Consider the following 54206-nt stretch of genomic DNA (forward strand, 5'->3'; position numbering starts at 1 on the left):
GGCAAGGACGGCAAGGCCGCGGTCATGGAAAGCAGCGCCTATGCCGCGGCCAGGCCTGACGTCGCTCTCGCCACGCAGTCCGGCCCGATGCTCGTGATCCATGGCCAGATCCATCCGCGCTTCGAGGCGAATGGCACCTCGCGCTACGTCAGAAACGGCGTCGGCGTGCGCGACGAAAACACCGCGGTGCTGGCTATCTCGCGCTCGGAAGTGAGTCTCGGCAGCTTCGCGCGGCTGTTCCGCGACGCGCTTGGCTGCCGCAACGCGCTGTTTCTCGACGGCGCGGTCTCGGCGTTGTCGGATGGAAAGAGAATGATCGTCGGCGGTAAGTATCCGGCCGGGCCGATCATTGCCGTTTCGGCCAGGCAGCCGCTGACGCAGTAGGCGAGCCTGGCTTCAGTCCGGCACGCTGGTCTGTAGGGCCAGCGCGTGCAGCACGCCGCCCATTTTGCCCTTCAGCGCGTCATAGACCATCTGGTGCTGTTGGACGCGGCTCTTTCCCCGGAAGCTCTCGGCCACCACCTCGGCCGCATAGTGATCGCCGTCGCCGGCGAGGTCGCGGATCGTCACCTTGGCGTCCGGAATGCCGTCCTTGATCAGTTTTTCGATGTCGTGGGCATCCATTGCCATGGCAAAATCCTGTTCTGGGCGGCGGCTAGGCAGCTTGTACGATATGACTCGGGGGGTAAGCCTAAAGCCTTTCCGGCTCGGATTGAAGCGGTTCCGTCGGTGACGCAGTCTCTAAGGGCCATCCTGCCGCGGGTGGACCACACCATCCTCGGTGATGTCGTCGCGGGTTGAGAACCCCCGGCCAAGGCTGAAGGTCAGGACATAGAGCGGAATGTTGATCACCAGGCTGACGATGGGAAGATAGCTGGTCATCTGCCACAATGGCGAGAAGAATGGTTGGCCGTAGCCGTCGCAGGCCAGCGACGAGCCATATTCCCACAGCGCCCCTATGACCGCAGCAACACTAAAAAGCTTGATGCAGGTGACGACATGTCTTGCTCGCGCCGGCTCCGGCAAAAGCCGGATCCAAAGCACCAGGCAGATGATCGGAACCGCATAAAGGAGGTTCTGCAGGACCAGCATCGGAAGCGCGCCGTTGGCCGCCTCAAGGAACTGCTCGCGCCTTTCCAGCAGTGGACAGACCTCGCTTGAGGTCGTCGAGAGCAGGAAAAAGACGAACGGACCGAGGAACCAGAAGAAGAACAGCGACGGCCAGAAGACGACAGCGATCAGCGTCCGGGCAGCCAGTCTGCTCAACTGGCCTTGTCCATGAAGCGCGGGAACCAGCCTTCATGGGCGGCGGTCAATTCGCTGACCGGGATCGCCCTGGCATCGCCGAGTTTAAGCTCGCGCCCGCCGGTCGAGCCGATCCATGGCGCGAAGATGCCGAGCTTGCTCTGCTCCTCGCGGATGGCGTCCCATTCCTTGCTCTGCGGATCGAGCGACAGCGTCAGGAGATAGCGGCCCTGGTCTTCGCCGAACCAGACCGGGATCGGATTGGTGCCGGCAAGACCGGGGATGGTGGCGCCGATGCCGGATGCCATCGCCATTTCGGCCAGCGCCACGGCGAGGCCGCCATCCGAAAGGTCGTGCGCGGCAGTCACCACGCCCGACGCGATCAGCGCGCGCACATGGTCACCGACGCGCCTTTCATGCGCGAGGTCGACCGGCGGCGGCGGCCCGTCGGTGCGGCCATGAATGTCTCTGAGATAGGCGGATTGGCCGAGATGGCTGCCCCAGCTTGGCGGCGCGCCGACCAGCAGAATCATCTGGCCCTCGGCAGCGAAGCCGATGCGAGCCATCTTCGACCAGTCGGCAATCAGCCCGACGCCGCCTATGGTTGGCGTCGGCAGGATGCCTTGGCCGTTGGTTTCGTTGTAGAGCGAGACATTGCCCGACACGATCGGGAAGCCAAGCGCGCGGCAGGCATCGCCAATGCCTTTCACCGCGCCGACCAGCTGACCCATGATCTCGGGCCGCTCCGGATTGCCGAAATTGAGGTTGTCGGTCGCCGCCAAGGGCAGCGCGCCGGTGGCGGTCAGATTGCGCCAGCATTCGGCCACCGCCTGCTTGCCACCCTCATAGGGGTCGGCCTCGCAGTAGCGCGGCGTGACGTCGGAGGAGAAGGCGAGCGCCTTGGTCGCATGGCCCTCGACCCGCACCACGCCGGCGTCGCCGCCCGGCAGCTGCAGCGAATTGCCCTGGATCAGCGTGTCATACTGCTCCCACACCCAGCGGCGCGAGGACAGGTCCGGCCCCCCGAGCAGTTTCAACAGCGCGTCGGCAACATCGGCCTTCGGTGCGTCGCCGGCCGCCAATGCCACCGGCTTCTTCGGCTCTACCCACGGGCGGTCATATTCCGGCGCCTTGTCGCCAAGGTCCTTGATCGGCAGATTGGCGACCTCGTCGCCCTGATGGATGACGCGAAAACGCAGGTCGTCGGTGGTCTTGCCGACGATGGCGAAGTCGAGGCCCCATTTGTGGAAAATCGCTTCGGCTTCCTTTTCCTTCTCGGGGCGCAGCACCATCAGCATGCGCTCCTGGCTTTCCGAGAGCATCATCTCATAGGCGCTCATGCGCTCTTCGCGCACCGGCACCTGGTCGAGCTGAAGTTCGATGCCGAGGTCGCCCTTGGCGCCCATCTCGACCGCCGAGCAGGTGAGGCCGGCCGCGCCCATGTCCTGGATGGCGATGACCGCACCCGAGGCCATCAGCTCAAGGCAGGCTTCCAGCAGGCATTTTTCGGTGAAGGGATCGCCGACTTGCACGGTCGGCCGCTTCTCGTCGATCTTGTCGTCGAACTCGGCGGAAGCCATCGTGGCGCCGCCGACGCCGTCGCGGCCAGTCTTGGCGCCGAGATAGACCACCGGCAGGCCGACGCCCTTGGCCTCCGACAGGAAGATCGCATCGGTCTTGGCAAGACCTGCGGCAAAGGCGTTGACCAGGATGTTGCCGTTGTAGCGAGCATCGAAATTGACCTCGCCGCCGACCGTCGGGACGCCGAAGGCATTGCCGTAGCCGCCGACGCCGGAAACCACGCCGGAGACCAGATGTCGCGTCTTGGGATGGTCCGGCGCGCCGAAGCGCAGTGCGTTCATCGCCGCGATCGGCCGCGCGCCCATGGTGAAGACGTCGCGCAGAATGCCGCCGACGCCGGTCGCCGCACCCTGATAGGGCTCGATGTAGGAGGGGTGGTTGTGGCTCTCCATCTTGAAGACGACGCAGTCGCCGTCGCCGATATCGACGACGCCGGCATTCTCGCCCGGCCCTTGGATCACCTGCGGCCCGGTGGTGGGCAGCGTGCGCAGCCACTTCTTCGAGGATTTATAGGAGCAGTGCTCGTTCCACATCGCCGAGAAGATGCCGAGCTCGGTGAAGCTCGGCTCGCGCCCGACCAGATCGAGAATGCGCTGGTATTCGTCGGGCTTCAGCCCGTGCGCGGCAATGAGTTCCGGAGTGATCGGCACGGAATTGGAAATGGTCATGGGCAGCGATTGGTATCCACGGGAGAGGGGATTTCTGAGTCCCCTCTTATCGCAAGCTTTGGCGTGATACACCCCATCCGCTGACGAAAAACGCCGGAAAGCCACAAGGCGAGGGGGCATCGGCGGCCGTCGGGGAACGCTATGGCATTCCGGCCGTTAGATCTCCAATCAATCAGGAGATCTGGATATGGCCACTAAGCAAGGCAAGAAAGACAATCGCCTCTCGGACAAGGAAGCTATGCATCTTGCCGAGATCACCGACGTTTCGCCGCAACAAGCCAAGGACCTGGCCGAGAAACACGGCAAGGAAAAGGGCGCGAAGGAAGCCAAAAACTTCAAGGCAGAGGGCTGACCGAGGCCAAGGCCGCGAGCACCAATTAAGCCTCAACGGATCAGGAAGACCTGTCGTAGCCGGCGCGGCCTTCCTCCAGCAGCCGCCGGATCACCGCGATGCCGCCGGCAATGTCCTCGCGCCGCCTTGGCTGTGAGACGCCGAAACGAACACCGTGAAAAACCTGCTCGGAGCGTCCGGCCTTGAATTCGTCCTCGTCGTCGAGGAGCACGCCATTTTCGAGGCATGCATTACGGAAGGTGCCGGACAGCCAGGGATCGGGCAGGGTGAGCCAGACGAAGGGCACGCTGTCGTGTGACTTGAAGGCGAAGCCGGCCAAAGTCTCGCGCACGATGGCGATGCGGGCGGCGATTTCGGCGATGCTGCGCCGGCGGATATCGCCGGCCTGCCCGGACAGCACCAGCCGCGCATTCACCTCCGCCAGCAGGAACGGCATGCCGCCGGTCATCATCTTGTGGGCGACGCGGATGCGATGGCGATAGGCGGGCGGGCAGGAGAGCCAGCCGCCGCGGACGCCGGCGGCGACCGATTTCGACAGGCCGCCGGCAACGATGGTGCGCTCGGGCGCATATTCAGCGATGAGCGGCGTCGGGTCGTCTGTCAAGCCACCATAGAGATCGTCCTCGATAAGGATGACATTGTACTCGCGCGCGACGCGGGCGATCGCCTCGCGGCGCGAAACCGAAAGGATCGCCAGCGTCGGGTTCTGCACCGTCGGCATCAGGAAAATCATTTTCGGGTGCTTTTGCGCGCAGACGCGCTCAAAATCCTCGGGATCGAGACCTTCCTCGTCCGATGCCACCAGTGCAATGCGCCGCCCGATCAGCCCGGCGCTCCGCGCGATCTGCGAATAGGTGAGGTGCTCGAAGGCGACATAGTCGCCAGGCGTGGTCAGCGCCGCGATCGCCGCCATGACAGCGGCATGGGTGCCGAGCGTGGGAACGATGGTCTCGGCAGCCGGGCGGAACGAATTGCGCGATAGCCAGCGCGCGCCGGCCTCGAACCAGCGCTCCGGAAAATCCCTGGTGTAGCTTGAAATCTCATGCGGATGGTCCTGCACCGTGCGCAAAAGCATGTCGGCGACAATAGCGCCCTGGCCGATGTCGGGCGCGGCCGTGCTGTCGAAGCGCAGCTTGCCGGGCGGCGCATCGACATAGCGGGTGCCTTGCACCGCGGGCTCGGCGAATTCGGGGCTCGCCGCTTCCGATTGCTGGGCCAGCACATAGGTTCCGCGTCCGACCTCGCCGCTCACCAGCCCTCGTTCGCGCAGCAGCTGATAGGCCCGGCCGATCGTGCCGACGGTGGTGCCGATGTCATAGGCGAGATCGCGCTGCGGCGGCAATTTTGCCCCGGCATCGATGATGCCCTTGTCGATGTCGGCCTCAATCCTGTCGGCAAGGCGCTGATAGAGCGGGCCGGAACCGATGGTGAGATCAGGAAGCCAATTTGTCATGGTGACAATTTTGTATATTGCACCGAATTAGGAGTCAATACATATCAACGCCGTATCGAAACGGGTACAATTTGCAACCTTGGCAGAAAGACAATGGATACAACAGAGACAATCCGCTGTGCGGGCATTGAAATGGTCGGGCCGCGCCCATCGGGCCGGCGTGGCTTTGTCAGCCGCGTGGTCTATGTCGTCAGGTCGCTGGCGCGATGGATCGACGCGCTGGTCGAGCGCCGCCGCGGCCGGCTGGCCTTGCTGGAAATGACCGACGAGCAGCTTAGGGATATCGGTGTTTCGCGAGGCGACGCCCACCGCGAAGGGCTCCGGCCGTTCTGGGATTGAACCTTAGTTCGGTCAGCGGCGCGCGCCGGATGTTCTCATGCGTGAGACGCCCTTGTCGGCAAGCACGGCGAGGATGCACAGCACCAGAAAAACCCCGGTGACGGCCAGCGCCGCAAGCGCGACGCTGGTCACGCCATTCTTCGCGACGTCGAGGAATGGGTAGGGCACTTCGCCTGCGATCGGCGCCCGCGCCAGCGCATAGGCGAGATAGGCGATCGGATAGGCCATCCACCAGGAGATGTCGCTCCAGCGTGTCCTGCCGTCGGCGCCCGCCACCAGCCACCACAGCACGAACAGCACCGGCGTCACATAATGCAGCAGCACGTCGCAGAGCAGGAACAGGCCCTGCGGCTGCCAGAGCTGCGCCAGAACCGTCGCATAGACGATGAAGACCAGGGCGATGGAAACCGCGACGCCTGTGCGCATCCGCGGTCCGGCGAAGGCAGGCAGCCAGGCATAGCCCGAAGGCGATAGCAGCGAGGTGTGGACCAGCACCGCACCGATGTTGGTCAGGATGGTGAAGAAGCTGAACAGGAAGACGATGGAGCCGAGAAAGCTGCGGCCGGCTTCCATCGACGCCGGGATGGTGATGCAGGCTTGTAGGACAAGCCCGGCCAGACCAATGACCAATCCCGCAATCTGCAGGAAGCGGCCCATGGCGTCAGGCGGCCGCGTTACACGAGGGATTGCCTGTCTGCCAGCGCGCAATGTCGGAGCCGATGCGAGCGCCGAGCGGATCGTCCATCAGCGGACCGAACACGTCGATGCGGCTGGAATTGCCTTGTGCCTGCACGACCAGCAGCGGCTTGCCGCCATAGTGCTTGGCCGGCACCAGCAGGAAGCGCGGTGTGCCGCTGAACGAATTCAGCTCATTGGCCATCTGATACGACTTGAAGGCCGGATCCTTGCTGGCGATCCAGCATTTGTGCGCCGATATCGCCACCTGCTCCATGGCGAGCAGCGAAGCGCTCTTGCCCACCGGCGCCGGCGCGCTCTTCGGGCTGGACTGGCAGGACGCCAGCGCCAAGCCGGCGGCAGTCAGGAGAGCCATCCGGGCAATCGTCGGTCTCATGGTCAGCCGCCCCCGCGCTTTGAAAGGAGTTCGAAAAAGGATATCAGGCGGCGATGCCAAGCGCGCCTTCGAATAGCGCGCGGCCATCGCTTCCGCCATGCGCGGCCTCGATCAGGTTTTCCGGATGCGGCATCAGGCCGAGCACATTGCCTTTTTCGCTTATGATGCCGGCAATGTCATTGATCGAGCCATTGGGATTGGTGCCCTCGGCATAGCGAAACACCACCTGTCCTTCGCCTTCGAGGCGGGCAAGCGTGTCGGCATCGGCAAAATAATTGCCGTCATGATGCGCCACCGGGGTGCGGATGATCTGGCCCGGCTGGTAGCGGCGGGTGAACATGGTGTTGGCGTTGGCGATTTCGAGCTTCACCTGCCGGCAGACGAATTTCAGTGACGCATTGCGCATCAGCGCGCCGGGTAGCAAGCCGGCCTCGACCAGGATCTGGAACCCGTTGCACACACCAATGACCATGACGCCCTGGGCCGCCTTTTCGGCGACCGCCCGCATCACCGGCATGCGCGCGGCAATCGCGCCGCAGCGCAGATAGTCGCCGAAGGAGAAACCGCCGGGGATGGCGATCAGGTCGACATCGGGGATTTCGGTGTCGGTCTGCCAGACGGTCGCCGGCGCCTGTCCCGAAATCTTGGTCAATGCGGCGATCATGTCGCGGTCGCGATTGAGGCCGGGCAAGAGGACGACTGCGGATTTCATGGCAATTCCTGTTCGCTGATCTCAAGCAGATACCGGGGCGGAACGTGATTGGTCAACCAGACGCCGTTGTCGGAGAGAAAGAATATCTCGCCGTCCCCCGCCATGGCTGCCGAGTCGACCTGAAGGATAACATCTTTTCCCTTGCGCCGCCGCGCCACGATGCGGGCCGTTTCGACATCCTTCGACAGATGCACATGCCGGCGCGACTGGCTGGTCAGGCCCTCGCGCAGGATGGCAGGTAGGGACTCTTCCTTGGTGCCGTGATAGAGGATCGCCGGCGGGGCGATCGGCGCCAGCCCGAGATCGACATCGACGCTGTGGCCCTGCACGGCGCGGATGCGATTGCCGTCGATGGCAAAGCGCTTTTTCGGATTTTCCTCGACAATGCGCACAATCTCCGTCGCGGATGCGCCAAACTTCGATTGCAGCACAGAGCACAGCTTGTCGAAATCAGCCCAGCCGTTTTCATCGAGCGAGAGCCTGGCCTCTTCCGGCGCGTGCCGAAGGACAAGGCTCATAAATCTTGAGATCTGCGTATCGTTGGTCATCTCAATGCGGTCTTCGGATGTCGGCGGCTGCTGCGCAGGCACGTGTCTAACGAGGTCGCGGACGTCGGTCAAACAGGTCCTGGACCGACAAATTCAGCGCATCGGCGAACCAAATGCGCTCGTTTAGCAAATGGTTAGGTATACAGGTATCCTTGGCTTGTGCAGGGGGGCGGATATCTCAGTAGAATGCCACGTTGTTAACGACATTGCTGCATAAGCGAAAAAAACTGGCTGCAATTCGGGGCTCTCGTGGATTACGACAAGAATAGAGAACGCGAATACAAGCAGCGAATGATGTGGACGGCGACGACCATTGTGGCGGCGCTTGCCGCGTTCGCCGTCATGGTATTCTGGAATGCTTCCGCATCCATGCGATCTTCGTTTTCCGCTTGGCTTTCCCTTGACGTGGATTTGGCTGGTTGCGCCGTTTCTTTCGCACAGTTGCTGATGGCCGGAACGGCTCTTTCGATCGGCCTCGGTATCATTTCCGCAGGCTTGGTGGCGTCAAACGCCATGGATATCTTCAGCTACAAGAGAAATCTCAGGGTCTACCGAAAGCAGCTGTTCGTCGGGATATTTCTTGCCGTGCTTTTGTTGTTCCCGCTCATGGCGGGAGATGGGGTGTGGCACACCGGTGGGCGTCGCGGCATTTCGCGGGTGGATCTCGTCACCGCCTGCGCGGCGAGTTTTCATACGACCTTCTACCGATTGCACATGCACCTTCTGATCGCGCTGTTACTGGGTTGGGCAAACATCCTGGCAATGCTGAATTTGCGATGGATGATTGCCGAGAACCGCGATCCGAACCAGCTTTCTGATGACCCGCGGATCAGGGCCATTCAATTGGCCGCGATGCAGCGGACCAAAAGCGCCCGGGGATCCGCCCGTGTGGTCATGAAACTCGCTTTGACCGGGTTTGCGGCATTGTTCTTCGTTCTCGGCGCTTCGTCGATGCGCCCCGCAGTCGCCCGTTTCATCCATACGTTCACCTGGGAGCGCCAAACGGCAAATGTGGTCGAGACCGGCATGCAGTGCGCATTGGAGGTGAAAGTCAGGAGGCGCTGGGAGGAGCGGTCGCGTGTCGATTGCTCTTCCGATGCCGCCGCAATTCCTCCGACGCCGGCACCCGGCGCCGCATCCTTGCGCATCACAAAAATTCCGACAGCGAAGCTCACCTATCATCCCCCAAGCGGTGGCGAATACACGTTCGATGTGGCTGGAGACTTTTATGTGAAGATGCCGACATCGGTCGGCACGGAGATCGAAGTACTTCGAAATCCGAAGAGTCCCGGTTCGATCGACAAGATTTTCGACGGCGGTGATATCGAGCGAATGATCTACAAGCTGCTTGCAATCATAGCAGGCGCCGTCGCCATCTACTATTTATGGCTTCGCAAGCCGCAGAACCCGCGCCCGGTCTAATCAGGCGAGGGTTACGCTGTAATTCTCAATCACCGTGTTCGCCAGAAGCTTGTCGCACATGGCTTTCAGATCTGCCTCGGCCTTGGCCTTGTCGGTTTCCGAGAGCTCGAGGTCGAACACCTTGCCCTGTCGCACCTGGCCGACACCGCCGAAGCCCAGGCCCGACAGAGCGTGCTCTATGGCTTTGCCCTGGGGGTCGAGCACGCCGTTCTTGAGGGTGACGGTGATGCGGGCCTTGATCATGCTGGACAGGTTCCTGTTCGATTGTCGGTCTTAGTGCGGCTTGCCTTTGATGCCTTCGGTCGAAGCGACGAGCACCGGGCCGGTCGGGCGCGGCGGCTCGTTCTCGTTCATGATGCCGAGGCGGCGGGCAACTTCCTGATAGGCTTCGACGAGGCCGCCCATGTCGCGGCGGAAACGGTCCTTGTCGAGCTTGTCCTGCGTCGCCACGTCCCACAGCCGGCACGAATCCGGCGAGATCTCGTCGGCAACGACGATCCGCATCATGTCGCCCTCGAACAGGCGGCCGCATTCGATCTTGAAGTCGACGAGCTGGATGCCGACACCCATGAACAGGCCGGAGAGGAAGTCGTTGACGCGGATGGCGAGCGCCATGACGTCGTCGATTTCCTGCGGGCTTGCCCAGCCGAAAGCGGTAATATGCTCTTCCGACACCATCGGGTCGTCGAGCGCATCGGCCTTGTAGTAGAATTCGATGATCGAGCGCGGCAAAACGGTGCCTTCCTCGATGCCGAGGCGCTTCGACAGCGAGCCGGCGGCGACATTGCGCACCACCACTTCGAGCGGAATGATCTCGACTTCCTTGATCAACTGCTCGCGCATGTTGAGCCGGCGGATGAAGTGGGTCGGAATGCCCATGCGGTTCAGATGATTGAAGATGTACTCGGAAATGCGGTTGTTGAGCACACCCTTGCCGTCGATGACCTCGTGTTTCTTCTTGTTGAACGCGGTCGCATCATCCTTGAAGAACTGGATCAGCGTGCCCGGTTCTGGTCCCTCATAGAGGATCTTGGCCTTGCCTTCATAAATGCGGCGGCGATTTTTCATCTGATTTTTTCTCTGGATTTGCGGGCAGGCGGCAAGCGACCAGTTCCTGTCCGTCTGCCTAAATTAGCGCGGCGACGGGTGGGGTTCAATGCCGGGTCTATCCCAATCACAGCGTTTGCTCAATCGGCAAATCCTTTCGATCGACCGGTTTCAGGAATGAAATGCCGCAGCGCAGCAAATGATGTAGCATATTGACCGACCCGCGCCCTTTTGGTTTGTGCTGCGGCAACACACATATCCACCGCCAACGCGAATCGATTTCACCGGAGGGAAGCCATGAGCAGCATGAAAGACCGCGAAGAGGGTTTTGAGCGCAAATTCGCCTTCGACGAAGAACTTCGCTTCAAGGCAGCGGCGCGCCGCAACAAGGCGCTTGGCATGTGGGCCGCCGAAAAGCTGGGCAAGTCCGGCGCTGACGCCGACGCCTATGCCAAGGAAGTGGTTGTTTCCGACATCGAGGAAGCGGGCGATCACGACGTGTTCCGCAAGATCCGCAAGGATTTCGACGCCGCCGGGGTCGACCAGTCGGACCATCAGATCCGCCGCACCATGGACGAGCTGATGGCGCAGGCGATCGAGCTGATCAAGAACACCTAGAGCATGATCCCGAAAAGTGGCGGCCGGTTTTCGGAGAAGATCATGCTCCAAATCAGATAGAGCCACTTCTGGACCAATCGACCGCCCGGCCCGGCCGGGCGGTTTTTCTTTGCCTTTTCAGCCTTTTCCGGCTGAAACTGTGCGCAGGCCTGCTGAAGGGCCCGTGCCAACAAGGAAAAGCGCCGATGTCCCTGAAATCACGCCTGGCGGCGGATGAAACGCTGTTCACCGCCTGGTCCGGGGTTCCGGACGCTTTGACGGTGGAAATCATCGCCAAGCAGGGTTTTGACGCCGTCACGCTCGATATGCAGCATGGCGGGCACCATGAAGACTCGGTCTTGCGCGGTCTCGTGCCGGTGCTCGCCGCCAACAAGCCGGCGCTGGTGCGCATTCCGGTCGGGCGCTTCGACATGGCCAGCCGTGCGCTCGATTTCGGCGCCGAGGCGGTGATTGCGCCGATGGTGAACTCGGTGGCCGATGCAAAACTGTTCGCCGCCGCGATGAAGTACCCGCCGCTCGGCGAGCGCTCCTGGGGTCCGACCTATGCCTTTCCGCGCCACGGCAAGGGCGACCATGCCGAGTGGCTGCGCGACACCAATCAGCGCACAATGGCCTTTGCCATGGTCGAAACGCGCGCCGCGCTCGATGCGCTGGACGGCATTCTCGACACCCCCGGCATCGACGGCATCTTTCTCGGTCCGTCGGATTTCTCGATCGCCTGGTCGAACGGCGCCACCATCAATTCGACGCTGGAAAGCATGATGGAAACCGTCGCCTCCATCGCCGAGCGCACGCGCAAGGCCGGCAAGCATGCCGCGATCTATGTCATCGAGCCGGCGATTGCCGGTCGTGTGGTGGCAATGGGTTACCGGCTGCTGGCAATGGGTTCGGACCATGCGCTGATTTCGCTCGGCGCAAAGACCCTCATCAAGAGCATGAACGAGTCGATCAAGGGCTAAGGCTTAGTATCTTGCCCCTGAGCCGGTCAGGCCTTGAGGTCGGTCAAGAACTTGGCGAAGGTCATCGATCCCTCCGGCCAGGGGCCGAAGCCGGCATCCTCGTTGAGGTGACCGGTTTCGCCGGCGTCGATGAACAGCGAACCCCAGGCGCCTGCAATGTCCTCGGCAACCTCGAAGGCGCAGAACGGATCGTTGCGGCTGGCGATCACGATGGACGGGAAGGGCAGCGGCCCGCGCGAATAGGGGCCGAAGGTCATCAGGTGCCTCGGCCGTATCTCCGGATTGGCGACATCGGGTGGCGCGACAAAAAAGGCGCCGGCGACCGGCTTCCTGAATTGCGGAATGGCCTGCACCGCCGCCGCCACGCCCAGCGAATGGGCAACGATCACCACCGGCCGCTCCGCTTCGTTGACGGCGTTCGCCACGCTCGCCGTCCAGTCCTCGCGTACCGGCTTCGACCATTCTGCCTGCTCCACCCGGCGCGCCGTCGACAGTTTCGACTGCCAGCGTGTCTGCCAGTGTTCCGGGCCTGAATTGGTGTAGCCCGGCACGATCAAGATATCTGCGTCTTTGACTTTCATGCCGCTGAGATAGCGAGCAGCTCCGTCTCGTGCAACCATGCTGATGCACGCAATGCATCGCAATTGTGAACAACGTGTTCGATTCTTTCCGTCTTGTGTGAACGATCGGGATAGACGATCTGAGATGTCAGATTGGGACCATCGACAGAATTGCTGGGCGCCTCGGACAGTGCGCCGAATGGAGAGTTTTATGAGCGAACTGCCTTTTGCCGCGACTACCCCCGTCAGTGTGTCACGCGTTGGCCTGAAGGCGCGCGATGCCGAGAGCCTCGCGGCCTATTACCGTGCCGTTGTCGGCCTGCAGGAATTGAGCCGCTCCGACGGCGCGATCACGCTGGGCGCCGCAGAACGCCCGTTGCTGGTCATCGAGCCTGACGCGGCGGCCAAGCCGGACGATCCACGCAGCGCCGGCCTGTTCCACACCGCTTTCCTGCTGCCCAGCCGCGCCGATCTCGGCCGCTGGATCAACCATGCTGCCGCCAACAAGATTCGTATCGAGGGCGCCTCCGATCATCTGGTCAGCGAGGCGCTGTACCTGACTGACCCCGAAGGCAACGGCATTGAAATCTATAGAGACCGCCTGCCGGAGGAGTGGAAGTGGAACGGCGACAAGATCGCCATGGCGACCGAGCGGCTGAATCTGGCCGCCGTGGCTGCCGGCGTGCCAGCCGGAGACGCCGGCTGGCAGGGCGCGCCGCAAAACAGCATTGTCGGCCATGTCCATCTGCGCGTCGGCCGGCCTGAAGAGGCCGAAGCCTGGTGGCACCAGGAGTTCGGCTTCGACACCGTGGCGAAATATGGCGGCCAGGCGGTGTTCCTGTCGTCCGGCGGCTACCACCACCATATCGGTGGCAATTCGTGGCACAGCGCCGGCGCCGGCCGCCGCGATCCGTCGCGCTCGGGCCTGGCCTGGGTTGAGATGCGGTCGGATAAGGTGACCAAGGAAACGAGCCGTGAGGATCCATGGGGCACGGTCATCCGCACCGTGCCCGGAGTCGCCGGCTAATCGCTTCAGCTCTTATACGGAGTTGGCGGCATAACCGGTCAGCAGCCCATGAGCCCAGCTGTCGAAGCCGGTGTCTGCCGCGTGGCTGGACGCCTCGGTCCAGTCATAGCTGACCGTATGATGGCTGAACGACCATTGTCCGTTCCTGCGCGTGGCAATGGCGTAGCGGGCATGCGGGCTGCCGGTCACGGTGAGTCCGGGAAACGCCTGGACCCCGACGCTGCCGGGATTGAGGATCGCTTGCCGGTCGGAAAGCCGCACGACGCGCGGCGTATGGGTGTGACCGCACAAGGTGAGCCCGGCGTCGATGCCGCCGAGCTTGTGCCTGATCTGCTTTTCAATGGACGGGTAGAAGTGGTCGCCGCCGTCTTCCTCGAGCAGGAATACCTCGTCGTCGCTGGGGCTGCCGTGGCACAGCTGGATTTCCGGGGAGAGCGACAGGGTGACCGGCAAGCCGAGAGCCAGATCAGGGATGTCCGGGAGAGGCGCTGGTGGGCGAAAGCATCGACATCTTCCAACCCGGAAGCGGGGGGCTCGACCAGCACGCGGTCGTGATTGCCGCGCACGGTAGGCCAATTCTCTGCAATCAGATATTGCGCGGTTTCTTCAGGCCATAGCGGCCCGGACAGACAATCACCCAGATTGACGATAATATCGGGAGAACTGTCCTTGATGTCAGCATGAACCGCCTCAAGCGCGCGCAGATTGCCATGGATATCGGAAAGGACCGCCAGCCGCATGGAAACTCCTATCCAAAAACGCGCTTGAAAATCGTGTCGACATGCTTGGTGTGATAGCCAAGGTCGAACTTTTCGCGGATTTCAGCCTCGGGCAGGGCTGCGGTGACTTCCTTGTCGGCTAGCAATTCCTCAAGGAAATCAGCGCCTTGTTCCCACACCTTCATGGCGTTGCGCTGCACCAGGCGGTAGGCGTCTTCGCGGCTGACGCCGGCTTGTGTCAGCGCCAGAAGCACGCGCTGCGAATGCACGAGGCCGCGGAACTTGTTCATGTTCTTCAGCATGTTGTCGGGATAGACGAGCAATTTGTCGACGACGCCGGTGAGTCGCGACAGCGCGAAATCCAGCGTCACCGTGGCGTCCGGGCCGATCATGCGCTCGACCGACGAGTGCGAGATATCACGCTCGTGCCAGAGCGCCACATTCTCCATCGCCGGCAGCGCCATGGAGCGCACCATGCGGGCAAGCCCGGTGAGGTTTTCAGTCAGCACCGGATTGCGCTTGTGAGGCATCGCCGACGAGCCCTTTTGCCCCGGCGAAAAATACTCTTCTGCTTCCAGCACCTCGGTGCGCTGCAAATGGCGAATTTCGGTCGCCAGCCTCTCGACCGACGAGGCGATGACGCCGAGCGTGGCGAAGAACATGGCGTGGCGGTCGCGCGGGATGACCTGAGTCGACACCGGTTCCGGCTTCAGCCCGAGCTTTTTAGCCACATGCTCTTCGACATAGGGGTCGATGTTGGCGAAAGTGCCGATGGCGCCCGATATGGCGCAGGTCGCGATGTCCTCCCGCGCATGCACCAGCCGCTCCCGGCAGCGCGAGAACTCGGCATAGGCCTGCGCCAGCTTCACGCCGAACGTGGTCGGCTCGGCATGGATGCCGTGGCTGCGGCCGATGGTGACGGTGTCCTTGTGCTCGAAGGCGCGGCGCTTCAGCGCCGCCAGCAGGCCGTCAAGATCGGCGAGCAACAGATCGCTGGCGCGGCTGAGCTGCACCGCAAGGCAAGTGTCGAGCACATCCGACGAGGTCATGCCCTGGTGGATGAAACGCGCATCCGGCCCGACGAATTCGGCGAGATGGGTCAGGAAGGCAATGACGTCGTGCTTGGTGACGGCCTCGATCTCGTCGATCTTGCCGACGTCGAATTTGGCCGCGCCACCCTTTTCCCAGATGGTTTTCGCCGCTTCCTTGGGGATGACGCCCAATTCAGCCAGCGCATCGCAGGCATGGGCCTCGATTTCGAACCAGATGCGGAAGCGGGTTTCTGGCGACCAGATGGCGACCATTTCCGGCCGGGAATAGCGAGGGATCATCCGTCAGTCCTGATATGTCGGTGGTTAAGTCCGCCTCCTAACAGAGGCGGACCAAATGCTCAACGCTGCTGGCGCGCAAACCACACGCTGGCGACGGCAAGCGCGATGAATCCGAGTGGAAAATAGAGCCTGATACCCAGCACCACGAACTGGTAGAGCGCCGTCAGCGAGGTGAACACCAGTTCGAACGCCCAACGGACGGTGAAGGCCTCGGCATGCCATTCGGCATAGTAGGAGCGGTACTGCAGCGCAAACAGCCCGCCGGTGAAGGCAATCGTCGCGGCAAGCAGGCAGATGAAGGCGGCGGCGAAGGCCACTTCCGCCTGCCGGTCGAGCGAGATCAGCCGCGCAGCGAACAGGCCGATGGGGAAGGCGATTGCTGCGGCCATGGCATAGAGCAGGACGACGAAGCGGATTTTTTCCGGCGTTTCCCAATTGTCGAGCCAAAGCCCGGTCAGCGCGCTGGCGCCCATCGCCACGGCCCACAGCAAGGCGCCGAGAAGCGCCGCGACCGTCGACGGCACCGCGCGGCGGAGGCGATTGCCAGCGCGCTTGCGCCAGCTGGATTGATCGAGCGATGTCACAGGCGGCCGGTCACGGCGATCCAGCGAAAATCCGGCCCTTCGAAGCCGTATTGGCGCACCGCGATCAGCACCGCATAGGCGCTGATACTGTCCATCGAAAAGGTCTGCACCGCGCCGATCCGGTAGCCGTTCGGGCAGCCGCGGCTTTTCGGGATCGATTTGTCCTCATGCAGAAGATGCGTCTGGCCGCCATCCCGGGCTTCGATGCGCAGCAACCGAAAACCATTGATCTCGCCCTGGCTCTCACAGCCCGCCGTATTGTTCATGCCGTCGAGCCGGAATTCCAGCGGCGGGTCGACCGGCGAAAAGATCGGCCGCGGGTTGACCACCATGCGGAACGGGTCGGCCGACAATTCGGTCACCGGGTTGAAGCCGGCGGTGATGCCGCGGTTCGCGGCAAGTTCTGCCTGGGCAATGATCGCTTCGCCCTTCTGCCTGGCCTGGAGACGGGCCGTGTCGAGCGAGGCGGTCTCGTCCTCCAGCCGGACACGGATCGGCGTGCCCTTCAGGAACGTGTCGTCGGCAGTGTCGATGTAATAGCGGTTGGCATAGGGAAAGCCCGATCCGTCCGCGACGCCGTATTCCTCGAAGGCGAAGACGCCGCCGTCTCCGGTGAAACCTAGAATTTCGAGTTCGGCGACATCGCCCGCCCGGGCGGCCATGCCAGATGCCAGCTGCACCAGCAGGCAAACGCCAATCAGGACAAGATTTCGCATCGGGGTTCCGCTCCGGCCGCCATGGTTCGATCGTTCCCTATCATGAGACAGTCAAAACATCGTGCTATGCAAAAGGCGATGCATCCAATTGCGCCTCTGTTTGTTATCGTCGATCGCTTTCAAAAGGAGAACTCCCCATGACCGAGGTCAGCAAGATTCGCGAACATATGGAAGTGGTCGGCGCAGACGGCGTTCATCTCGGCACCGTCGACAAGGTCGAGGGCGACCGGATCAAGCTGACCAAGGCCGACAGCGGCATGGGTGGGCACAGAGGCCATCACCACTACATTCCCCTGGGCCTGCTGGCTGAGGTCGATGGCAAAAAAGTCTGGCTGTCGGCGAATTCGGACGTCGCGGTCAGGTTCGAGGAAGAAAAGTCCGACCCGACCTGATCGGATTACGCGCCTAGCGCGACGACCACACCGGAAACAGATCGCCATCGGCCGGCGTCGCGGCATGGATGCCGCGGCTGATGGCGCGCGCCATGGTGGCGCCGGCCGCGGCAAAGAAATCGACCGCGTCGTCGGCGTTAAGCTCGATACCGCTCTTGCCGGTCGCCAGCGCAAACACCAGATCGCCGTCGGCCGGCGTGTGCACCGGCCAGATGGCACGCACGAAGCCATCATGCGCCGATATGGCCAGTCGCTTGGCCGCCGCCTTGGTCAGCACGGCGTCGGTGGCAATGACGGCGATGGTGGTGTTGCCGCCGGCCTCGCCCGTCCCACCCACACGCTTGTCGCGGTATTTCAAAAGGATCCGCCTGGCGTCGTCCGGCATCGGCGAGGGATAGCCGAGGCCGCCAAACTCATCGCCGATCTCGAAAGGTGCAGCCCAGAAATACCGCGTCCACGCGATCGTCACCGAACCAGTCGGATTGGCGGCGGCGAGCGCGCCGATGGTGATGCCGCTGTCGAGCACGGTCGAGGCCGAGCCGAGGCCGCCCTTCAGCCCGGAACTCAGCGCCCCGGTGCCGGCGCCGACGGTGCCGAGCGGAAAGTCGGTGACAGCATTTTGCGCCGCCTCATAGCCGAGGTCGCGGTAGGGCGGATAACGGCCCCAATCCTTGTCGCCGCCATTGCGCAGGTCGAACAGGATCGCTGTCGGCACGATCGGCACGCGGAAGCCGCCGACATCGACGCCGATGCCTTTTTCACGCAACGCCGCCTGCACGCCCGAGGCGGCGTCGAGTCCGAAGGCCGAGCCGCCCGAGAGCACCACGGCGTGCACTGCTTCGATGGAATTGTGCGGTTCCAGCAGGTCGGTTTCACGCGTGCCTGGCGCGCCGCCCAGGATCTGCACGCCACCGACCGCCGGTTCGTCGCACAGCACCGCCGTCACCCCGGATTTCAGCCTGGCATCGCTGGCGTTGCCGACCCGCAGGCCGGCGACATCGGTGATCAAATTGCGCGGCCCGGTGCGAAACATCAATTCGTCTCCGCCGGCACGAAACGTGTCCCGTCGAAGCGGAAGGCGCGATAGAGGTTTCGGGTCAGATCGCCTTTGTCGTCGAAGCGCAGCGGGCCGATCGCGGTGGTGAAATCATGCCCGGTGAGCATATCGGTCAATCCCTTGCCGGAACTCCCCGACTCAGCGGTGGCTGCTTTGGCGATCTCCACCGCAGCGTAGGCTGGTAGCGTATAGCCGTCCGGCGCAAGGTTTTTTGCTGCAAAGGCGGCCAACACCTTGGGGTCGGCAACATCGGCCCATTCCGGCGGCGCGATCATAAGTGTGCCGACGGCGTAAGGCACGTCACCGGGTGGCGTGCGCAAGTTCTCGCCGCCGGCAAAGGTGATGCCGGCCTCGAGCTGGCCGGCGTCGCGACCCATGATGGCGATGTCGTCGCCGTCGCCGCCGGCAAAGACATGGGTCGCGCCGGCCTTCTTCAACCGGCCGATCAGCCCGATCTGGTTGTCGAGTTGCGGCCGGAACGTGTCGGTGAAGACCGGCTTCAGCGCCGCCTGTTCGGCCGCCGCCCGCAACGTCTCGGCGATTTCGCGGCCATAGATGGTGCCGTCATCGACAATGGCGAACAGTTCACTCTGCCACAGCCGGGTGAGGATGGCGGCCACCGCATTGCGTTCGTCGTCGCCCCGCGGCCCCAGCCGATAGACCGGCCAGCCGGTCTTGGCGCGGCGATCGGTCAGGCTTTCAGTGCGCACGCCGACAGTGATCACCGGTATGTTGGCGTCCTTCAGGATCGGCAGCGCCGCCTGGATCGCCTCGGTGCAGAGGAAGCCGACGACGATGTTGACCTTCGCAGCGGCAAATTCCCTGGCGGCGGCAGCCCCGCCATCGGCGGTGCAGGCATCGTCGACCGTCCTGATTTCCAAGCTGTTGGCTTCCGCTGCCAGGGCAGCGCCGGCCTCGATCTGCTTGCCGAGGATCGCCGACGGACCGGACAGGGGCGCAGCAACGCCGACAAGCGGCGTCTGCGCGCCGGCGCTTGCCGGCAACAGCCAGAGAAGTGCCGCTATTACCGCTGTTAGGGGTCGCATTCTGACGAAGAATTCCTCCGTGCCGGTCGCATGCTTCCAGCGTCTCTTGCGCCAAGACCTAAAGGCTGCCCGCCCTAGGCGCAACACGCGAATTTGCGGATTGGCGTCAAGCACTTCGCTTGTGGCCTATTGTGTGCCGCCATATATAACGCTTGGATTCCCGCTTATGGAAAATCATCGGTGCTGAAGTTGAACGACATAGGGCCGCAGGCCTATCGCGACGCGATGGCGCATTTTGCCGGCCACGTCCATGTGGTGACCACCGACGGTCCCGCCGGCAAGCGCGGCACGACGGTGATCGCCGCCTGTTCGGTGTCGGACACGCCGCCGACAGTTCTCGTCTGCCTCAACCGCGAGAATGCCAAGAACGAGCTGTTCGTGCAAAACGGCCGGTTTGCGCTGAACACATTGGCTTCGCACCAGCAGCCGCTATCGGTGGCGTTCTCAGGCCTGACCGGCCTGTCGTCCGGTGCGCGTTTCGCGCTCGGCGAGTGGGATGTCATATCGACCGGCGCCCCGACGCTTAAAGGCGCTCTCGCCGTTTTCGACTGCGAATTGATCGACACCAAGGATCTCGCCACCCATCGTGTGCTTTTTGGCAAGGTGACAGGTCTGCGCATGGGCGATAATTTGCGGCCGCTGATCTACCACGCCCGCGACTACCACGTGCTGGAAAGCGGAGCAGAGGCGTCGACGGAGAAAGAATGACCGAGCTGAAACCGCGCCCCGCGCCGCGGACGATCGACGAAACGCTCGATCTCCTGACCGGCGCGGACTATGTCGCGGACCGCTCGCTGGCAACCGTGCTGTTCCTGTCGCTGCGCATGCAGCGGCCGCTGTTCCTCGAAGGCGAGGCCGGCGTCGGCAAGACCGAGATCGCCAAGGTGTTAGCGCAGGCGCTCGGCCGCCGGCTGATCCGCCTGCAATGCTATGAAGGCCTCGACGTCTCCTCCGCCGTCTATGAGTGGAACTATGCCGCGCAGATGATCGAGATCCGCATGGAGGAGGCGGCAGGCTCGGTTGACCGCTCCGACATGGAGCGCAACGTCTTCTCCGAAAAGTACCTGATCCGCCGCCCGGTGCTCGATGCACTGACCGGCAAGGTGGGTGCCGCCCCGGTGTTCCTGATCGACGAGCTCGACCGCACCGACGAGGCCTTCGAGGCGTTCCTGCTCGAGATCCTGTCCGACTTCCAGGTAACGGTGCCCGAACTTGGCACCATCAAGGCGGAGGAGCCGCCGATCGTCATCATCACCACCAACCGCACCCGCGAAATCCATGACGCGCTGAAGCGGCGCTGCCTCTATCATTGGGTCGACTATCCCAACGCCGAGCGCGAGCTGGAGATCGTGCGCCGCAAGGTGCCGCAAGCCAACAGCCGGCTTTCAGCCGAAGTGGTGTCGTTCATCCAGAAATTGCGCCAGGTCGAATTGTTCAAGGCGCCGGGCGTTGCCGAAACCATCGACTGGGCCGGCGCGCTGACCGAACTCGACAAGGTGGCGCTTGATCCGGAGACCGTATCCGACACAATCGGTGTGCTGCTGAAATATCAGGACGACATTGCCCGCATCGGCGCGGGCGAGGGCCGGCGCATCCTCGACGAGGTCAAGGCCGAGCTTGCGGCGGCGGAGTAGGGCCAGTGCTGCGTCCAGACCCCAAAGAGGCGACGGAAGACGGGCGCATAGCCGACAACATCGTCTATTTCGCCCGCACCTTGCGCAAATCAGGCATGCGCGTCGGGCCGGCCTCGGTCAAGGATGCGATCGAGGCGGTGCTCGCCGCCGGCATCGGCTCGCGCGACGATTTCTACTGGACGCTGCATGCCGTGCTGGTGTCCAGGCACGAGGATCATCCTGTCTTCGACGAAGCCTTCCGGCTGTTCTGGAAATCGCGCGAACTGATCGAAAAGCTGCTGGCGATGTTTTCGCCGGTGGCGCCCGACACCAGGGAGAAGCAAAAACCCCGCGCGGCGGAGAATCGCGTCAGCCAGGCGATGTTCGAAGGCCACCAGAAGAACCAGCCGGTCAAGGAAATCCCCGAGTTCGAGGTCGACGCTCGCTTCACCTTCTCGGGTAACGAGGTGCTGCGAGCTAAGGACTTTGCCCAGATGAACGCCGCCGAGATGGCGGACGCCAAGAAGGCCATCGCCCAGCTTCGGCTGCCCTTCGACATGGTACGGACGCGGCGGTTCAAAACCGACCCGCATGGCCGCCGCATCGATCCGCGCGCCATGATGCGGTCGGCCGCGCGCACCGGTGGCGACCTGATCCTGCCGAAATTCCGCTCAGCCCGTGAGGTGCACCCGCCGCTGGTCGTGCTCGCCGATATTTCCGGGTCGATGAGCCAGTACACGCGCATCTTCCTGCATTTCCTGCATGCGCTGACCGAAAAACGCCGGCGCGTGCACACCTTCGTCTTCGGCACGCGGCTTACCAATCTGACCCGGCAGATGCGCCATCGCGACCCCGATGCCGCCCTTGCCGACTGCTCGGCGGCGGTCAAGGACTGGTCCGGCGGCACCCGCATCGGCGACACGCTGGCCGAGTTCAACCTGACATGGTCGCGCCGCGTGCTCGGGCAAGGCGCAGTGGTGCTTTTGATCACCGACGGGCTGGAGCGCGACGATGTCACCGGCCTGTCGGAAGAGATGGAGCGCCTGCACAAATCCTGCCGGCGGCTGATCTGGCTGAACCCTTTGCTGCGCTTCGACGGCTTCGAGGCCCGTGCCCGCGGCGTCAAGGCGATGCTGCCGCATGTCGATGAGTTCCGCTCGGTGCACAATCTCGATGCGCTGGCCGACCTCTGCGCCTCGCTGGACAAGAAATCGGCTGCTTCGGTCGATCCGCGCCGCTGGCTGGACGCTGGTGTCAGGCGCGCAGCATAGCCATATGTTTACTTCTGCAAAAACAGACTCTGAGAGAAGCGATCATGGACAACAGCATCTATCTCGATGAGGCCCGCGACCCGCTGATCATCGCGGAGGGCTGGATGAAGGATGGCAAGGATGTCGCCATTGCCACCGTGGTCGAGACCTGGGGTTCGGCGCCGAGGCCTGTCGGCAGCCATCTGGTCATCGATGCCGAAGGCAATTTCCACGGCTCGGTCTCCGGCGGCTGCGTCGAGGGTGCGGTGGTGAGCGAGGCGATTGACGTCATCGACTCAGGCAAAGCCAGGATGCTGGAATTCGGCGTTGCCGACGAAACCGCCTGGCAGGTCGGCTTGTCCTGCGGCGGCTGCATCAAGGTCTATGTGGAGCGGCTCGGTTAGTATGGACCCGCACGCCCTCAAAACCCTGAATGCCGAACGCCGCGCCCGCCGCGCGGCGATCCTGGTCACCGATCTCGGTGACGGCCGCGACCGCATCGTGCGCGAGGGCGATCAAGTCGCCGGCGAACTCGGGCAAGCAGTCGCCAAGGCGTTTCGCTCAGGCAGTTCCGGTTCAGTCGAGGCGGAAGGGCGCACCTTCTTTCTCAACGCGCATCTGCCGCAGCCGCGCCTGGTGGTGATAGGCGCCGTCCATATCAGCCAGGCGCTGGCGCCGATGGCGAAGATCGCCGGCTATCCCTTGGAAATCGTCGATCCGCGCACCGCCTTCGCCACGCCCGACCGCTTTCCCGATGTGGAGCTGCATGCCGAATGGCCTGAGGATGTGCTGAAGCGCCAGCCGCTCGACAGCTACACGGCGCTCGCAGCCGTCACCCATGATCCCAAGATCGACGATTTTGCGTTGAAGGCGGCGCTCGACGCCAATTGCTTCTATGTCGGCGCGCTTGGCAGCCGCAAAACCCACGCCAAGCGCGTCGAGCGCCTGCTGGCGCTGGGCGCCAGTGCCGATCAGATCGCCCGCATCCATGCGCCGATCGGCCTCGACATCGGAGCGGCAAGCCCGGCCGAGATCGCCGTCGCCGTTCTGGCGCAGACGATCCACGCCTTTCGCTCGCGCGGCCTTGAAGCCAAAGGCGCTGCGGCGTGAAATTCGGTCTGGTCCCGATCGATCAGGCCGAAGGCGCGGTGCTCGCCCATGCCACTACGGCCGGCGAGCGGCGTTTTCGCAAGGCGCACAGGCTGAATGCCCAAGATGTGGCGGTGCTGAAGGCGGCTGGCATTGCCGAAATTGTTGTCGCGGTGCTTGCCGCCGACGATCTCAGCGAGGATGCGGCGGCTGAAAAGATTGCTGCCAGCATGGCCTACCGCAACATCGAGGCGAAACCGGCCGCAACTGGCCGGGTCAACCTCCATGCCAAGGCCGCCGGTGTCTTCACCGTCGATGCCACGATGATTGACGCCATCAATACCGTCGATCCGACCATCACCATCGCTACGTTGGCGCAGCACGCGCCGGTCGAGCAGGGCCAGATGGTGGCGACGGTCAAGATCATCCCGTTCGCCGTTGCCTCGGCCCTGGTCGATGCCGTGACGAAAATCTGCTTCGGCGGCGAGATCTTCGCCGTCAACGCCTACCAGCCGGTGCGCATCGGCGTCATCCAGACGGTGTTGCCGGGCATCAAGGCCAGCGTGCTCGACAAGACGCTGCGCGTCACCGAGGCGCGGCTGGCGCGCTCCGGTGCCCGGCTGACCGCCGAGCGCCGCACGCCGCATGAAATTGCGCCCGTCGCTGAGGCAGCGGCCGCGCTGGCGCATGACAACGACATGGTGGTGATCTTCGGCGCCTCGGCGATGAGCGATTTCGCCGATGTCGTCCCGGCGGCGATCGAGCGCGCAGGCGGGACCGTCATCCGCGCGGGCATGCCGGTCGATCCCGGCAATCTGCTGGTGCTCGGCACGCTCGACGGCAAGCGCGTCATCGGCGCGCCCGGTTGCGCGCGCAGCCCCAAGGAGAACGGTTTTGACTGGGTGCTCGACCGGTTGATCGCCGGCCTCGATGTCACGGCTGGGGATATTGCCGGCATGGGCGTCGGCGGGCTGTTGATGGAAATCCCGACCCGGCCGCAGCCGCGCGAGCCGCTGCCGACGAGAGGCGGGTTGAAGGTCGAGATCGTGCTGCTCGCCGCCGGCCGCTCCAGCCGTATGGGCGGCCCGAACAAGTTGTTGGCCCTGTTCGACGGCAAGCCGCTGGTGCGCCGTACCGCTGAACGGGCGCTGGGTTCGAAGGCCTCGGCCACCGTTGTCGTCACCGGCCATCAGCGCGAGCGGGTGCGGCAGGCGCTGGCGGGCCTCGATGTGACCTTTGCCGACAATCCCGATTTCGCCGAAGGCCTGTCCTCATCGCTCAAAGCCGGTATCGCCAAGGTCCGAGCCGACGCCGTCGGCGCCATGATCGTTCTCGGCGACATGCCGGGTATTTCCTCGGCCGACCTCGACAGGTTGATCGACGCCTTCCGCAGGGACGGCGGCCATTCGGTGGTGCGCGCCGCACATGACGGCCGCCGCGGCAATCCGGTGCTGTTGCCGCGCGCGCTGTTTCCAGCCATCGCCCATCTCGAAGGCGACACCGGCGCCCGCCATCTGGTCGAGGCCGAAGGGCTCGACGTTATCGATGTCGAGGTCGGCGACGGCGCATCGATCGATGTCGACACACGCGAGGCAATGGAAGACGCCGGCGGCGTGCTGCAGGATTGACAAACCGAAGCCGAAAAACGCATGGCTGAAGGATGGCTATCCGTCTGCAGTTTCTAGGTCTCTCCCTCGCCGCAATGGCTTTTGCCGCGTCAGCTACCCAAGCCAGCGCGCTCGAGCTGAAACCCTACAAGGACGATCTCTTCGCCTATCCGGCGACGCTATCGTCCACGGACAAGGGCGCCTATACCGTCATCGACTACCGTGAGATGCGCGACATCAATGCGCGGGACGAAGTGCCGGAAAAGCGCGTGCATGCGCAGTATACCGACACCGGCGTGCGGAGGTTGCAGCAGGACTTGATGCTGAAAACCGATGCCGGCGATGTCCGGCATGTCGCTGTGGGCAAGACCGAGGGCGCCGGCATCATCGTGCTCTACCTGCACGGGCAGGGCGGCAGCCGCAAGCAGGGTGTCGACGACTTCACCTTCGGTGGCAATTTCAACCGCATCAAGAACCTGATGGCCGGCAATGGCGGCCTCTATCTGTCACCGGATTTCACCGATTTCGGCGACAAGGGCGCGGCCCAGGTCGCCGCACTGATCGGCCACTATGCCGAGGCCTCGCCGGAGGCGAAAATCTTCGTCGCCTGCGGCTCGATGGGCGGCGCGCTGTGCTGGAAGCTGGCCGGCCGCAACGATACGGGACGGCGCATAAGCGGGCTGCTGCTGCTCGGCTCGCTATGGGATGACAGTTTCCTGTCGAGCCCGGCCTACAGGCGCCATGTGCCGGTGTTCTTCGGCCAGGGCAGCAAGGACCCCGTCTTTCCCGTGGAGAAGCAGGAAGCCTTCTTCCGCTCCATCATTGCGAACTCGAAAGCCTATCCCTATCCGACCCACTTCGTCCGTTTTGAAACGGGCACCCACGGCACGCCGATCCGCATGGTCGACTGGCGCCAGACGCTGAACTGGATGCTGTCGAAAGCGCCCTGAGCCGACGGCACCCGATCAAGGCGCGGTGTTGTAGTCGACCACCGTCTGCGGGTTTTCCTCGCCGTCATAAGAGGCGTCCACGTCATACTGGACCAGCGAAAAATCACCGTTGCGGAACAGATAGGTGCCGCTGTCGGAGGCATCGCCGACACCACGCCATTTGTTGAACGTGCGGATCGTCCTGGTTTCTTCGTCATATTCGGGATTGGTCGCCCAGCCGGTCGTGTGGAAGCCGGTGACGGTCACACCGAGTAGTTTGCCGTCGCTGTCGTTGTTCTCGTAGCGTATGTCCAGTTCCGGCTCGGCGAACTGCAGCTGCAGCACGCCGCCCAGCTCGTCGGTCATGTAATAGATCGATGCGGTATTGTAGGCTGCGGCAGTACAGTAGAATTCGAAAAGCCGTGTCTCCTTGTCGGGATCGCCTTCAGCCGCATCCTTGTCCTTGTATTTGATCGAAAAAGCATTCGGCTCCTCGCCGAGGAATTGCTTGTCGCACTGGTCGCCAAAAGTCGCCAGGAAGGCTTTCTTGGCCTGCTCGAGCGCGGTGTCCTTTTTCGGCGGCGGCGGTCCGTCGCCGCAGCTTGGCGGCAGCGCCTCCTCGAAATCGGCCTTGGACGGCTTCAGGGCGCCCTTGTCGATGAAGATCGGCTGGAACGGCGGAGCCTGGACCTCAGCGTTAACCTGGCGCAGCGTGTAGCAGCCGGCGAACACCGCCTCCTTGCCGTCCTTGCCGGTGGCGCGGATGGCGACGGGGACGCTGTAATAGATGCTGCCGGCCGCACCTTCGTCGGAAATCGCGCCGGTTTCGACGTCGACCTTGTCGGTGCCGTCATAGCCCTTGACGAAAGTGTCAAAATCCTTTGCCGGCTTTGTATCGCCATAATAACCCCAGGCGCGCGCGAATTCGTGCCGGTTGATGGCGCTGTAGAGCGAGCGGATCACGGCCTCGGCGCTCGATCGGTCATCGACGTAAGGTGCTTCGGGGTCATCGGCCAGCGCCGCATGGGCCATGCCGACAAGGGAAAGAATGGCAGTCGCTGCGAGAAGGATGCATCTCATAGGGAATCTCCGCTCGATAACGAAGATTCTACCACGGCGATTGCGGCGACGCAGTGACGCCCTTCACCAGCAGCCTTGAAGAATCGTGCGCCGAAGCGCTACGTCCAGCTATCGGCGCTTGGCCGCAAGGAGATTACAGACGTGACAATATCGATGTACGAAGCCTCGGTGCCGGTGTTTTCGGCCAGGCTGAAGGCGCTGTCCGCCGTGCTGTCGGCAGCCGAACAGAATGCCGCCGACCGCAAGATCGATCCGCAGGTGTTTTTGACGGCGCGGCTGGCGCCGGACATGTTTGCGCTGGTCAGGCAGGTCCAGATCGCCACCGACCACGCCAAGGGCGCGCCGTCGCGGCTGGCCGGCCGCGAAGTGCCGAAATACGAGGACAATGAGGTGAGCTTCGCCGACGTCCAGGCGCGGATCGCCAAGACCATCGACCATCTCGCGACTTTCTCGGCAGCCGATCTCGACGGCTCGGATGAGCGGATGATCGAATTGAAGCTGGGTGGGAAGGACGTTTCGCTGACGGGCCTGCAGTACCTGCTGCACGGCGCCATGCCCAATTTCTATTTCCATGTGACGACGGCGTACGACATCCTGCGCCACAACGGCGTGCCGCTGGGCAAGGCGACTTTCCTAGGACGTTGAAGGCGTTAGGTTTCCCGGCCGCTGCCGGGAAACCTCGTCTTGCGCCGGTTCAGCGGACGGACATTTCGCGGGCGATGCGCGGGAAATCGGCCGGCTTGATGCCGATGTCCGCGCGGTCGGCATTACTCATCGAATGCAACAGCGCCAACGCGGAACGGTAACGCTGATGCTCCTGCGGACGCGGACGGGCAAACATTTCAGTGAAGAACCCCATGATTCGGCCCCTAGTTGTTCCTCCACGTCAACGAATATAGGAAAAATGTGAAGATTGTGCAGTGCAGCATTTGCATGGCAGCCATGCCATGCAAATTTTTTTCGGCACGATTGGCCCATTTGCTGAAACTCTTGGCACGCCCCGACCGTACGCATAGACGCTGGCACATGGCCGGCTTTTCCTCGCCACTCCTGGCGAATTTTCCGGACTGCATGAAAATGCAGTCCGGCTTTTTGTTGGGCTTCCCTCACATCAACCGATCCGCGCAAGCCCGGCGAACGCCTAAACTGGTTAAGATCAGTGGCATTCATTTTTAACGAGCCGGTTCTACGGTGCGACCGGCTCTATTCGCATGCGCAAAACGAGAGGGAGGCTGACATCGGCGCCAAGCGGGATTTCGCTTCCTTGCTCGACGATCTGTTCGTCGCCTCCGACAACGACGAGGCCGGTGAGGAGACAGGCGCGCGGCCGTCGATCCCGTTCGACTATTTGTCCGTGGCCGACGAGCTTCATTCCGGCCGCATCAAGGTCTCCGGCGAAACCTTCACCGCCGAATATCGCGAGTCTGGGTCCGATCTTGCCGCCGAATTCGCCGCACTTCTCGACCAGGCCAAGCTGGCACTGGCCGGCGAGGAAGCAAAGCCCGAGGAAAGACTGCCGCCGATCGATCCCGAGGCGATCGCCGTCGAGCTCGGTCTAGATCATCCCATCAAGAACGCCGATCTCGGCCGCATGCGCCGCAGCTTTGCCTTCGCCAACCATCCCGATCGTGTCGCGCCCCATCTGCGCCAGCGCGCCATGATCCGCATGCAGGTGGCCAACATGCTGATCGACGAAGCCAAGCGGCGCGCTGTCGCCGGCGCAAGGCGCTGATTTTTTCTCCTTCACGCGAAAGCCGGGTTCCCTGAGGCTTGGAGAGCGTCCCTGCTTTCCCTATAGATGCGGCTTCATTTTCCGCGCAGCCGCGCAAAAATTCCCGCCGGAGAAACTCCATGCACAAACGCCGTCTCGGTCGGACCGATCTTCTTGTTACCCAGATCTGCCTGGGGTCGATGACCTGGGGCCAGCAGAACACCGAGGCCGAAGGGCATGCGCAGATGGATCTGGCTTTTGAGCGCGGCGTGAATTTCATCGACACCGCCGAGCTCTACCCGATCCCGCCCAAAGAGGAGACGCAGGGGCGGACCGAGAAGTTCATCGGCAGCTGGATGAAGGCCAAGGGCAATCGCGACAAGGTCATCCTCGCCTCGAAAGTGGTCGGCCGCACCGCCAACCGCTGGTTTCGTGGCGACCGGCCGTCAAAACTGGTGCGCGCCGACATCTTTGACGCCATCGACAAATCGCTGGCCAAGCTCGGCACCGACTATCTCGATCTCTACCAGATCCACTGGCCGGAACGCGACATCCCCTGGGGCGCCAACCCGACCCGCGTCGGCGCCACGCCGCGCCGTGCCGACGCCGTTGGCGCGCCGGCCGGCGAGACGCCGATCGCCGAGACGCTCGCCGTCTTCGAGGAACTGGTGAAGGCCGGAAAGATCCGCCATCTCGGCCTTTCGAACGAAAGCTCCTGGGGCGTCATGCGCTTCATCGCCGAGGCCGACAAGGGCGTCGGTCCGCGCGTCGTCTCGCTGCAGAACGCCTACAATCTCGTCAACCGCACCTTTGAGGTGAACCTCGCCGAGGTCTGCGAACGTGAAGAGGTTGGCTTTCTCGCCTATTCGCCGCTGGCGCAAGGCTATCTCACCGGCAAATACGACCACGGCGCGCGCCCGCAAGGCTCGCGCTCGCAGCTCTTCAACCGCGGCCAGCGTTACGAGACGCCGAATGCCGCCGAGGCGCAGCTCGAATACAATGAGCTGGCGCGCTCCTTCGGCCTCGAACCGGCGCTGTTTGCCAATGCCTATGTCGCCAGCCGGCCATTTGTTACCTCCAGCATTATCGGCGCGACGACGATTGCGCAGCTTGAGATGGCGCTGTCTTCGGCGGACGTGACCTGGACCGACGAGATGCAGAAGGCCGTCGACGCGATCCACCAGCGCGTCGGCAATCCGTGTCCGTAGGCGAGTGCTCCGGACGGAATTGCCGGGCAAAGACAAGAGGAAGGGGACAGCAATGGATTTTCCGATCGGGACCGTCAGGGGGAAATTTCCGGCGCTGGACCTGACCGACAAGGGACGCCGGCGCATCTATCTCGACAATCCGGCCGGCACGCAGGTGCCGCAAGCGGTTGCCGATGCGGTGGCGCGCTGCCTCTTGACCACCAACGCCAATCTCGGCGGCTATTTCGAAACCACGCTTGCCGCGCAAAAAGTGGTCGACGACGCGCATGCGGCGATGGCCGATTTCCTGGGTGCGGCAAGCCCCGAGGAAATCATCATCGGCGCCAACATGACGACGCTGACCTATCACATGTCGCGCACCCTTGGCCGAGGTTTCAAGCCGGGCGATGAGATCATCGTCACCCGCATGGACCATGAGGGCAATGTCTCGCCATGGCTGCAGCTGGCCGAAGATCTTGGCCTCGTCCTGCGCTTCCTGCCTTTCGACGAGAATAGCTGGCAGGTCGAGGAGACGGCGCTCAGCGCGCTGCTCACCGATAAGACGCGGCTGGTGGCGCTGAACTATGCCTCGAACCTCACCGGCTCGATCAACCGGGTCAAGGCGCTGACGGCGATTGCCAAACAGGCCGGCGCGCTGGTCTATGTCGACGCCGTGCAGTTCGCGCCGCATGGCCTGATCGACGTGCAGGATCTCGGCTGCGATTTCCTGATCTGCTCTGCCTACAAATTCTTCGGCCCGCATATGGGCATATTGTGGGGACGTCGCGACGTCATCGACGCGCTGCAACCCTACAAATGCCGCTGCTCGTCCAACGGCCTGCCGGAGCGTTTCGAACTCGGCACGCCGCAGATCGAACTGATGGCCGGGCTGACCGCCGCGGTCGACTATTTCGCCGAGTTGGGCGCCGCAGCCGGCGAGGGCGGTTCGCGAAGGCGCAAGATCGCCGAGGCATTCGAAGTCTCGATCGCCCATGAAAACCCGCTGGCGCTGAGGCTGATCGAAGGCCTGTCCGATATCGAGGGCCTGACCGTTCGCGGCATCACCGATCCCAAGCGCGTCAGCGAGCGCGTGCCGACGGTGTCCTTCACCGTCGACGGCATCGTGCCGGAGACGATCGTGCGGCAGATGAATGCCGAAAACATTTTCCTGTGGTCCGGCCACAACTACGCCTGGGAGATCGTCCATCAGCTCGGCATTCCGGCCGAGCAAGGCGTCGTGCGCATCGGCATTGCGCATTACAACACGGCGGCCGAAATCGATGAGACGCTGGAGAGCGTGCATCGGGTCATCGCCATGTTGAGACAACAGCGCTAGTCAGCTAGCGCTGCTTGCCGCCGAAACCGGTGAGGAAGGCGGTGAGGTTGTCGCCGAGCGCGTCGCAGAGATAGCCGCCTTCCTGCACGATCACCGTCGGCAGGCCAAGCTTGGCAATCGCCTCGCCGATGCGCGCGAAGCCGGGCGTGGTCACCGAAAGCCCGCCGAACGGATCACCCTCGAACGCGTCGAGACCGAGCGCCACAACCAGAGCGTCCGGCGAAAAGGCGCGGATACGCTGGAACGCCACCTCGAGTGCTTCGAGAAACGCCGCATCGGCGGATTTGCGCGGCAGCGGCAGGTTGAAATTATAGCCGAGGCCCGGCCCTTCGCCGCGCTCGTCGGCATGGCCCCAGAAGAACGGATAGAAGCGTACCGGGTCGGCATGCAGCGAGACGGTGAGCACGTCGGATCGCTCGTAAAAGATGCCCTGCGTGCCGTTGCCGTGATGCAGGTCGACATCGAGGATCGCCACCCGAGCGGCCTGCTTGCGCAACATCTGGGCAGCGACCGCCGAATTGTTGATGAAACAGAAGCCGCCGGCGACATCGGCAAAGGCGTGGTGGCCCGGCGGCCGGCAAAGCGCATAGGCGGCAGGCACGCCAGCCATGACGGTTTCGGCTGCCTCGACCGCGCTCCAGGCGCTCCACAGCGCGCTCTGCCAGGTCTCGGCCGAAATCGGGCAGGCGGTGTCGGCCATGTGGTAGCCGGCCTGGCCGACCGCCGAGGCCGGATAGGCGCCATCTCGGGCGAGGGGATGGATGTTGGGGATGACTTCCGCCGAAGCGCCTTCAATGCGCTGCCAGCGCGCAAAAATGTGTTCGAGGAAGGCGAGATATTCGGGCGTGTGTACCGCCGCCACCGGGCCGAGGCCATGATCCCTAGGCCGTTCGACCGTCAATCCGGCAGATCTTGCGCCGGCTAACAATCTATCGGCGCGCGCCGGCTGTTCGGGATTGGGCTGAGGTGCACCGCTGGACAGAAAGGCTTTCGGGTCGTGGCGTTTCTGCTCCTCGGCAAAGAAGGCTTTCATTCCGTTTCCCCATCCTGCACTGCATCGGCAAAGGCAAAAAACGCCTCGCCGACGATCTTCTGCGTCTGCTCGTAATGCGCCCAGCCTATGCCCAGCCGCTCATAAAAGGCCTTGGCGCCCTCATTGTCGGTGTCGACCGACAGCCTGAGATAGACGCCGCCATCCCTGCGGCAGTCGCGCGCGACGCGGCGCAGCAGCTTTTCGCCGATCTTGCGGCCGCGAAACTGGTCCTCGACATAGAGGTCCTGGATATAGACGCCGGGGCGGCCCATCCAGGTCGAGAAGATCGGGAAATGCAGGCAGAGCCCCGCAAATTCGCCGCCGACTTCGGCGATCAGGGTGGAGAAGGCAGGCTTTTCGCCAAAACCGTAACGGCGGAGATCGTCGGCGGTGGAGGTGATTTGCTGATGCGCGCCGATATGGGTGCCAAGGCGCAGAAGCGCGGCGTAGATGGTGTCGACGTCGTTGATGGTGCCGGGGCGGATGACGATATCGCCGGCCATGCTGATCTTCTCTGCCATGGATCAGGCCACGGTTCCGGCTGAGCCGTTCAGCAGATCGTCAAGTTCGCCGATATCGTCTTCCGAAAAGACGCGAATGCCGTTGGCTTCCAGGAGCGCGGTGGTCGTGCCGCGGCCGGCCACGCGGCTACCCGAAAAACTGCCGTCATAGACGAAGCTTGAACCGCAGGACGGGCTGCCGTCAGTGAGAACGGCATAGCGGCATCCAGTTTCCCGGGCGAGTTCCAGCGTAATCTGACCGGCTTCGAGATAAAGTGCGGTCACATCGTTTCCTGTCTGCTCAACCACCTGGCCTTGGCCGTGCAGCACAGCGTCGCCTGCGCCGCGAATTTCTGCCGGAGGGCGCGGCGTGGAGAAGCCTGCCGCAACCTCGGGGCAGATTTGCACGACCCGCCCTTCCGCCTGCCACCGCGTCAATACGGGATGGTTGTCGAGCCGGTAGGAGCCGTTGTAGCGCACGTGGCTGCCAAGCAGGCAGGCTGAGACCAGAATCCGTTCCATGTCAGCCTCCTTTTACCACGCGATCCCGGGCGCCCCTAGAAGGCTACCCGGTCGCCACCCTTCAGCGCCAGCATGTCGCGCGCCTCCGCCGGTGTGGCGACCTCCAGCGACAGGCCGTCGAGGATAGCCCGGATGCGGCGCACCTGGTCGGCATTGGATTTCGCCAGTTGGCGGCCGTCGTAGAGACTGTCCTCGAGCCCAACGCGGACATTGCCGCCCATCGCCGCCGCAATCGAAATCAGCGGCATCTGGTTGCGGCCGGCGGCGAGCACCGAGAACTGGTAGCTGTCGCCGAACAATTTGTCGGCGATGCGCTTCATGTGGATGAGATTGTCGGGATCGGCGCCGATGCCGCCAAGGATGCCGAGCACGAACTGGATGAACAGCGGTCCCGACACCAGGCCGCGGTCGCGGAAATGCGCGAGCGAATAGAGATGGCCGACATCGTAGCATTCGAACTCGAAGCGCGTGCCGCAGCCCTTGCCGAGCTTTTCCAGCACGCCTTCCATGTCGGCGAACGTGTTCTTGAAGATCGTGTCGCGCGTGGCTTCGAGCAGCTTCGGTTCCCACTCGTGTTGCCATTCCCTCGGCTTGTCGAGCATCGGGAACAGCGCAAAATTCATCGACCCCATGTTGAGCGAGCACATTTCCGGCTGTGCCCGCAGCGGCGCGGCCAGCCGCTGGTCCAGCGTCATCAGTGACGAGCCGCCGGTGGTGATGTTGATCACCGCATCGGTCGCCTGCTTGATGCGCGGCAGGAACTGCATGAACACCTCGGGGTCGGCGGTTGGCCGGCCGTCCTTGGGGTCGCGGGCATGCAGATGCAGGATCGAGGCGCCGGCTTCGGCTGCAGCGATGGCATCGGTCGCGATCTGGTCCGGCGTCAGCGGCAGATAGGGTGACATGGACGGCGTGTGCACCGAGCCGGTGACCGCGCAGGTGATGATGACTTTTCTCGCCATTTTTCGCCCCTCAGCCTTCGACCGGAAGATCGAGTTCGACGGCCAGCACTTCGAGAGAGTCGCCGATAATGGAAATGATCTCACCGACCTGCTCAGCCGTGACGATCATCGGCGGGGCGACCATGAAATTGTCGCCGTCGACGCCGCCCTTGACCCTGCGGCCATAAATGATCAGCCCGCGTTCATAGGCGAGGTCGAGCAGCCGCTGGGTGGCTTTCTTGCCCTGATCGATCGGCCGCAGCGTCTCGGGGTCGGCGACCATTTCGGCGCCGGTGAGCAGGCCCTTGCCGCGCACATCGGCGATGAACGGAAAGCGCTTCGCCAGACCTTTGAGCCCGTCCATCAGCACGTCGCCCATGGCGGCAGCATTGGCGATGAGATCGAGCCGGTCCATTTCGCCGAGCACGGCAAGGCCGGCGGCGCAAGCGAGCGGATTGCCGGCATAGGTGTGACCATGCTGGAAACCGCCCGAGGTCAGCAGTGGCTCGACCAGCCGCATCGGGGCGGCAAGCGCGCCGAGCGGCGCATAGCCGGAGCCCAGCCCCTTCGACAGCGCGACGATATCGGGCTTGCAGTTCCAATGGTCGCCGCCGAGGAATTTTCCCGTGCGCCCGGCGCCGCTCATCACTTCGTCGTGGATGAGCAGAATGCCGTAGCGGTCGCAGATCTCGCGGATGCGCGGATAGTAGCTGTCCGGCGCCACCAGGGCGGAAGTTGCGGCACCGCCGATTGGCTCCACAATGAAGGCAAGCACGCTGTCCGGCCCCTCGGCCTGGATTTTCTCCTCCAGCATGTCGGCATAGCGGATGCCGCGCTGTTCCATCGACAGGTTGTCGCGGTCGCGCCAGGCTGTCGGCGCCGGCACGGTCGGCATCACCCGCATCATCGGCGTGAAGGTTTCGGCCAGTGCATCGTCGCCGGTGATCGACAACGAACCCAGCGTGCCGCCATGGTAGGAGGGAAAACGGGTGATCACCTTCCAGCGCTTGGGCTGGCCGGTCGCGACCGCCCATTGCCGCGCCAGCTTGATGCAGGATTCCGTCGCCTCCGAACCACCGGAGACGAAGAAAATGCGGTCCATGCCTGCGGGCAGTTTTCCGGCCAGCTCCCGCGCCAGCTCCTCGGCCGGTTCGTTCTCGAAATGCAGCCGGTAGGCAAAGGTGGCACGGTCCATCTGCCGCTTCATGGCGTCGAGCACATTGCGGTTGGAATGGCCGATATTGGCGACCATCGGCCCGCTCGAGCCGTCGATGAAACGGCGGCCGTCCTGCGTCCACATATAGATGCCTTCGGCGCGGTCGATCAGCGGCCGGCGCAGGTTGGACAGGTAGAACAGATGCGAAGGCGCGCGCGCTTCTGGACCGGCGGATGAGGGTTTCTGCATGTCAGGACTTTCCGAGATAGCGGTCGATTACATTCCTGGTCACGCGCTCGACCATCGGATCCTGCCTTAGCAGGCCGGCGACCCATTCGCAGCTTCCGGCGTGGAAAACTTGGCCCTTGCCGCGCGGGAAATTGACGATCATGCCGTTGCCGCGTTTGACTTTTTCGAGATTGGCATCCGTGGCTTCGCCGAACTGCGTCTCGGCAGTGAAGCGGCCGTCCTCGTCGGTCAGAAACTGGTCCTCGATCGGAATGTCGGCGCTTTCCTCCACCTGAGATGCCATGCCGACCGCCAGCACCTGCAGGCCGTCTGGCGCGCCGCTGTCCGGTGTCGGGTAGGGCAGGCCGCCGCGGATCTCGAAATCGAGCCCATCGACCTCGTAGCCATAGACATGGCTGTCGGCGCCGAGCAGGTCGCCATAGTAGATGCCGGTGCCGGCAAAGGCCCAGTGCTCGGGCCGGTAGACCGGAAAGCCGCGCACGCCGCGCGGCGCGCAGCCGCCCCAGCCGGCATAGACGCCGCGCGTCGCGTTGAGGCCGAAGGTCATTGCACCGGGACGGCCGATCTCCGGCGCCTCCCAGGAGTTGGTGGCGCGGGTCACGTCGCCGCGATAGGCGGGGTCTTCGGCCCGCGCCCGGTATTTGTAACAGACCTGCCGGCGGCCTTCGTCCTCCAGCCTGGTCTGCCACATGAAATTGCCGGCAAAGCGCGCCGCATGTCCGCCGCCTTCGACGTAATTGTCGACCGCGTCGCGCATTTCCCAGGTCCAGTATTCGTCATGGCCGACAAAGACGACGCAATCATAGCCGTCGAGGATCTCGGGCGAAAAGTGCAGATCGTGCTGGCTGGCGAGATCGACGCCGTAGCCGGCGCGCTCGGCAAAGCGGAAGAACTGGCTGTCATAGCTCGCCCAGCCGGAGGAGGCGTATTTCTTCGAATGCCCCGTGGCGTACGCCCATTCCATATGGGGATAGCGCGGCACGGTTTTCGGCGGCACCGCGACTTCCAGCGGCACGCGTGGCGCGTCCTTGGGCAGCACCACAAAACCGCGGCACCAGGGACGCTGCGTCGACACCATCGTTGCATAATGATTGCGGTTCGGCCCGGTGATGCCCTGATAGTGGTTGGAGCCGCCCCAGGTGTTGTAGGAAAGCCAGGTGCCGGTCGCCGCCACCTGCAGCACCCGGCCGGGTTTTCTGCCGGGCTGGGGCGCGACGATGATAAGATGGTGGCAAAGGATAGGCTTGCCGTCGCGACCGTCCGCCGTCAGCGTCAGCCGGTAGGCGCCGGACGGCCAGTCGATGCCGACCCGAAATTCGAACGACGCCTGCCAGCCGCAGCCTTCGACCGAGCACTGGTCTGGCGTGTCCTGCCAGCGCGCCGACAGGCCAGTTTGCTCAAAGACCGTTGTCTCCGTGCCGCCGTCGCGGACTATGGCTAGACCGAACGTCGGCGCTGTCGAACTGACATGCAGCGTCACGGTTTCGCCGACACGGTAGGAAAAGCGCTCCGAATAGCACCAGATCTCGCCGCGCTCGCCATCCATTCCCGGCCATTCGTAATAGTGGCCGCGCACCGCTTCACGGCGCTGCTCCGGCGTCAGTCCGAAATCGGGAAATTCTGTCGGTAGCGTGATCATGAAATCCTGAAGCAGCGAAGGCCGCCATTTCGGCCATCTGCCGGCCAAGCGTCAAATGGAAACGATCGGGCCAGCAATCGCTTAGCCGCTCTTGGCCGCCCCCGGCAAAGCGACTATCTCAGGCGAGGCGGTATTGTCCGCCTCGGGAGCCCGCATGCTGAGAGTGCAGAAGGTCAAGGTCGACGACATCTACGTACCGACGGCGCGCAAGAAGACGCTGCATCCCGAAACCGTGCGCCATCTGGCCGAAGACATTCTGGAAAACGGCATGAAGACGCCGATCCAGGTCCGCCATGACGGCAAGCGCCATATCCTCGTCGAAGGCCTGCATCGGCTGGAAGCCGCCAAATGGCTCGGCGAGACCGAAATCGACGCCTATCTGGTGCAAGCCAAGCGCCACTGAGGCGCGCTCTTCGATCGATAACGGCTGACCGATCTTTGCCATGCAGATATTTCGCGGACTATGTCGGCCCGAGCTGCGCTCGCTCGTCCTTGGGGCACTACCTGAGGAGAACGACATGTCCAGATCGATCTATTTCGCCATTCTTGCCTCGGTCGCAGCCTTGTTCGCAGCGCCCGGCCCAGCCAATGCAGAGGAGACGAAGCCCGCCATGACGACCGATACCAACGCACTGCCGAAGCCGGAGAAGTCCGGCCTGCTGCCGATCAACGGCCTGAACTACTACTACGCTGTCTACGGCAAGGGCGAGCCGCTGCTTCTCTTGCATGGCGGTCTCGGCTCGATCGACATGTTCGCGCCGATCCTGCCCAAGCTTGCCGAGAACCGCACGGTCATAGGCGTGGACCTGCAGGGGCATGGCCGCACGGCGATTGGCGACCGGCCATTCAGCCTGGAGGCGATCGGCGACGACATGGCTGATATCATCAAGGCGCTCGGCTACGACAAGGTCGACGTGATGGGCTATTCGCTGGGCGGTGGCGTTGCCTTCCGCATGGCTGTCCAGCATCCCAAGGCGGTCCGCCGGCTGGTCCTTGTGTCGACCGGCTATGCCCCCGACGGCTTCTATGACGAGATGCGTCCGCAACAGGCGCAGGTGAGCGCCGCTGCCGCGCCGTTCATGAAGGACACCCCGATGTACAAGTCCTACGTTGCAGTGGCGCCGTATCCGGAAGACTTCCCGAAACTGCTCGATGCGCTGGGCAACTTCATGCGCCAGAACTACGACTATTCCGCCGATGTCGCGAAGCTGAAGATGCCGGTCATGCTCGCCTATGGCGACAGCGACATGTACAAGCCAGAGCACGAGATCAAGTTCTACCAGATGCTCGGCGGTGGATTGAAGGATGCCGGCTGGATGCGCGAGAACCTGTCGCAGAACCGGCTGGCCATCATCCCCAACCGCACCCACTACGACGTCTTCTTCGCGCCGGAACTGACGGCCGCGGCGCTGCCTTTCCTCAACGGCGAAACCAAGGTGAAAACCTGGGACGAAGTCGTCAGCGAAACAGAGTAGGTCTGCCGAAAGTTGAAGCCGGCCGTCTCCAGCGAGACGGCCGGTTTTTTGTGCCTGCGAAACTACGAAGCCTTGGCGCGGCGCGGCTCGCGCAAATGCTTGATGCCGCTCATCTCGACGAAGTTCGTGGCGGACTCCCAGAGATAGTCGCCATAGAGGAACGGCTCGAACGGGGCGGCGCCAGCGAGCGGCAGCGGCGCGATCTCCGCGTCGACGCGCGGCTCGTAGAAGAACGGGATCGAATAGCGCGCCGTCCTCGGCGCAATCACCCTGTGCCGCGTCGCCCGCACCCGCCCGCCGGTCCAGCGCTCGAGCAATTGGCCGAAATTGACCGCCAGCGTGCCGTCGGCGGGCGGCACGTCGATCCATTCGCCGGCAAGGTTTTTTGCTTGCAGCCCCTCGACGCCATCCTGCGCCAGCAGCGTGATAAAACCGGAATCGGCATGTTCGCGCCCGATGATGGTGCGCGTCTCGCCTTTGTGGACGACGGAAAACTCCGGTCCGCTCAGATCGACGCTGATGTTGGCATCGCGCAAGGGATAGCGGATCAACCGCAGCGTCGAGATGCCACCATCGAAATCCGCGTCGAAGATTGTCTCCGGCAGATCGAGCCCGCGCGCGATCGAGCGCATCAGCGCGTTGCCGAGCGCTTCCATGGCCAGATAGTAGCTTGCGGCAGCTTCGCGCCAGCCGGGCAGCACTGCCTCAGTTGGCAATGGCGTCGGCTCGCGCAACGGGTCGTCCGCGTCGCCGGAGCCGGCGGTTTGCACATGCGCAATGTCCGGGCCCATGTCGATGCCTTCCTTGTAGGAAACGGCGGTCGGCTGCAGCGGGAACCAGCCGCGGTAGACGTTCTTCTTCGTGCGATCGAAATTCCAGCGAAGCAGCTTTGCCTTCTCGGCCTCGGGCAAGGCGAAGATGTTGAGCAACTGTGCCCGCTTGTCCCGTGTCAGCCATTCATCGCCCGGAAAATCCCGGATCGCCATGAAACCGATGCCGGAGGCCGCGGCCAGGATCCGCGCGTCGGTGCGCTCGCGGCCGGGCGAGGGCGGCCCGAACAGATCCGCGACGGCAATGGTTTCGATGTCCTGCGCCATGATTTCCTCCCGGTCGACCCAGCCATAAAACAGGCGCGGCTGCCGGCTGGCTGTCAATCCTTCGCCGCTGCCTCGGGTTGGGCCAGCGGCAGGCCATCGGTCGTATCAGCGCAATCGATAGCACCATCAGGGCTTTTCAATTGACCGAAAGCTGCCAGTCGATACTTTCCAGGGATCTCCAGCGCGACGGGTTCAGATGATGGCGAAATATGAGGGTGGGTGCCTGTGCGGGGCGGTGCGTTATGGCGCTGAGGCGCCGCCGGTCAATCAGCGCGTCTGCCATTGCCGGCGCTGCCAGAAGGTCATCGGCGCGGCCTTTAACGCGCGTCTGCTGTTTCGCATCGATGACGTCACCATCGAGGGGCAGGTGGCGACGGTCAATACCTCTGCGGACCTCAAGCGCGGCTTCTGCGCCGCTTGCGGCACGACGCTGTTTTCCCGGCGCGACTCCGCCGGCATCGTTGGCATCACCACCGGTTCGCTCGACGATCCCTCGCTGTTCAAGCCGGAAATGCATATGTGGACAGCCTCGAAGCAGCCTTGGCTGCGGCTCGATGACGGGCTGCCGCAACATGAAGGTGCGCCGCCTCCGAACTGACGCCGATCTTACCGGAAATTAATCCCGAAAACACGACATAGCCGGCAAAGCGTCATTGGCGGGCCATGATTGCCTGCCTATCTATCGGCTGCGGGCCTGGTTTTCGAGGAGGACGACCGATGAGCGACAGAATCAACACCCTGGACGAGCTTTTGAGCGATCCGATGGTCCTGCTCGTGATGGAGCGTGATCGTGTGCGCCCCGAACAGGTTCGCCTGCTGCTCGAACGAGTGCGTCGCCCTTCTGTCTATGGGCCGCTGGTGCCGCCGGCACATGTCGTCGCCAAGACCTGCCTGCAGCAGTGGTTGGGCAGATAGGTCAGCCGGAGTTTGCCGGCAAATAGCTGTAATGGCTGCGGAAATAGGCCAGCTTGAAACCGAGCTGCGCATAGTTGCGATAGGCCGGACCGTCGCGGTCGGGGTGCGGCGCCTCGATGTCGGCGACAAACAGTTTCGCGCCGGCCGCCAGGCCGTCGCGCACCATGGCTTCGCCGAGCATGGCATCGAGATCGAAGCTTGGCGCCATGATGCCGGGCACCGGCGCGTCGATGCCGCTCCAGGCGGTGCCGTCAACGCCGATGAACAGCGAGCGCACAGCCACCACCGCACCGTCCCGCCGCGCCACGTAGTGATGCCAGCCCTGTCGGCCGACCAGCGTCAGCAGCCACGGTGAGGTCGGCAGCCGGTACTGGCTGTCGATGAAGCCTGCCCATTCGCTTGCCGTTGCCCGCGTCACGCGTTCGACCGCAATACCCTCGGTCGGGAAAAGCGGTTCTGCCGCCAGAGGTGCTGCCTCGCGAAAAATCCGTTCCCAGCCGCTCAGGTGCTGCAGGCCGCGCGCCTCGAGCCAGCATCTGAGCGCTGAGGGCTCGGCGTGCGGATTGGCATAGAACCACGGCCTCGCAATGCCGGCGGCGCGGTACTGCGCCAGGAGCGCGTCAAGCTGGCTCTGTGTGGCTGGGCGGTCGACGCCGAAATTCTTCACGCAGTTGAAATGGATGAACGGGATTGCCGTGCAGGTGGTCCAGACCAGATTGCCGTCTTCGGCGATCGCCAGTCCGAGCCGCGCGGCAAAGTCGGCGGGGGCGGCGCGATAAAGGTCCAGCCAGGCGTTGACCTCGGCGCGTTCGATGGTGCGGCTGAAATCGCGGGAAACGTCTTCCATCGCGATAGCGGGTTGATGCGTTTCGGGCAGGGCAACGGGTTGCAATTCGGACAGTGCGGCGGACGACACGACCTTCCTCCCGGCTTTTTACCTTACGATGTAAGGTTAGGGCAAGGTAATATAAACACGAACGTTGTCAAGCGGGATTGGGGAAAGCAGGGGAGAAGGGGGGCCACGACGGGTCGCTGGTTTATGGCTAATATTTGATTCAAACTTTGTTGGCAATTTATCGTTAGTAATCAAAGCCAGTTTGTCCGGCGGCGTCCTTCTGCCTTCGGTCTGTTGTGTTTTGCGTACAGGTCCAGATGCGGATTTCAGGCGTCGTCGGTTTTATGGTGGCATCGCTGTGCCTTGCCGGCTGCTCGTCCACAGCGGGCGTCGATGCCTTGCAGCCGTCGAACGAGACGACCAGTTCGGTCGTGCGGCCAAGAGCGCCGGTCGCGGCGGCTCCGGTGGAGACCGCCGGCCTCGCGCCGATGCGGTCCGACATGGTGACCGACGACACTGTGGCCGACAATGCCGCGGCTGACAATGCGCCGCCCTTCTCCATGGTCGAGGAAGAGGAGGCCGTTGTCACGGACACGCCTTCGGCCGATGGGAACACCAGCCCACAGCTTGAGCCGGTTGCGCTGATGTCGCCGCCAAAGCGGCTGACACGTGCGGCACCGGCCATGCTGACCTCGCCGGTGACCCGTTACGGCTTTCGCGACGCGAAACCGATCAATTTCGGCAAGGCGTCGCCGCGCTATCTCGCCGTGCACGGCGTCGACGTCTCGCGCTGGCAGGGCAATGTCAACTGGAGCAAGCTGCGCGCCCAGGGCGCCAATTTCGCCTACATCAAGGCGACCGATGGCGGCGACCATCTCGACCCGATGTTCATGAAGAACTGGCGCAATGCCGACGCCGCCGGGCTGAAGCGCGGCGCCTATCATTTCTTCTACTGGTGCCGCACTGCCGGCGAGCAGGCCGACTGGTTCATCCGCAATGTGCCGAAAGTGGACGGCGCACTGCCGCCGGTGATCGATGTCGAGTGGAACGGCGAATCCTCCTGCAAGCGGCGGCCTTCGCGCGCCACGGTGCTGGAGAAGATGCAGGTGTTCATGGACAAGCTCGAGCGCCATTACGGCCAGCGGCCCATCATCTACACCAGCCCTGATTTCTACCGCGACAATCTCAAGGGCGCCTTCCTCGAATACCCGTTCTGGCTGCGCGCTGTGGCGCGGCATCCCTCAAAGGTCTATCCCGGCCGCAAATGGCTGTTCTGGCAGTATTCCGGTTCCGGCCTGTCGCACGGTGTGACCGGTCGCATCGACCTCAACGTCTTCCATGGCGATGAGCGTGCCTGGCGGGCATGGGCAGGCGGGCAGACCACGGTCGCCGACGCCAACTGAGGGCGCGCGTGGGCTGACAGCCTCGCCGGTAGCGCCGTGGCCAGTTGGGCGGCGCCTTGGCTTGAATTTTCAGCGTCTCGCTAACGATGCGCTCACTCTGTCCTTTAGCGGTATCGCAACAGCCCTCCGGTAACGTGCCCGTGATCGGGTTTCGGAGGGGTCCATGCGCAATCCAATTGTGGCCATCGCTGTTGTCGCCGCTGTCGGCTACGGGTTTTTCAATTCGCTCGGGCATATGCCGGGTAGTGGCGACACGCTGGCGGGGTCGAAGCAAAACGTCGTGTCCTATTCCACCGAGGACAAGGCGATGCAGGCTGCCAAGGACAGCGGCCGCTCTACCCTCAAGCGCTTCCACGAATTGATGGCTGCAGGCACGCCCGGCACCTACACGGTGAAATTCCCGCTGACCCAGAACGGCGCCACCGAGCACATCTGGATGCAACTGGTCGGCTACAGCGACGGCTCCTATATCGGCCTGCTCGCCGACGTTCCGGTCAACGGCAACAAGTACAAGATGGGCGACAGGATGACGGTGACCGAAGCCGACGTCGAGGACTGGATGATCAAGAACGGCAAGGTGATCTACGGCGGCTACACCACCCGCCAGGCGCTTGCGGATATGCCCAAGGAGCAGGTAGCCAAGTATGGACTGACCTTCAAGGATTGAACGGCATCTCTTCCTTCTCCCCTTGTGGGGTGAGAAGCGGTCCGCGTTGGCGGACGAAAAGCCAATTGCTTGGCTTTTCGAGCTTCGAACGCCCTGAGCCTGCGAAGGGCAAGGGGTGATAGCCGATCCACCCTGCCGGGTCCCCGCTGCTTCGCAGCGTCCCGGCGTTCGCCGGCCTTTCATCGTGCCACTGGCACGATGAATTCGCTGACGCGAACCGGCTGCTCACCCCACAAGGGGAGAAGGTAGAACCCTCCGGTCCTAACGCCTTTCGCGCTCACGTATGTCAGCCGTCTGCGCCAGCACCCAGTCCCGGAACACCTTGATCTTGGGTGTGTTGCGGCGGCTTTCCAGGTGCACCAGCCAATAGCCGTCGCCGTCGGAGCCCAGAACGTCAAATGGCTGTATCAACTGGCCCTTTGCCAAGAGCGCGCTGTAGATGTTGCGGGTGAGGATCGCCGCGCCCCGGTCGGTCAGCGCCGCCATGGCATCATAGGCCTGCGAACCCAGCGTCGGGCCGGGAATGACGCGATCGGGCTCGAACGGCACGCCGGCCGCCTCGAACCAGATTTTCCACCAGGGATCGTCGGCACAGCATAGCGGCACCTTGTAGAGATCATCGGGCCGGTGGATGCCGCCGACGCTCTCGGCGAGCCTTGGGCTGAGCATCGGCGTGTAGTCGGCCTTGAACAGATAGTGCGCCGTCAGACCGGGCCATTTTCCGCTGCCGGTGCGGATGCCGACATCCATGTCGCCGCGCGCAAAATCGACAAGCGCCTGCGATGTATTGACCTTCACCGCGAGGTCGGGATGCATCAGCTGGAATGTTCCAAGCCATACGGCCAGCCAGTTCGTTGCAAAGGTCTCCATGGTGGTCACGGACAGCACGCCGGTCGCTCCACCCTTGGTGACGACCCAGGCATCGGCCAGCGCCGAGAAGGCGCCGGATGCATGTGGCGCCAGCTGCTGCCCGGCTTCGGTTAGGGCAATCTGCCTTGTTTTCCTTATAAAAAGCGGCGTTCCGGCACGCTCTTCCAGAACCTTGATCTGATAGCTGGCGGCGGACTGGGTCATGCCGAGTTCTTCGGCCGCCTTGGTGAAACTGCCCAGACGCGCGGCGGCTTCAAAGACCCTGATGGCCCCTAATGGCGGTAGCTCCCAACTCATGACGCATCAATCCTCCTGATGCATACTACGCGACGTTCGATTGGAAACCAAGACCGGAAAACGGCATGTTGTGTTCATCAAATCGAACCCTGGAGGATACGGCAATGACCACCACCATCGCTCTTTACAACACGCTTCGCCGCCCGGTACTCGACCTCTTCACCGCACCGTTCCGGCCCCGCAAGCGGGGCCTGCTCGACCACCGCTCGCTGTCGGATCATTTCCTCAGGGATATCGGTATGCTGGACGGACGCGTGCCTCCCGGCACCATTCGCTAAGCAAGCTCTTTTGACCAGGGGAGGGAAGATGACTGTGCTGTCCGAGGATCTGGCCAAGAGCCGCCAAACGATCAACGCCTATGAAGATTATGCCGAACGCTACGACGCGCTGGTGCGGCATGTTCCGAACCAAAGAGAACAGAAATGGCTGAAGCGCCTGGTGAAGATTGCCGGCGAAGGCGGCCGGGTTCTGGAAGTCGGGTCGGGATCCGGATATGATGCGGACTTCGTCGAGGGGCTCGGCGTCAAGGTCCGGCGCACTGACGCGACAAGGCGCTTTCTCGAGCTGCAGGCCGCACGCGGCAAGCACGGTGAGTTTCTCGATCTCATTACCGACGATCTCGGCGGCCCCTATGACGCGGTCCTGGCGCTCTGCGTCCTGATCCATGTGCCGCGCGAGCAGACCGACCAGGTGCTTGCCAAGATAGCCGGATCGCTGCGGCCGGGCGGCGCCTTCCTCGTCTCGATGCGCATCGGCGATGGCGAGAAGAGCGGCGAATATCATACTGTCTACTGGCGCAGGGACGACTTCGCGGCGCGTCTCGAAAGCGCCGGGCTGGTCCTCGTCGGGGATGAATTCAACGTCGGCCGCGATCGCGAAGAGTGGACCACTTTCCTGGCTGTGAGGCCCTCATGACGCGTCGCGGACTGCTAGGCAATCGCCGTCAGAAGTAAGGCTTCAAGTTCTCGCGAATGCGGTCCAGCACCGTCTTTCCCGAGGTATCGGCGACGAAGGTCTTGCCGGTGATGGTCTCATAGGCCTGCGTATAGACCCGTGACGTCTGCTCGATCAGCTCGGCCGGGATTTTCGGGATACGATCCTTGTAGGGATCGCAGCGCGCCGTGACCCAGGCACGAATAAAGTCCTTGTCGAAGCTCTGCGGCCGCTCGCCGGCCTTGAAACGCTCATCATAGCTTTCCGCGAGCCAATAACGGCTTGAGTCGGGCGTATGGATTTCATCAGCAAGCACGACAGTGCCATCCTTGTCCGTGCCGAACTCATATTTGGTATCGACCAGGATCAGGCCGCGTTTGGCGGCCAGCGCCTTGCCGCGCGCAAACAGCGCCAGCGCATAGCGCGAGACGGTCTCCCATTGCTCTTCCGACAACAGGCCGCGCGTCAGGATATCGTCGCGCGTCAATGGCTCATCATGACCGCCATCGAGCGCCTTGCTGGTCGGCGTGATGATGGTTTCGGGCAGCTTCTCGTTGTCGCGCAGGCCCTCCGGCAGGCGGATGCCGTACATGTCGCGTTCGCCGTTCTTGTACTTCGTCAGGATCGAGGTGCTGGTGGTGCCGGCGAGATAGTCGCGAACGACGATTTCCACCGGCAATATGTCGAGCCTGGTGCCGACGACGACATTGGGGTCGGGATAGTCGAGCACGTGGTTGGGGCAGATGTCGGCGGTTTCCTCGAACCAGTAGCGGGCCGTCTGGGTCAAAAGCTCACCCTTGAGCGGGATCGCGGTCAAAATGACGTCGAAGGCGCTCAGCCGGTCGGTGGCGATGATGATGCGACGGCCATCCGGCAGATCGTAATTCTCGCGGACCTTGCCTTTGTAGTGGTTCGGCAATTCCGGAATGAAGGCATCGGAGAGAACGCGCAGTGCTGTCATTCGGTGTCGTGGCTCCCAACGACGTGAGTTTCCGGGGCGACTATTAGCAAAGTCAATGGCGCTTCGATACCGAACAGACGGCAATCGCCTGTAGAAAATCCCGTCAGCCCCTACGCCATCATGCCATCGGCTTGGCATGCCGAATGTGCCGACTTTTGCGATTCAGCAAGACATTGCCGTCGCCGTGCTGTCTATGTGCAGTTTCCAGCACTTCCGGGGATGGGGGACGCGGTGGACGTTGAGCTCAAATTTCTGCTGATCGGATTTGCCTGCGTGATCGCGGGCAGCCTCTCGTTCATCACCTTCGTCAAGTGGCGAGAGGTGCGGGCGCTCAGCCACTGGCTGCCGACGCCGGGAAAGATCATCTCGTCGCGCGTCGAGGCGCGTGAAGTCAGAAGGTCGGGCGTCGGTTCGGACAGCAGCGATACCACCGAGATGCGCAATTTTCCCGCGATCACCTTTGAATACAAAGTCGGCAAAAAGACTTTTCGCGGGTCGCGCTACAGCGTGAAGGAGAATCTGGGGAATTTCGAAGTCAACGAAACCCTTGCCCAGTTTCCCCGCGGCGCCGAGGTGACTGTTTTCTACAATCCGGCCGATCCGAGCAAGGCCGTGATCGAGCGCACACTGCCGGACGGCGCCTTCAAGTTCATGGTGAAACTCTCGGCCGGGTTGGTGATCGGCACGGTGGTGCTGGTGTTTTTCGTCGGCGGTGCGCTTGAGGCGATCCGGCCGCATCTGCCCAAGCCGCAGAACCTCGGCGTCGCGGCGTTTCTGCTGTTCATGGGCCTGATGATCTTGCGCATGGGTTTCGCCCAGAGGTCGCTCGCCCGGCAGGCGGAAAAATGGCCGGTTACCCCCGGCCACATCGAGTCCTCAGGCCTGCAGGCGCTGCGAAACTACAGCGCCTATCGCTGGCGCACCGTCTTCAAATCCCGCATCGTCTACACCTACGGCGTCGCCGGCCAGCGCTACACCTCCGACCGCGTCGCCTTCGGCGCCACGGTCACCGCTTCGCTGCCCGGCCTCGTCAGCGGCCAGGCACGCAGCTATGCCGAAGGCAGCAAGGTCGACGTACACTACGATCCCGCCAATCCTGCCTCGGCCGTGCTGGAATGCCGGGTGCGCGGGCTCTGGCTGCTGGGGGTCTGTTCGGCTGCCTTTCTCGGCGGCGCGGCCTGGCTGGTCGGTTTTATCTGAGGCGCCTTCAGCAGCGCAGGAGAGGTCCGCTGTCGAAACCGGGCCAGGTGATGCGCACGGTCTCGCCATGCCTCTCGATATGGATGACACGAGAGAATGGCTCCGCAAGCGACGTGTCCGAGCCGTAGCATTGGCTGGCATGCACAACCCAGCCGGCGGCGATTTTGCGAAAACTCGCGTGTTCGCAGCCGAGCTCGGGAAGTGACAGGGCCGCTTTGTCCACCGTGAAGACCGTCCGGCGCTGAACGTCGGCGGCCGCACTACAGTTCAGCCGGTTGTGGGACCAAGTCCCGACATAAGGTGGCGCGGCCAGCGCGGTGCCGCTCGTGCATGCGGAGATTGCCATCGTCATTGCCAAGCGCCGCATCACCTGTCTCCTCGGTCCGCTAGCTCGATCGTACAGCAGTGTTGGATTGTGCGGAGTATTCGTCCAGCAAAAAATAAAAATGGCCATTCTGGACTCCGCTTTTGGCCGGATTCCACTTTTGGCCGAATGATGCGACTGTGTGGGCCGGCACGCACCAGTCCAAACAAAATCGCCAAATCCTGGAGGATCTTGTGCGTCTTCAACGCTCTGAGGCACGGCGATGAGCACTCGCATCGAAGATATGAGAAACCTCGGACCGGCCATGGCGCTGATGCTGGCGGAAATTGATATTCTCTGTGAGGAGGATTTGCGCGGTTTCGGCGTGGTTGAAGCTTATCACCGGCTGAAGTTCCGGTTCGGACGGCAGGTGACGATCCTCGCACTCTATGCGATGGAGGCGGCACTTCGCGGTTGCGACTGGCGAGCGCTTGATACTGAAACCAAGGAGCATCTGCGTGAGCAGGCGCACCAGAACAGGCATTGAGTACCGGCAGGGAGCGGATAAACGCAGCCGAGCCGGATTTCCCTTATGCTTTTGCGCGGATGATGCGACTGTGCGGGGCCGGCACGCGGCCGGGCAACGCTTTCCCAGAGACATTTGATGATTACCCGCAAACTGGCCTTCGTTTTCCTCGGCCTGCTCATCGCCGTACAGGTCGCGAGCGCAAAGGAGTGTCTGCTGAGCCACGCCACCTATCGCGAACCGCGCTCGGGTGCGGTGATGCAATTCCGACCGCTCGCCAATGAGCCGGCGGCGCTGACGGCCGATGTGTTTTCGCTGATCGTGCCCAACACCAAGACAAGCCTGCCAGCCGACATCACCTGGACCAATGGCAGGAACTCGTTTCCGCTCGGCACCATCCGGCACGCCTGCACAGACGACGACCGCGAGGCGGGGGCTGGAGGATGGCAGCGGTCTCTGCCGGATATGGATGGGCCAGGTCTATGCCTTGACCGGAGGCGGCGCAGAGCAGTTGAACTCGCGCGAAGCGACACCGGCGCCGAAAGGGCTGTTACTGCCCGATTTCGGCGCAACCTTCACCGAGTTTGCCGATTTCGCCAACGCCAATCCGGATGGCTCGGCATGGGACGCCTTCACTTTGACAGGATGCAGCAATGAATAGCGCCATGAAATCGATTGTCTGGGTTTGCGCCCTGTTTGCATCGGTTACGATAGCTGCCGTGGCAAGCGCAGACGAGCCGGCGCCGTCGCGCCCGCCGCTCGACAAATGCGCTTGGGAAAAACTGACCGACAAAACGGCCGGTCTGGCTGCCTGGGCGCAGCGCTGCGATTTCGGCTTTCGCCAGATCCATTTCGAATTCGTCGGCAACGCGCTCGCCATCAAATACAGCGATGGCGGTGCGCCCGATCCGCTGGTGGAGGTGCTCGACATTCTATCAGGCGAAACCGCCGAGTCCGCGGTGCTGCGCCTGTTGCTGGAAAAGACCGACAAGGCCGTCAGCGCCCGCTGCGTGCTCGCGCCCTATACCGAGGGCACCGTGCCCGCCGGCGTCAAGCGCTACACATTCAGCCCCGACGCGGCCTACGCCAAGGAGCTGCAGGCGGCCGCCAATGACGAGGTCCCCGACCCGCCCTGCGGCGACTGGGGCGAAATGCCGGATGGCATCCAGTATTTCGAGGCGCCGGCAGGCGAGGGGGACAAGTTGCTGTTCGTCCGGGTGGGTCAGGACGAGCCGCTGTTTGACGAACAGACGCTGCGGGTGTTGCCGACGGGTTGAGGGCGGCTCTCCCTTCTCCCCTTTGTTTGGACTGGGGACATCGCGAACAGGTGTGCGAGGACATCGCGAACAGTTTTGCGCGTTTTGCGCGAGGGGGTTCGGGATAAAAAAAGTCGAATGATCTTAAGCGCTTAACTATGCGAAGCAGCAATCCTTCCAACACCCCTCATCCGACCGAGCTTCGCTCGGCCACCTTCTCCCACAAGGGGAGAAGGGGACGACGTGCCCGATCGCGGCCCTCAAACAAATCGGCCCGATCCTGCGACCGGGCCGACGATGTTTACGGTTTAGCGGCATCAGTTCTCAGCTGCACCCGCTCGTAGCGCCGCAAGTATCGCACTTCTCACACGTCCCGTTCCGCACCATCGTAAAGTTCTGGCACTCGGAGCAGGAGTTGCCGGTGTAGCCCTGGAGCAGCGACTTGGCGCGGCGGTCGGCTGCGAGCTTTTTCGCCTCGGCCGCTTCATTGGCGGCGGCGTCGGTGAACAGCGCTGCGGTGGCGTCGGTGGACGCCGCGTCCACAACCTCCTCGAAGGCGATGTCCTCGGCCAATTCCTTGGCCCGCTCCTCATAGTCGCGCTTGTAGGCGACCGCCTCGTCACTGGCCGGCTTCAGCGCCAGCACATTGGAGCCGGAGAAGGCGGTGGGCGCCGAGCGGGTAGGGGTGCCGGCGCCGGCAAAGCCCTTCGGGTCGCTGCTCGTTGCCCGCGACACCAGCTTCACCGGCGAGGCGCCACGGGTCAGGCCCTTGGAGACCGCGTCCGTCTTGCCTTCGCTGATGCCGCGTCCCAGTGCCGTGTTGGAAAAGTCCGACTGGTCGACATGGGCGAGGTCGTTGCGGCCGAGATAGGAGATGGCGAGTTCGCGGAACACGTAGTCGAGGATCGACGTCGCGCTCTTGATGGCGTCGTTGCCCTGCACCATGCCGGCCGGCTCGAATTTGGTGAAGGTGAAGGCGTGCACATATTCGTCGAGCGGCACGCCGTATTGCAGGCCGAGCGAAATGGCGATGGCGAAGTTGTTGAGCAGGCCGCGCAGCGTTGCGCCTTCCTTGTTCATGTCGATGAAGATCTCGCCGAGACGACCATCGTCATATTCGCCGGTGCGCAGGAAGATGGTGTTGCCACCGATCTTTGCCTTCTGGGTGTAGCCCTTGCGGCGTCCCGGCAGCTTCTCCTGCTCGCGCGACACGCGCTCGATGATGCGCTCGACAATCCGCTCGGTGATCTGCGCCGCGCGCGCTGCCGCCGGGGCCTGGATCAGCTGCTCGACCATGTCGTCCTCATCCTCCTCGCCATCGGCGAGCAGCGAGGAATTCAGCGGCTGCGACAGCTTGGAGCCGTCGCGGTAGAGCGCGTTGGCCTTCAGCGCCAGCTTCCACGACAGCATGTAGGCGCCCTTGGCGTCTTCCACCGTCGCATCGTTGGGCATGTTGATGGTCTTGGAGATGGCGCCGGAGATGAAGGGCTGTGCCGCCGCCATCATCTGGATGTGGCTGTTGATCGACAGCGAGCGTTTGCCGATCTTGCCGCACGGGCTGGCGCAATCGAACACCGCGAGGTGCTCGGGCTTGAGGAAGGGCGCGCCTTCCAGCGTCATCGCACCGCAGACATGGATGTTGGCGGCCTCGATGTCCTTCCTGGAGAAGCCCAGCGACGGCAGCATCTCGAACGAGAAGTCGTTGAGCTGCTCGTCGGTGAAGCCGAACGTCTCCTTCACCCAGTCGGCGCCAAGCGTCCACTGGTTGAAGACGAACTTGATGTCGAAGGCCGACTTCAGCGCCGCATTGAGCGCGGCGATCTTCTCATCAGTGAAACCTTTGGCCCTGAGCGAACCGGGGTTGACCGCCGGCGCCTGGTTCATGTTGCCGTGGCCGACAGCATAGGCCTCGATCTCGGCGATCTGGCTCTCGGAATAGCCGAGCGTGCGCAGCGCTTCCGGCACGGCGCGGTTGATGATCTTGAAGTAGCCGCCACCGGCGAGCTTCTTGAACTTCACCAGCGCGAAGTCGGGCTCGATGCCGGTGGTGTCGCAATCCATGACCAGGCCGATCGTGCCGGTCGGCGCGATCACGGTTGCCTGCGCATTGCGGTAGCCATGCTCTTCGCCGAGTTCGATGGCGCGGTCCCAGGCAGCCTTGGCATGCGTGGCCAGGTCCTGCTGCTTGAGGTCGGAAGCGACCAGCGGCACCGGATTGACGGTGAGCTTCTCATAGCCGCCCTTTTCACCGTAGGCAGCGCGGCGGTGGTTACGCATGACGCGCAGCATGTTCTGGGCATTGCGGTCGTAATCGGCAAAGGCGCCGAGTTCACCGGCCATCTCGGCCGAGGTGGCATAGGCAACGCCGGTCATGATGGCGGTGAGTGCGGCGCAGATGGCGCGGCCCTCGTCGCTGTCATAGGGAATGCCAGACGTCATCAAGAGGCCGCCAATATTGGCGTAGCCGAGGCCGAGCGTGCGGTATTCGTAGGACTGCTTGGCGATCTCCTTGGACGGGAACTGCGCCATCATGACGGAGATTTCGAGGACGACGGTCCACAGCCGCACCGTGTGCTCATAGGCGGCGATATCGATCGTGCCGTCGGCATTGCGGTAGGGGAGCAGATTGATCGAGGCGAGGTTGCAGGCCGTGTCGTCGAGGAACATGTATTCCGAGCACGGGTTGGAAGCCCGGATCGCACCGGCCGAAGCGCAGGTGTGCCAGTCATTCATCGTCGTATTGAAATGCAGGCCGGGATCCGCGGACGCCCAGGCGGCGTAGCCGATCTTTTCCCACAGGTCGCGTGCCTTCAGCGTCTTCAGCACCTTGCCGTCCTTGCGGGCGGTCAGGTGCCAGTCGGCGTCGTCCTCGACGGCGCGCAGGAAATTGTCCTTCAGCGACACCGAATTGTTGGAGTTCTGGCCGGAGACGGTGAGGTAGGCGTCCGAATCCCAGTCGGTGTCGTAGGTCTTGAACGACATCGAGGTGTAGCCCTGCTTGGCGAACTGGATGACGCGATAGATGTAGTTCTCCGGCACCGCCGACTTCTTGGCCGCCCTGATCTCGCGCTTCAGCGCGGTGTTGAGCGCCGGGTCGAAGCAGTCGTCGGCATTGCCTTCGCAATTGATGCAGGCCTTCATGATCGCTTCGAGATGCTTCTTGACGATCTTGGAGCCAGTGACCAGCGAGGCGACCTTCTGCTCTTCATTGACCTTCCAGTCGATGAATTCCTCGATATCGGGATGGTCGGCGTCGACAATGACCATTTTCGCCGCGCGCCGCGTCGTGCCGCCCGACTTGATGGCGCCCGCCGCACGGTCGCCGATCTTGAGGAAGCTCATCAGGCCCGACGAGCGGCCGCCGCCTGACAGCTTTTCGCCTTCGCCGCGCAGCAGCGAGAAGTTCGAGCCGGTGCCCGAGCCATATTTGAACAGGCGCGCTTCACGCACCCACAGGTCCATAATGCCGCCTTCGTTGACGAGATCGTCCTGCACGCCCTGGATGAAGCAGGCATGCGGCTGCGGGTGCTCGTAGGAAGACTTCGACTTGGTCAGCTTGCCGGTGAACGGGTCGACATAATAGTGGCCCTGGCTCGGACCATCGATGCCGTAAGCCCAGTGCAGGCCGGTGTTGAACCATTGCGGCGAATTCGGCGCCACGCGCTGGGTGGCCAGCATGTAGGCGAGCTCGTCGCGGAAGGTGAGCGCGTCGTCTTCCGACTTGAAGTAGCCGCCCTTGTAGCCCCAGTAGGTCCAGGTGCCGGCAAGGCGATCGAAAACCTGGCGGGCGTCGATTTCGGAGCCGTAGCGTTCGGCTTCCGGCAGTTTCGCCAGCTCGACCTCGTCGGCAACGGAGCGCCACAGGAAGGAGGGGACGTCGTTCTCCTCGACCTTCTTCAGGCGCGCGGGAACGCCGGCCTTGCGGAAATACTTCTGCGCCAGGATGTCGGCGGCAACCTGGGAGAATTGCGCCGGCACATCGATGTTATCGAGACGGAACACCACCGAGCCATCCGGATTCTTGATCTCCGACAGCGCCTTGCGGAATTCGATCTCCGCATAGGCTGATTGTCCTGGCTTGGTGAAGCGACGCTCGATGCGCATTGGTCCGGTCCCTTTGTGTCTATATATAGCGCTTTTCCCCAGGGATTTCTGCCCCACAAGCCGAAAAACGCAG

62 protein-coding genes (1 of these 62 cut by a window edge) are annotated in these 54206 nt (G+C 63.1%); 31 read left to right on the forward strand and 31 right to left on the reverse strand.

Annotation, left to right across the window (positions count from 1 at the left end):
- Positions 1-384 carry the final stretch of a phosphodiester glycosidase family protein gene (locus tag FJV77_RS17985; RefSeq protein WP_246691298.1) on the forward strand. It extends 426 nt beyond the left edge of the window, so 384 of the gene's 810 nt are visible here — the last part of the coding sequence; its start codon lies off the left edge, out of view; the stop codon is at positions 382-384.
- 12 nt (positions 385-396) lie between these two features.
- Here the strand turns inward: FJV77_RS17985 and FJV77_RS17990 are convergent, their stop codons facing one another.
- From FJV77_RS17990 to purL, 3 genes are all read right to left on the reverse strand, one after another.
- The gene (locus FJV77_RS17990; protein WP_142868106.1) at positions 397-630 is read right to left on the reverse strand and encodes a BolA family transcriptional regulator; all 234 of its coding nucleotides are present in this window, start codon (positions 628-630) and stop codon (positions 397-399) included.
- A gap of 111 nt (positions 631-741) precedes the next feature.
- Complete coding sequence (locus FJV77_RS17995) at positions 742-1266, reverse strand: hypothetical protein (protein WP_142868107.1); 525 nt, start codon at positions 1264-1266, stop codon at positions 742-744.
- On the reverse strand, positions 1263-3494 hold the full coding sequence (purL, locus tag FJV77_RS18000) for a phosphoribosylformylglycinamidine synthase subunit PurL (RefSeq protein WP_142868108.1): 2232 nt from the start codon (positions 3492-3494) through the stop codon (positions 1263-1265). Before purL ends, FJV77_RS17995 begins: the two co-directional genes overlap by 4 nt.
- A gap of 187 nt (positions 3495-3681) precedes the next feature.
- On the opposite strand from purL, the gene FJV77_RS32430 reads away from it, so the two are divergent.
- On the forward strand, positions 3682-3846 hold the full coding sequence (locus tag FJV77_RS32430) for a hypothetical protein (RefSeq protein WP_185970361.1): 165 nt from the start codon (positions 3682-3684) through the stop codon (positions 3844-3846).
- 40 nt (positions 3847-3886) lie between these two features.
- On the opposite strand, the gene FJV77_RS18005 is transcribed toward FJV77_RS32430, so the two are convergent.
- Positions 3887-5299, reverse strand: a complete 1413-nt coding sequence (locus tag FJV77_RS18005) for a PLP-dependent aminotransferase family protein (protein WP_142868109.1) — start codon at positions 5297-5299, stop codon at positions 3887-3889.
- A 93-nt stretch (positions 5300-5392) separates the two neighbouring features.
- On the opposite strand from FJV77_RS18005, the gene FJV77_RS18010 reads away from it, so the two are divergent.
- Positions 5393-5638 carry a DUF1127 domain-containing protein gene (locus FJV77_RS18010; RefSeq protein ID WP_142868110.1) on the forward strand — a complete coding sequence of 82 codons (246 nt, stop codon included), beginning with the start codon at positions 5393-5395 and terminating at the stop codon, positions 5636-5638.
- Positions 5639-5650: 12 nt separating this feature from the next.
- Here FJV77_RS18010 and FJV77_RS18015 read toward each other — a convergent pair whose 3' ends face one another.
- The 4 genes from FJV77_RS18015 to FJV77_RS18030 are packed head-to-tail and all read right to left on the reverse strand — an operon-like array spanning position 5651 to position 7970.
- Positions 5651-6295 carry a Pr6Pr family membrane protein gene (locus tag FJV77_RS18015; RefSeq protein WP_142868111.1) on the reverse strand — a complete coding sequence of 215 codons (645 nt, stop codon included), beginning with the start codon at positions 6293-6295 and terminating at the stop codon, positions 5651-5653.
- A 4-nt stretch (positions 6296-6299) separates the two neighbouring features.
- Complete coding sequence (locus FJV77_RS18020; protein ID WP_185970362.1) at positions 6300-6710, reverse strand: hypothetical protein; 411 nt, start codon at positions 6708-6710, stop codon at positions 6300-6302.
- A 43-nt stretch (positions 6711-6753) separates the two neighbouring features.
- Positions 6754-7422 carry a phosphoribosylformylglycinamidine synthase subunit PurQ gene (gene purQ / locus FJV77_RS18025; RefSeq protein WP_142868112.1) on the reverse strand — a complete coding sequence of 223 codons (669 nt, stop codon included), beginning with the start codon at positions 7420-7422 and terminating at the stop codon, positions 6754-6756.
- Positions 7419-7970, reverse strand: coding sequence for an RNA 2'-phosphotransferase (locus FJV77_RS18030; protein WP_142868113.1), 552 nt, complete (start codon positions 7968-7970; stop codon positions 7419-7421). The genes purQ and FJV77_RS18030 overlap by 4 nt, the downstream gene beginning before the upstream one ends.
- Positions 7971-8219: 249 nt before the next feature.
- On the opposite strand from FJV77_RS18030, the gene FJV77_RS18035 reads away from it, so the two are divergent.
- Complete coding sequence (locus tag FJV77_RS18035) at positions 8220-9392, forward strand: hypothetical protein (RefSeq protein WP_142868114.1); 1173 nt, start codon at positions 8220-8222, stop codon at positions 9390-9392.
- Here FJV77_RS18035 and purS read toward each other — a convergent pair whose 3' ends face one another.
- Positions 9393-9635, reverse strand: a complete 243-nt coding sequence (purS, locus tag FJV77_RS18040) for a phosphoribosylformylglycinamidine synthase subunit PurS (protein ID WP_142868115.1) — start codon at positions 9633-9635, stop codon at positions 9393-9395. It lies immediately after the preceding gene.
- Positions 9636-9665: 30 nt separating this feature from the next.
- Positions 9666-10460, reverse strand: a complete 795-nt coding sequence (purC, locus tag FJV77_RS18045) for a phosphoribosylaminoimidazolesuccinocarboxamide synthase (RefSeq protein ID WP_056594372.1) — start codon at positions 10458-10460, stop codon at positions 9666-9668.
- Between the two features lie 276 nt (positions 10461-10736).
- Between purC and FJV77_RS18050 the strand changes: the two genes are divergently transcribed.
- A complete protein-coding gene (locus FJV77_RS18050; RefSeq protein ID WP_142868116.1) occupies positions 10737-11057 on the forward strand; it encodes a DUF1476 domain-containing protein in 321 nt (106 codons plus the stop codon).
- 185 nt (positions 11058-11242) lie between these two features.
- Entirely contained in the window at positions 11243-12016 is a 774-nt protein-coding gene (locus tag FJV77_RS18055; RefSeq protein ID WP_142868117.1) for an HpcH/HpaI aldolase/citrate lyase family protein, read from the forward strand.
- A 26-nt stretch (positions 12017-12042) separates the two neighbouring features.
- Here FJV77_RS18055 and FJV77_RS18060 read toward each other — a convergent pair whose 3' ends face one another.
- Positions 12043-12597: an alpha/beta hydrolase gene (locus FJV77_RS18060; protein ID WP_142868118.1), complete on the reverse strand. Its 555-nt coding sequence runs from the start codon at positions 12595-12597 to the stop codon at positions 12043-12045.
- A gap of 190 nt (positions 12598-12787) precedes the next feature.
- On the opposite strand from FJV77_RS18060, the gene FJV77_RS18065 reads away from it, so the two are divergent.
- Positions 12788-13603 (forward strand): VOC family protein, encoded by an 816-nt coding sequence (locus tag FJV77_RS18065; protein WP_142868119.1) that lies wholly within the window; start codon positions 12788-12790, stop codon positions 13601-13603.
- A gap of 12 nt (positions 13604-13615) precedes the next feature.
- On the opposite strand, the gene FJV77_RS18070 is transcribed toward FJV77_RS18065, so the two are convergent.
- The 4 genes from FJV77_RS18070 to FJV77_RS18090 all read right to left on the reverse strand — a co-directional run bounded on the left by FJV77_RS18070 (position 13616) and on the right by FJV77_RS18090 (position 16953).
- On the reverse strand, positions 13616-14056 hold the full coding sequence (locus FJV77_RS18070; RefSeq protein ID WP_185970363.1) for a metallophosphoesterase family protein: 441 nt from the start codon (positions 14054-14056) through the stop codon (positions 13616-13618).
- A 295-nt stretch (positions 14057-14351) separates the two neighbouring features.
- Complete coding sequence (gene purB / locus FJV77_RS18080) at positions 14352-15653, reverse strand: adenylosuccinate lyase (RefSeq protein ID WP_142868122.1); 1302 nt, start codon at positions 15651-15653, stop codon at positions 14352-14354.
- A gap of 59 nt (positions 15654-15712) precedes the next feature.
- Entirely contained in the window at positions 15713-16177 is a 465-nt protein-coding gene (locus FJV77_RS18085; RefSeq protein ID WP_185970370.1) for a hypothetical protein, read from the reverse strand.
- Between the two features lie 56 nt (positions 16178-16233).
- The gene (locus FJV77_RS18090; protein WP_142868123.1) at positions 16234-16953 is read right to left on the reverse strand and encodes a DUF2259 domain-containing protein; all 720 of its coding nucleotides are present in this window, start codon (positions 16951-16953) and stop codon (positions 16234-16236) included.
- Positions 16954-17090: 137 nt separating this feature from the next.
- On the opposite strand from FJV77_RS18090, the gene FJV77_RS18095 reads away from it, so the two are divergent.
- Complete coding sequence (locus FJV77_RS18095; protein ID WP_142868124.1) at positions 17091-17345, forward strand: DUF2171 domain-containing protein; 255 nt, start codon at positions 17091-17093, stop codon at positions 17343-17345.
- A 13-nt stretch (positions 17346-17358) separates the two neighbouring features.
- On the opposite strand, the gene FJV77_RS18100 is transcribed toward FJV77_RS18095, so the two are convergent.
- Both FJV77_RS18100 and FJV77_RS18105 read right to left on the reverse strand, forming a co-directional pair.
- The gene (locus tag FJV77_RS18100; protein WP_142868125.1) at positions 17359-18378 is read right to left on the reverse strand and encodes a P1 family peptidase; all 1020 of its coding nucleotides are present in this window, start codon (positions 18376-18378) and stop codon (positions 17359-17361) included.
- Positions 18378-19448: a branched-chain amino acid ABC transporter substrate-binding protein gene (locus FJV77_RS18105; RefSeq protein ID WP_142868126.1), complete on the reverse strand. Its 1071-nt coding sequence runs from the start codon at positions 19446-19448 to the stop codon at positions 18378-18380. Before FJV77_RS18105 ends, FJV77_RS18100 begins: the two co-directional genes overlap by 1 nt.
- 180 nt (positions 19449-19628) lie before the next feature.
- Here FJV77_RS18105 and FJV77_RS18110 point away from each other — a divergent pair, with 180 nt between their 5' ends.
- The 7 genes from FJV77_RS18110 to FJV77_RS18140 all read left to right on the forward strand — a co-directional run bounded on the left by FJV77_RS18110 (position 19629) and on the right by FJV77_RS18140 (position 25957).
- On the forward strand, positions 19629-20156 hold the full coding sequence (locus FJV77_RS18110; RefSeq protein ID WP_142868127.1) for a flavin reductase: 528 nt from the start codon (positions 19629-19631) through the stop codon (positions 20154-20156).
- Positions 20153-21082, forward strand: coding sequence for a MoxR family ATPase (locus FJV77_RS18115; RefSeq protein ID WP_142868128.1), 930 nt, complete (start codon positions 20153-20155; stop codon positions 21080-21082). Before FJV77_RS18110 ends, FJV77_RS18115 begins: the two co-directional genes overlap by 4 nt.
- 5 nt (positions 21083-21087) lie before the next feature.
- On the forward strand, positions 21088-22332 hold the full coding sequence (locus FJV77_RS18120) for a VWA domain-containing protein (protein ID WP_142868129.1): 1245 nt from the start codon (positions 21088-21090) through the stop codon (positions 22330-22332).
- A 44-nt stretch (positions 22333-22376) separates the two neighbouring features.
- Positions 22377-22715, forward strand: a complete 339-nt coding sequence (locus FJV77_RS18125; RefSeq protein WP_142868130.1) for an XdhC family protein — start codon at positions 22377-22379, stop codon at positions 22713-22715.
- A gap of 1 nt (position 22716) precedes the next feature.
- Positions 22717-23421 carry an XdhC family protein gene (locus FJV77_RS18130; protein WP_142868131.1) on the forward strand — a complete coding sequence of 235 codons (705 nt, stop codon included), beginning with the start codon at positions 22717-22719 and terminating at the stop codon, positions 23419-23421.
- On the forward strand, positions 23418-25028 hold the full coding sequence (locus FJV77_RS18135; protein ID WP_142868132.1) for a molybdopterin-binding/glycosyltransferase family 2 protein: 1611 nt from the start codon (positions 23418-23420) through the stop codon (positions 25026-25028). Before FJV77_RS18130 ends, FJV77_RS18135 begins: the two co-directional genes overlap by 4 nt.
- Before the next feature lie 74 nt (positions 25029-25102).
- A complete protein-coding gene (locus tag FJV77_RS18140; protein ID WP_142868162.1) occupies positions 25103-25957 on the forward strand; it encodes an alpha/beta hydrolase in 855 nt (284 codons plus the stop codon).
- A 15-nt stretch (positions 25958-25972) separates the two neighbouring features.
- On the opposite strand, the gene FJV77_RS18145 is transcribed toward FJV77_RS18140, so the two are convergent.
- Positions 25973-27016, reverse strand: a complete 1044-nt coding sequence (locus FJV77_RS18145; protein ID WP_142868133.1) for a DUF1176 domain-containing protein — start codon at positions 27014-27016, stop codon at positions 25973-25975.
- Positions 27017-27157: 141 nt separating this feature from the next.
- On the opposite strand from FJV77_RS18145, the gene FJV77_RS18150 reads away from it, so the two are divergent.
- Complete coding sequence (locus FJV77_RS18150; RefSeq protein WP_142868134.1) at positions 27158-27661, forward strand: DUF1993 family protein; 504 nt, start codon at positions 27158-27160, stop codon at positions 27659-27661.
- 49 nt (positions 27662-27710) lie between these two features.
- Here FJV77_RS18150 and FJV77_RS18155 read toward each other — a convergent pair whose 3' ends face one another.
- On the reverse strand, positions 27711-27875 hold the full coding sequence (locus FJV77_RS18155) for a hypothetical protein (protein WP_112395048.1): 165 nt from the start codon (positions 27873-27875) through the stop codon (positions 27711-27713).
- A 405-nt stretch (positions 27876-28280) separates the two neighbouring features.
- Between FJV77_RS18155 and FJV77_RS18160 the strand changes: the two genes are divergently transcribed.
- The 3 genes from FJV77_RS18160 (at position 28281) to FJV77_RS18170 (ending at position 31250) form a co-directional block, all read left to right on the forward strand.
- The gene (locus tag FJV77_RS18160; protein WP_142868163.1) at positions 28281-28748 is read left to right on the forward strand and encodes a hypothetical protein; all 468 of its coding nucleotides are present in this window, start codon (positions 28281-28283) and stop codon (positions 28746-28748) included.
- A 119-nt stretch (positions 28749-28867) separates the two neighbouring features.
- On the forward strand, positions 28868-29935 hold the full coding sequence (locus FJV77_RS18165) for an aldo/keto reductase (RefSeq protein ID WP_142868135.1): 1068 nt from the start codon (positions 28868-28870) through the stop codon (positions 29933-29935).
- A 52-nt stretch (positions 29936-29987) separates the two neighbouring features.
- A complete protein-coding gene (locus FJV77_RS18170) occupies positions 29988-31250 on the forward strand; it encodes a cysteine desulfurase-like protein (protein WP_142868136.1) in 1263 nt (420 codons plus the stop codon).
- 4 nt (positions 31251-31254) lie between these two features.
- On the opposite strand, the gene FJV77_RS18175 is transcribed toward FJV77_RS18170, so the two are convergent.
- Genes FJV77_RS18175 through FJV77_RS18200 form a run of 6 tightly spaced genes read right to left on the reverse strand, consistent with a single transcriptional unit; the run spans position 31255 to position 37290 of the window.
- Positions 31255-32283, reverse strand: a complete 1029-nt coding sequence (locus FJV77_RS18175; RefSeq protein WP_142868137.1) for a histone deacetylase family protein — start codon at positions 32281-32283, stop codon at positions 31255-31257.
- Entirely contained in the window at positions 32280-32804 is a 525-nt protein-coding gene (locus FJV77_RS18180) for a GNAT family N-acetyltransferase (RefSeq protein WP_185970364.1), read from the reverse strand. Before FJV77_RS18180 ends, FJV77_RS18175 begins: the two co-directional genes overlap by 4 nt.
- Positions 32805-32807: 3 nt before the next feature.
- The gene (locus FJV77_RS18185) at positions 32808-33305 is read right to left on the reverse strand and encodes a DUF523 domain-containing protein (RefSeq protein WP_142868138.1); all 498 of its coding nucleotides are present in this window, start codon (positions 33303-33305) and stop codon (positions 32808-32810) included.
- A gap of 35 nt (positions 33306-33340) precedes the next feature.
- Entirely contained in the window at positions 33341-34267 is a 927-nt protein-coding gene (locus tag FJV77_RS18190; protein ID WP_142868139.1) for a 3-keto-5-aminohexanoate cleavage protein, read from the reverse strand.
- A 10-nt stretch (positions 34268-34277) separates the two neighbouring features.
- Complete coding sequence (locus FJV77_RS18195) at positions 34278-35651, reverse strand: aspartate aminotransferase family protein (RefSeq protein ID WP_142868140.1); 1374 nt, start codon at positions 35649-35651, stop codon at positions 34278-34280.
- A gap of 1 nt (position 35652) precedes the next feature.
- Positions 35653-37290, reverse strand: coding sequence for a N,N-dimethylformamidase beta subunit family domain-containing protein (locus FJV77_RS18200; RefSeq protein ID WP_142868141.1), 1638 nt, complete (start codon positions 37288-37290; stop codon positions 35653-35655).
- A 154-nt stretch (positions 37291-37444) separates the two neighbouring features.
- On the opposite strand from FJV77_RS18200, the gene FJV77_RS18205 reads away from it, so the two are divergent.
- Both FJV77_RS18205 and FJV77_RS18210 read left to right on the forward strand, forming a co-directional pair.
- Positions 37445-37693, forward strand: a complete 249-nt coding sequence (locus tag FJV77_RS18205; protein ID WP_008875526.1) for a ParB N-terminal domain-containing protein — start codon at positions 37445-37447, stop codon at positions 37691-37693.
- Positions 37694-37808: 115 nt separating this feature from the next.
- Positions 37809-38765 (forward strand): alpha/beta hydrolase, encoded by a 957-nt coding sequence (locus FJV77_RS18210; RefSeq protein WP_142868142.1) that lies wholly within the window; start codon positions 37809-37811, stop codon positions 38763-38765.
- A 62-nt stretch (positions 38766-38827) separates the two neighbouring features.
- Here the strand turns inward: FJV77_RS18210 and FJV77_RS18215 are convergent, their stop codons facing one another.
- A complete protein-coding gene (locus FJV77_RS18215) occupies positions 38828-39862 on the reverse strand; it encodes a 2OG-Fe(II) oxygenase family protein (protein WP_142868143.1) in 1035 nt (344 codons plus the stop codon).
- A 199-nt stretch (positions 39863-40061) separates the two neighbouring features.
- Here FJV77_RS18215 and FJV77_RS18220 point away from each other — a divergent pair, with 199 nt between their 5' ends.
- Both FJV77_RS18220 and FJV77_RS18225 read left to right on the forward strand, forming a co-directional pair.
- Positions 40062-40460 (forward strand): GFA family protein, encoded by a 399-nt coding sequence (locus tag FJV77_RS18220; RefSeq protein ID WP_142868165.1) that lies wholly within the window; start codon positions 40062-40064, stop codon positions 40458-40460.
- Positions 40461-40579: 119 nt separating this feature from the next.
- Positions 40580-40777 (forward strand): hypothetical protein, encoded by a 198-nt coding sequence (locus FJV77_RS18225; protein WP_142868144.1) that lies wholly within the window; start codon positions 40580-40582, stop codon positions 40775-40777.
- Between the two features lies 1 nt (position 40778).
- Here FJV77_RS18225 and FJV77_RS18230 read toward each other — a convergent pair whose 3' ends face one another.
- The gene (locus tag FJV77_RS18230; RefSeq protein ID WP_142868145.1) at positions 40779-41693 is read right to left on the reverse strand and encodes a hypothetical protein; all 915 of its coding nucleotides are present in this window, start codon (positions 41691-41693) and stop codon (positions 40779-40781) included.
- Positions 41694-41929: 236 nt separating this feature from the next.
- Between FJV77_RS18230 and FJV77_RS18235 the strand changes: the two genes are divergently transcribed.
- Both FJV77_RS18235 and FJV77_RS18240 read left to right on the forward strand, forming a co-directional pair.
- Positions 41930-43015, forward strand: a complete 1086-nt coding sequence (locus tag FJV77_RS18235; RefSeq protein ID WP_142868146.1) for a GH25 family lysozyme — start codon at positions 41930-41932, stop codon at positions 43013-43015.
- Between the two features lie 163 nt (positions 43016-43178).
- Positions 43179-43682, forward strand: a complete 504-nt coding sequence (locus tag FJV77_RS18240) for a DUF2314 domain-containing protein (protein WP_142868147.1) — start codon at positions 43179-43181, stop codon at positions 43680-43682.
- A 261-nt stretch (positions 43683-43943) separates the two neighbouring features.
- On the opposite strand, the gene FJV77_RS18245 is transcribed toward FJV77_RS18240, so the two are convergent.
- Positions 43944-44849, reverse strand: a complete 906-nt coding sequence (locus tag FJV77_RS18245) for a LysR substrate-binding domain-containing protein (RefSeq protein ID WP_142868148.1) — start codon at positions 44847-44849, stop codon at positions 43944-43946.
- A gap of 104 nt (positions 44850-44953) precedes the next feature.
- Here FJV77_RS18245 and FJV77_RS32440 point away from each other — a divergent pair, with 104 nt between their 5' ends.
- The gene (locus FJV77_RS32440) at positions 44954-45127 is read left to right on the forward strand and encodes a hypothetical protein (protein WP_185970365.1); all 174 of its coding nucleotides are present in this window, start codon (positions 44954-44956) and stop codon (positions 45125-45127) included.
- A 28-nt stretch (positions 45128-45155) separates the two neighbouring features.
- Entirely contained in the window at positions 45156-45764 is a 609-nt protein-coding gene (locus tag FJV77_RS18250; RefSeq protein WP_142868149.1) for a class I SAM-dependent methyltransferase, read from the forward strand.
- 28 nt (positions 45765-45792) lie between these two features.
- Here the strand turns inward: FJV77_RS18250 and FJV77_RS18255 are convergent, their stop codons facing one another.
- Entirely contained in the window at positions 45793-46734 is a 942-nt protein-coding gene (locus tag FJV77_RS18255; protein ID WP_142868166.1) for a phosphoribosylaminoimidazolesuccinocarboxamide synthase, read from the reverse strand.
- Between the two features lie 240 nt (positions 46735-46974).
- Here FJV77_RS18255 and FJV77_RS18260 point away from each other — a divergent pair, with 240 nt between their 5' ends.
- Entirely contained in the window at positions 46975-47943 is a 969-nt protein-coding gene (locus FJV77_RS18260) for a DUF3592 domain-containing protein (protein WP_185970366.1), read from the forward strand.
- 7 nt (positions 47944-47950) lie between these two features.
- Here the strand turns inward: FJV77_RS18260 and FJV77_RS18265 are convergent, their stop codons facing one another.
- Positions 47951-48397: a hypothetical protein gene (locus FJV77_RS18265; protein ID WP_246691299.1), complete on the reverse strand. Its 447-nt coding sequence runs from the start codon at positions 48395-48397 to the stop codon at positions 47951-47953.
- Positions 48398-48530: 133 nt separating this feature from the next.
- On the opposite strand from FJV77_RS18265, the gene FJV77_RS18270 reads away from it, so the two are divergent.
- From FJV77_RS18270 to FJV77_RS18280, 3 genes are all read left to right on the forward strand, one after another.
- The gene (locus FJV77_RS18270; protein ID WP_142868150.1) at positions 48531-48794 is read left to right on the forward strand and encodes a TfoX/Sxy family DNA transformation protein; all 264 of its coding nucleotides are present in this window, start codon (positions 48531-48533) and stop codon (positions 48792-48794) included.
- Between the two features lie 117 nt (positions 48795-48911).
- Complete coding sequence (locus FJV77_RS18275; RefSeq protein WP_246691300.1) at positions 48912-49430, forward strand: hypothetical protein; 519 nt, start codon at positions 48912-48914, stop codon at positions 49428-49430.
- Positions 49431-49492: 62 nt separating this feature from the next.
- Positions 49493-50050: a hypothetical protein gene (locus tag FJV77_RS18280; RefSeq protein WP_246691301.1), complete on the forward strand. Its 558-nt coding sequence runs from the start codon at positions 49493-49495 to the stop codon at positions 50048-50050.
- A gap of 303 nt (positions 50051-50353) precedes the next feature.
- Here FJV77_RS18280 and FJV77_RS18285 read toward each other — a convergent pair whose 3' ends face one another.
- Entirely contained in the window at positions 50354-54133 is a 3780-nt protein-coding gene (locus FJV77_RS18285; protein ID WP_142868152.1) for a vitamin B12-dependent ribonucleotide reductase, read from the reverse strand.
- Positions 54134-54206: the final 73 nt, after the last annotated feature.

The organism is Mesorhizobium sp. WSM4306 (assembly GCF_007003975.1).
Lineage (GTDB): Bacteria > Pseudomonadota > Alphaproteobacteria > Rhizobiales > Rhizobiaceae > Mesorhizobium.

Bases quoted from the DNA above. Each gene is read 5' to 3' on its own strand.
- FJV77_RS17990 (WP_142868106.1), bottom strand. From the start codon at position 630: ATGGCAATGGATGCCCACGACATCGAAAAACTGATCAAGGACGGCATT.
- purL (WP_142868108.1), bottom strand. From the start codon at position 3,494: ATGACCATTTCCAATTCCGTGCCGATCACTCCGGAACTCATTGCCGCG.
- FJV77_RS32430 (WP_185970361.1), top strand. From the start codon at position 3,682: ATGGCCACTAAGCAAGGCAAGAAAGACAATCGCCTCTCGGACAAGGAA.
- FJV77_RS18005 (WP_142868109.1), bottom strand. From the start codon at position 5,299: ATGACAAATTGGCTTCCTGATCTCACCATCGGTTCCGGCCCGCTCTAT.
- FJV77_RS18010 (WP_142868110.1), top strand. From the start codon at position 5,393: ATGGATACAACAGAGACAATCCGCTGTGCGGGCATTGAAATGGTCGGG.
- FJV77_RS18015 (WP_142868111.1), bottom strand. From the start codon at position 6,295: ATGGGCCGCTTCCTGCAGATTGCGGGATTGGTCATTGGTCTGGCCGGG.
- FJV77_RS18020 (WP_185970362.1), bottom strand. From the start codon at position 6,710: ATGAGACCGACGATTGCCCGGATGGCTCTCCTGACTGCCGCCGGCTTG.
- purQ (WP_142868112.1), bottom strand. From the start codon at position 7,422: ATGAAATCCGCAGTCGTCCTCTTGCCCGGCCTCAATCGCGACCGCGAC.
- FJV77_RS18030 (WP_142868113.1), bottom strand. From the start codon at position 7,970: ATGACCAACGATACGCAGATCTCAAGATTTATGAGCCTTGTCCTTCGG.
- purS (WP_142868115.1), bottom strand. From the start codon at position 9,635: ATGATCAAGGCCCGCATCACCGTCACCCTCAAGAACGGCGTGCTCGAC.
- purC (WP_056594372.1), bottom strand. From the start codon at position 10,460: ATGAAAAATCGCCGCCGCATTTATGAAGGCAAGGCCAAGATCCTCTAT.
- FJV77_RS18050 (WP_142868116.1), top strand. From the start codon at position 10,737: ATGAGCAGCATGAAAGACCGCGAAGAGGGTTTTGAGCGCAAATTCGCC.
- FJV77_RS18055 (WP_142868117.1), top strand. From the start codon at position 11,243: ATGTCCCTGAAATCACGCCTGGCGGCGGATGAAACGCTGTTCACCGCC.
- FJV77_RS18060 (WP_142868118.1), bottom strand. From the start codon at position 12,597: ATGAAAGTCAAAGACGCAGATATCTTGATCGTGCCGGGCTACACCAAT.
- FJV77_RS18065 (WP_142868119.1), top strand. From the start codon at position 12,788: ATGAGCGAACTGCCTTTTGCCGCGACTACCCCCGTCAGTGTGTCACGC.
- purB (WP_142868122.1), bottom strand. From the start codon at position 15,653: ATGATCCCTCGCTATTCCCGGCCGGAAATGGTCGCCATCTGGTCGCCA.
- FJV77_RS18090 (WP_142868123.1), bottom strand. From the start codon at position 16,953: ATGCGAAATCTTGTCCTGATTGGCGTTTGCCTGCTGGTGCAGCTGGCA.
- FJV77_RS18095 (WP_142868124.1), top strand. From the start codon at position 17,091: ATGACCGAGGTCAGCAAGATTCGCGAACATATGGAAGTGGTCGGCGCA.
- FJV77_RS18100 (WP_142868125.1), bottom strand. From the start codon at position 18,378: ATGTTTCGCACCGGGCCGCGCAATTTGATCACCGATGTCGCCGGCCTG.
- FJV77_RS18105 (WP_142868126.1), bottom strand. From the start codon at position 19,448: ATGCGACCCCTAACAGCGGTAATAGCGGCACTTCTCTGGCTGTTGCCG.
- FJV77_RS18115 (WP_142868128.1), top strand. From the start codon at position 20,153: ATGACCGAGCTGAAACCGCGCCCCGCGCCGCGGACGATCGACGAAACG.
- FJV77_RS18125 (WP_142868130.1), top strand. From the start codon at position 22,377: ATGGACAACAGCATCTATCTCGATGAGGCCCGCGACCCGCTGATCATC.
- FJV77_RS18130 (WP_142868131.1), top strand. From the start codon at position 22,717: ATGGACCCGCACGCCCTCAAAACCCTGAATGCCGAACGCCGCGCCCGC.
- FJV77_RS18140 (WP_142868162.1), top strand. From the start codon at position 25,103: ATGGCTTTTGCCGCGTCAGCTACCCAAGCCAGCGCGCTCGAGCTGAAA.
- FJV77_RS18145 (WP_142868133.1), bottom strand. From the start codon at position 27,016: ATGAGATGCATCCTTCTCGCAGCGACTGCCATTCTTTCCCTTGTCGGC.
- FJV77_RS18155 (WP_112395048.1), bottom strand. From the start codon at position 27,875: ATGGGGTTCTTCACTGAAATGTTTGCCCGTCCGCGTCCGCAGGAGCAT.
- FJV77_RS18165 (WP_142868135.1), top strand. From the start codon at position 28,868: ATGCACAAACGCCGTCTCGGTCGGACCGATCTTCTTGTTACCCAGATC.
- FJV77_RS18170 (WP_142868136.1), top strand. From the start codon at position 29,988: ATGGATTTTCCGATCGGGACCGTCAGGGGGAAATTTCCGGCGCTGGAC.
- FJV77_RS18175 (WP_142868137.1), bottom strand. From the start codon at position 32,283: ATGAAAGCCTTCTTTGCCGAGGAGCAGAAACGCCACGACCCGAAAGCC.
- FJV77_RS18180 (WP_185970364.1), bottom strand. From the start codon at position 32,804: ATGGCAGAGAAGATCAGCATGGCCGGCGATATCGTCATCCGCCCCGGC.
- FJV77_RS18185 (WP_142868138.1), bottom strand. From the start codon at position 33,305: ATGGAACGGATTCTGGTCTCAGCCTGCCTGCTTGGCAGCCACGTGCGC.
- FJV77_RS18190 (WP_142868139.1), bottom strand. From the start codon at position 34,267: ATGGCGAGAAAAGTCATCATCACCTGCGCGGTCACCGGCTCGGTGCAC.
- FJV77_RS18195 (WP_142868140.1), bottom strand. From the start codon at position 35,651: ATGCAGAAACCCTCATCCGCCGGTCCAGAAGCGCGCGCGCCTTCGCAT.
- FJV77_RS18200 (WP_142868141.1), bottom strand. From the start codon at position 37,290: ATGATCACGCTACCGACAGAATTTCCCGATTTCGGACTGACGCCGGAG.
- FJV77_RS18205 (WP_008875526.1), top strand. From the start codon at position 37,445: ATGCTGAGAGTGCAGAAGGTCAAGGTCGACGACATCTACGTACCGACG.
- FJV77_RS18210 (WP_142868142.1), top strand. From the start codon at position 37,809: ATGTCCAGATCGATCTATTTCGCCATTCTTGCCTCGGTCGCAGCCTTG.
- FJV77_RS18215 (WP_142868143.1), bottom strand. From the start codon at position 39,862: ATGGCGCAGGACATCGAAACCATTGCCGTCGCGGATCTGTTCGGGCCG.
- FJV77_RS18220 (WP_142868165.1), top strand. From the start codon at position 40,062: ATGGCGAAATATGAGGGTGGGTGCCTGTGCGGGGCGGTGCGTTATGGC.
- FJV77_RS18225 (WP_142868144.1), top strand. From the start codon at position 40,580: ATGAGCGACAGAATCAACACCCTGGACGAGCTTTTGAGCGATCCGATG.
- FJV77_RS18235 (WP_142868146.1), top strand. From the start codon at position 41,930: ATGCGGATTTCAGGCGTCGTCGGTTTTATGGTGGCATCGCTGTGCCTT.
- FJV77_RS18240 (WP_142868147.1), top strand. From the start codon at position 43,179: ATGCGCAATCCAATTGTGGCCATCGCTGTTGTCGCCGCTGTCGGCTAC.
- FJV77_RS18245 (WP_142868148.1), bottom strand. From the start codon at position 44,849: ATGAGTTGGGAGCTACCGCCATTAGGGGCCATCAGGGTCTTTGAAGCC.
- FJV77_RS32440 (WP_185970365.1), top strand. From the start codon at position 44,954: ATGACCACCACCATCGCTCTTTACAACACGCTTCGCCGCCCGGTACTC.
- FJV77_RS18250 (WP_142868149.1), top strand. From the start codon at position 45,156: ATGACTGTGCTGTCCGAGGATCTGGCCAAGAGCCGCCAAACGATCAAC.
- FJV77_RS18265 (WP_246691299.1), bottom strand. From the start codon at position 48,397: ATGGCCATTTTTATTTTTTGCTGGACGAATACTCCGCACAATCCAACA.
- FJV77_RS18270 (WP_142868150.1), top strand. From the start codon at position 48,531: ATGAGCACTCGCATCGAAGATATGAGAAACCTCGGACCGGCCATGGCG.
- FJV77_RS18275 (WP_246691300.1), top strand. From the start codon at position 48,912: ATGATTACCCGCAAACTGGCCTTCGTTTTCCTCGGCCTGCTCATCGCC.
- FJV77_RS18285 (WP_142868152.1), bottom strand. From the start codon at position 54,133: ATGCGCATCGAGCGTCGCTTCACCAAGCCAGGACAATCAGCCTATGCG.